Annotated in this window: 43 protein-coding genes and 1 tRNA gene; 11 read left to right on the top strand and 33 right to left on the bottom strand. The window is 49.2% G+C overall.

Annotation, left to right across the window (positions count from 1 at the left end; translation table 11 throughout):
* The 12 genes from ACEN2G_RS11840 to ccoN all read right to left on the bottom strand — a co-directional run.
* The coding region (locus ACEN2G_RS11840; protein ID WP_442021847.1) for a transposase at positions 1–133 on the bottom strand (133 nt) is incomplete at its 3' end.
* A gap of 118 nt (positions 134–251) precedes the next feature.
* The gene (gene ttcA, locus ACEN2G_RS11845) at positions 252–1,211 is read right to left on the bottom strand and encodes a tRNA 2-thiocytidine(32) synthetase TtcA (protein ID WP_442021765.1); all 960 of its coding nucleotides are present in this window, start codon (positions 1,209–1,211) and stop codon (positions 252–254) included.
* Positions 1,212–1,322: 111 nt separating this feature from the next.
* Positions 1,323–2,234, bottom strand: coding sequence for a universal stress protein UspE (uspE, locus tag ACEN2G_RS11850; RefSeq protein ID WP_442021767.1), 912 nt, complete (start codon positions 2,232–2,234; stop codon positions 1,323–1,325).
* A gap of 34 nt (positions 2,235–2,268) precedes the next feature.
* Positions 2,269–3,018: an FNR family transcription factor gene (locus ACEN2G_RS11855; RefSeq protein WP_442021769.1), complete on the bottom strand. Its 750-nt coding sequence runs from the start codon at positions 3,016–3,018 to the stop codon at positions 2,269–2,271.
* A gap of 61 nt (positions 3,019–3,079) precedes the next feature.
* Entirely contained in the window at positions 3,080–3,763 is a 684-nt protein-coding gene (locus ACEN2G_RS11860) for a sulfite exporter TauE/SafE family protein (RefSeq protein WP_442021771.1), read from the bottom strand.
* Positions 3,747–4,013, bottom strand: a complete 267-nt coding sequence (gene ccoS / locus ACEN2G_RS11865) for a cbb3-type cytochrome oxidase assembly protein CcoS (protein WP_442021773.1) — start codon at positions 4,011–4,013, stop codon at positions 3,747–3,749. Before ccoS ends, ACEN2G_RS11860 begins: the two co-directional genes overlap by 17 nt.
* The gene (locus ACEN2G_RS11870; RefSeq protein ID WP_442021775.1) at positions 4,010–6,379 is read right to left on the bottom strand and encodes a heavy metal translocating P-type ATPase; all 2,370 of its coding nucleotides are present in this window, start codon (positions 6,377–6,379) and stop codon (positions 4,010–4,012) included. The genes ccoS and ACEN2G_RS11870 overlap by 4 nt, the downstream gene beginning before the upstream one ends.
* Positions 6,380–6,381: 2 nt before the next feature.
* On the bottom strand, positions 6,382–6,867 hold the full coding sequence (locus ACEN2G_RS11875; protein ID WP_442021777.1) for a FixH family protein: 486 nt from the start codon (positions 6,865–6,867) through the stop codon (positions 6,382–6,384).
* A 105-nt stretch (positions 6,868–6,972) separates the two neighbouring features.
* Positions 6,973–8,013, bottom strand: coding sequence for a cytochrome-c oxidase, cbb3-type subunit III (ccoP, locus tag ACEN2G_RS11880; protein WP_442021779.1), 1,041 nt, complete (start codon positions 8,011–8,013; stop codon positions 6,973–6,975).
* Complete coding sequence (locus tag ACEN2G_RS11885) at positions 8,010–8,228, bottom strand: cbb3-type cytochrome oxidase subunit 3 (protein ID WP_442021781.1); 219 nt, start codon at positions 8,226–8,228, stop codon at positions 8,010–8,012. Before ACEN2G_RS11885 ends, ccoP begins: the two co-directional genes overlap by 4 nt.
* A 12-nt stretch (positions 8,229–8,240) precedes the next feature.
* Complete coding sequence (gene ccoO, locus ACEN2G_RS11890) at positions 8,241–8,858, bottom strand: cytochrome-c oxidase, cbb3-type subunit II (protein WP_442021783.1); 618 nt, start codon at positions 8,856–8,858, stop codon at positions 8,241–8,243.
* Positions 8,859–8,870: 12 nt separating this feature from the next.
* Complete coding sequence (gene ccoN, locus ACEN2G_RS11895; protein ID WP_442021785.1) at positions 8,871–10,295, bottom strand: cytochrome-c oxidase, cbb3-type subunit I; 1,425 nt, start codon at positions 10,293–10,295, stop codon at positions 8,871–8,873.
* A 324-nt stretch (positions 10,296–10,619) separates the two neighbouring features.
* On the opposite strand from ccoN, the gene ACEN2G_RS11900 reads away from it, so the two are divergent.
* Together ACEN2G_RS11900 and ACEN2G_RS11905 are read left to right on the top strand one after the other, a co-directional pair.
* Positions 10,620–11,090 carry a hypothetical protein gene (locus tag ACEN2G_RS11900; protein ID WP_442021787.1) on the top strand — a complete coding sequence of 157 codons (471 nt, stop codon included), beginning with the start codon at positions 10,620–10,622 and terminating at the stop codon, positions 11,088–11,090.
* A gap of 335 nt (positions 11,091–11,425) precedes the next feature.
* Entirely contained in the window at positions 11,426–12,733 is a 1,308-nt protein-coding gene (locus tag ACEN2G_RS11905) for a tyrosine-type recombinase/integrase (protein ID WP_442021789.1), read from the top strand.
* A gap of 228 nt (positions 12,734–12,961) precedes the next feature.
* Here ACEN2G_RS11905 and ACEN2G_RS11910 read toward each other — a convergent pair whose 3' ends face one another.
* The 8 genes from ACEN2G_RS11910 to ACEN2G_RS11945 all read right to left on the bottom strand — a co-directional run bounded on the left by ACEN2G_RS11910 (position 12,962) and on the right by ACEN2G_RS11945 (position 20,154).
* Positions 12,962–13,189 (bottom strand): YodC family protein, encoded by a 228-nt coding sequence (locus tag ACEN2G_RS11910; protein WP_442021791.1) that lies wholly within the window; start codon positions 13,187–13,189, stop codon positions 12,962–12,964.
* 514 nt (positions 13,190–13,703) lie between these two features.
* Positions 13,704–14,939 (bottom strand): type II secretion system protein GspD, encoded by a 1,236-nt coding sequence (locus tag ACEN2G_RS11915; RefSeq protein WP_442021793.1) that lies wholly within the window; start codon positions 14,937–14,939, stop codon positions 13,704–13,706.
* Positions 14,936–15,994 (bottom strand): zonular occludens toxin family protein, encoded by a 1,059-nt coding sequence (locus ACEN2G_RS11920; RefSeq protein ID WP_442021795.1) that lies wholly within the window; start codon positions 15,992–15,994, stop codon positions 14,936–14,938. The genes ACEN2G_RS11915 and ACEN2G_RS11920 overlap by 4 nt, the downstream gene beginning before the upstream one ends.
* A gap of 10 nt (positions 15,995–16,004) precedes the next feature.
* Complete coding sequence (locus ACEN2G_RS11925; RefSeq protein WP_442021797.1) at positions 16,005–16,292, bottom strand: DUF2523 family protein; 288 nt, start codon at positions 16,290–16,292, stop codon at positions 16,005–16,007.
* A gap of 8 nt (positions 16,293–16,300) precedes the next feature.
* Positions 16,301–17,758 carry a hypothetical protein gene (locus tag ACEN2G_RS11930; protein WP_442021799.1) on the bottom strand — a complete coding sequence of 486 codons (1,458 nt, stop codon included), beginning with the start codon at positions 17,756–17,758 and terminating at the stop codon, positions 16,301–16,303.
* A 132-nt stretch (positions 17,759–17,890) separates the two neighbouring features.
* On the bottom strand, positions 17,891–18,151 hold the full coding sequence (locus tag ACEN2G_RS11935) for a hypothetical protein (RefSeq protein WP_442021801.1): 261 nt from the start codon (positions 18,149–18,151) through the stop codon (positions 17,891–17,893).
* Between the two features lie 263 nt (positions 18,152–18,414).
* Positions 18,415–18,735 carry a DNA-binding protein gene (locus ACEN2G_RS11940; RefSeq protein ID WP_442021803.1) on the bottom strand — a complete coding sequence of 107 codons (321 nt, stop codon included), beginning with the start codon at positions 18,733–18,735 and terminating at the stop codon, positions 18,415–18,417.
* A gap of 12 nt (positions 18,736–18,747) precedes the next feature.
* On the bottom strand, positions 18,748–20,154 hold the full coding sequence (locus ACEN2G_RS11945; RefSeq protein WP_442021805.1) for a phage/plasmid replication protein, II/X family: 1,407 nt from the start codon (positions 20,152–20,154) through the stop codon (positions 18,748–18,750).
* 156 nt (positions 20,155–20,310) lie between these two features.
* Here ACEN2G_RS11945 and ACEN2G_RS11950 point away from each other — a divergent pair, with 156 nt between their 5' ends.
* The gene (locus tag ACEN2G_RS11950; protein WP_442021807.1) at positions 20,311–20,685 is read left to right on the top strand and encodes a helix-turn-helix domain-containing protein; all 375 of its coding nucleotides are present in this window, start codon (positions 20,311–20,313) and stop codon (positions 20,683–20,685) included.
* 35 nt (positions 20,686–20,720) lie between these two features.
* Here the strand turns inward: ACEN2G_RS11950 and ACEN2G_RS11955 are convergent, their stop codons facing one another.
* The gene (locus tag ACEN2G_RS11955; RefSeq protein ID WP_442021809.1) at positions 20,721–20,912 is read right to left on the bottom strand and encodes a hypothetical protein; all 192 of its coding nucleotides are present in this window, start codon (positions 20,910–20,912) and stop codon (positions 20,721–20,723) included.
* Between the two features lie 217 nt (positions 20,913–21,129).
* Entirely contained in the window at positions 21,130–21,495 is a 366-nt protein-coding gene (locus ACEN2G_RS11960; RefSeq protein ID WP_442021811.1) for a hypothetical protein, read from the bottom strand.
* 340 nt (positions 21,496–21,835) lie between these two features.
* Here ACEN2G_RS11960 and ACEN2G_RS11965 point away from each other — a divergent pair, with 340 nt between their 5' ends.
* A complete protein-coding gene (locus ACEN2G_RS11965; protein WP_442021813.1) occupies positions 21,836–22,225 on the top strand; it encodes a hypothetical protein in 390 nt (129 codons plus the stop codon).
* A gap of 182 nt (positions 22,226–22,407) precedes the next feature.
* Here ACEN2G_RS11965 and ACEN2G_RS11970 read toward each other — a convergent pair whose 3' ends face one another.
* From ACEN2G_RS11970 to ACEN2G_RS11980, 3 genes are all read right to left on the bottom strand, one after another.
* Positions 22,408–22,704: a hypothetical protein gene (locus ACEN2G_RS11970; RefSeq protein ID WP_442021815.1), complete on the bottom strand. Its 297-nt coding sequence runs from the start codon at positions 22,702–22,704 to the stop codon at positions 22,408–22,410.
* Between the two features lie 352 nt (positions 22,705–23,056).
* Positions 23,057–24,283 (bottom strand): nucleoside recognition domain-containing protein, encoded by a 1,227-nt coding sequence (locus ACEN2G_RS11975; RefSeq protein ID WP_442021817.1) that lies wholly within the window; start codon positions 24,281–24,283, stop codon positions 23,057–23,059.
* Positions 24,284–24,309: 26 nt separating this feature from the next.
* Positions 24,310–25,032 carry an N-acetylmuramoyl-L-alanine amidase gene (locus tag ACEN2G_RS11980; RefSeq protein ID WP_442021819.1) on the bottom strand — a complete coding sequence of 241 codons (723 nt, stop codon included), beginning with the start codon at positions 25,030–25,032 and terminating at the stop codon, positions 24,310–24,312.
* Positions 25,033–25,620: 588 nt separating this feature from the next.
* On the opposite strand from ACEN2G_RS11980, the gene trhA reads away from it, so the two are divergent.
* Positions 25,621–26,274, top strand: coding sequence for a PAQR family membrane homeostasis protein TrhA (trhA, locus tag ACEN2G_RS11985; protein ID WP_442021821.1), 654 nt, complete (start codon positions 25,621–25,623; stop codon positions 26,272–26,274).
* A 276-nt stretch (positions 26,275–26,550) separates the two neighbouring features.
* Entirely contained in the window at positions 26,551–27,651 is a 1,101-nt protein-coding gene (locus ACEN2G_RS11990) for a TlpA family protein disulfide reductase (protein WP_442021823.1), read from the top strand.
* Between the two features lie 709 nt (positions 27,652–28,360).
* Here the strand turns inward: ACEN2G_RS11990 and ACEN2G_RS11995 are convergent.
* Positions 28,361–30,673, bottom strand: coding sequence for a hypothetical protein (locus tag ACEN2G_RS11995; RefSeq protein ID WP_442021825.1), 2,313 nt, complete (start codon positions 30,671–30,673; stop codon positions 28,361–28,363).
* Positions 30,670–34,596 (bottom strand): hypothetical protein, encoded by a 3,927-nt coding sequence (locus ACEN2G_RS12000; RefSeq protein ID WP_442021827.1) that lies wholly within the window; start codon positions 34,594–34,596, stop codon positions 30,670–30,672. The genes ACEN2G_RS11995 and ACEN2G_RS12000 overlap by 4 nt, the downstream gene beginning before the upstream one ends.
* Before the next feature lie 335 nt (positions 34,597–34,931).
* On the opposite strand from ACEN2G_RS12000, the gene ACEN2G_RS12005 reads away from it, so the two are divergent.
* The gene (locus ACEN2G_RS12005; RefSeq protein ID WP_442021829.1) at positions 34,932–36,296 is read left to right on the top strand and encodes a DEAD/DEAH box helicase; all 1,365 of its coding nucleotides are present in this window, start codon (positions 34,932–34,934) and stop codon (positions 36,294–36,296) included.
* Between the two features lie 97 nt (positions 36,297–36,393).
* Here ACEN2G_RS12005 and ACEN2G_RS12010 read toward each other — a convergent pair whose 3' ends face one another.
* The 3 genes from ACEN2G_RS12010 to ACEN2G_RS12020 all read right to left on the bottom strand — a co-directional run bounded on the left by ACEN2G_RS12010 (position 36,394) and on the right by ACEN2G_RS12020 (position 40,958).
* Entirely contained in the window at positions 36,394–38,502 is a 2,109-nt protein-coding gene (locus tag ACEN2G_RS12010) for a diguanylate cyclase domain-containing protein (RefSeq protein ID WP_442021831.1), read from the bottom strand.
* 158 nt (positions 38,503–38,660) lie between these two features.
* Entirely contained in the window at positions 38,661–39,206 is a 546-nt protein-coding gene (locus ACEN2G_RS12015) for a biliverdin-producing heme oxygenase (RefSeq protein ID WP_442021833.1), read from the bottom strand.
* Between the two features lie 162 nt (positions 39,207–39,368).
* The gene (locus ACEN2G_RS12020) at positions 39,369–40,958 is read right to left on the bottom strand and encodes a methyl-accepting chemotaxis protein (RefSeq protein ID WP_442021835.1); all 1,590 of its coding nucleotides are present in this window, start codon (positions 40,956–40,958) and stop codon (positions 39,369–39,371) included.
* 403 nt (positions 40,959–41,361) lie between these two features.
* On the opposite strand from ACEN2G_RS12020, the gene ACEN2G_RS12025 reads away from it, so the two are divergent.
* The 3 genes from ACEN2G_RS12025 to fabA all read left to right on the top strand — a co-directional run bounded on the left by ACEN2G_RS12025 (position 41,362) and on the right by fabA (position 45,014).
* Positions 41,362–42,090 (top strand): hypothetical protein, encoded by a 729-nt coding sequence (locus tag ACEN2G_RS12025; RefSeq protein ID WP_442021837.1) that lies wholly within the window; start codon positions 41,362–41,364, stop codon positions 42,088–42,090.
* A 331-nt stretch (positions 42,091–42,421) separates the two neighbouring features.
* A complete protein-coding gene (locus tag ACEN2G_RS12030) occupies positions 42,422–44,308 on the top strand; it encodes a Lon protease family protein (RefSeq protein WP_442021849.1) in 1,887 nt (628 codons plus the stop codon).
* A 163-nt stretch (positions 44,309–44,471) separates the two neighbouring features.
* On the top strand, positions 44,472–45,014 hold the full coding sequence (fabA, locus tag ACEN2G_RS12035; RefSeq protein WP_442021839.1) for a 3-hydroxyacyl-[acyl-carrier-protein] dehydratase FabA: 543 nt from the start codon (positions 44,472–44,474) through the stop codon (positions 45,012–45,014).
* Between the two features lie 272 nt (positions 45,015–45,286).
* Here the strand turns inward: fabA and uup are convergent, their stop codons facing one another.
* The 3 genes from uup to rlmKL are packed head-to-tail and all read right to left on the bottom strand — an operon-like array spanning position 45,287 to position 49,619.
* Positions 45,287–47,191, bottom strand: a complete 1,905-nt coding sequence (gene uup, locus ACEN2G_RS12040) for an ATP-binding cassette ATPase Uup (protein WP_442021841.1) — start codon at positions 47,189–47,191, stop codon at positions 45,287–45,289.
* The gene (locus ACEN2G_RS12045) at positions 47,191–47,421 is read right to left on the bottom strand and encodes a glutaredoxin family protein (RefSeq protein WP_442021843.1); all 231 of its coding nucleotides are present in this window, start codon (positions 47,419–47,421) and stop codon (positions 47,191–47,193) included. Before ACEN2G_RS12045 ends, uup begins: the two co-directional genes overlap by 1 nt.
* 26 nt (positions 47,422–47,447) lie before the next feature.
* On the bottom strand, positions 47,448–49,619 hold the full coding sequence (rlmKL, locus tag ACEN2G_RS12050; protein ID WP_442021845.1) for a bifunctional 23S rRNA (guanine(2069)-N(7))-methyltransferase RlmK/23S rRNA (guanine(2445)-N(2))-methyltransferase RlmL: 2,172 nt from the start codon (positions 49,617–49,619) through the stop codon (positions 47,448–47,450).
* Positions 49,620–49,767: 148 nt separating this feature from the next.
* Here rlmKL and ACEN2G_RS12055 point away from each other — a divergent pair.
* A tRNA-Met gene (locus tag ACEN2G_RS12055) sits at positions 49,768–49,844 on the top strand.
* Positions 49,845–49,951: the final 107 nt, after the last annotated feature.

Genomic DNA, 49,951 nt, shown 5'->3' on the forward strand with positions numbered 1-49,951 from the left:
AACGGCTTAATACGTTCGGATGCACCCCTAATTCACTGGAGATTTCAGCTAATGTTTTAGGTGATGAAACAGAGAGTTTCACGGCTTCACGCTTAAATTCATTACTAAATTTACGTTTGATTCGGTATTGCATACACTTCCTCACTCTGCAGAAGTGTCTACTTATTCGGGGCCATTCCAGTGTAACGGACGCGCGGCTGTCATAGTTGTCAGCGCTTGCTTTACCCCTCACGCCTCACGCCTCACCATTTTCACTTCACTTCTAGGATACTCAACCGCTCACCTAACTCAGGAGTGCTTGTCTCTTCATCATCAATAAAGCGTGCCGGCACGTCAGGCTTATCGAAGCCCAGATCGCCACCGTCGATCACACCGGAATCGCGGTTGATGTTTTTAAAATCAAACAACTCATTATCCAGCAGGTGCGAGGGCACCACATTACGCAGTGAGCGGAACATGCTTTCGATGCGTCCCGGAAAACGCTGATCCCAGTCTTGTAGCATGTGCTTGATGTTTTGGCGCTGCAGGTTTTCTTGAGAGCCACACAAGTTACAGGGAATAATTGGAAATGCCTTGGCCTTGGCAAATTCGATGATATCTTTTTCTTTGCAGTAGGCCAGCGGCCGGATCACAACGTGCTGCCCATTGTCGCTAACCAGTTTAGGGGGCATCGACTTCATAATGCCGCCATAAAACATATTCAACATCAAGGTTTCAAGAATGTCGTCTCTGTGATGACCGAGCGCAATCTTAGTGGCACCCAGCTCTGAGGCGGTGCGATACAAGATACCCCGACGCAGGCGCGAGCATAAGGAGCAAGTGGTTTTACCGGGTTGAACTTTATCGACCACGATAGAATAGGTATCTTCTTCGACAATCTTATATTCAACGCCAAGCTCAGTTAAGTAAGCGGGCAGCACATGCTCGGGGAAACCTGGCTGCTTTTGATCCAAGTTAACGGCAATAATGTCAAAGTGGATAGGCGCATGGGCCTTAAGATTTAACAGCATGTCCAACATCGCATAACTGTCTTTGCCGCCGGACAAACACACCATAATGCGGTCACCGTCTTCAATCATGTTAAAGTCGGCAATGGCTTGGCCAAGATTACGACGCAGTCGTTTTTGCAACTTAATAAAAGACGGTGCCTCTGTGGTGGGCTCGGTCTGAGTTGCAGGTGCAGTGAGAGTAGAGACAGTGATGGTGGACATAATAACCCCAGCAAAAAAACTGGGGCTATTATAGTGACTAAGAGGGTGAGGGCAAGGTAAGTGCGTGCAAAGCACCACATTTAGCCACTGGGGTAGAAATTACAGCGCACATTAGTCGTCGGCGCGCATCACCAAAATATCACAGCCCAGCTTATCAACTACTTGCTCAGCGGTATTACCGAGCAGAGCGGCGGACAACCCGGTACGCCCAACCGTGCCTAAAATAACCAAACTGGCATTAATCACGTTCGCACAGTGGGGGATCACCTCTTCAGGTAAACCTTCTTCAAGATGCAACACGCTGTGGTCTAGGCTATAGCGTTCGGCATACTCGAACAGGGCTTTTTCATGGTGGCGTTTTACCGCGGCATTATAAGCATTAGGATCAAAGTCGGGCAACTCGAGTGCCATGTTTACCGGCGTGTTGGGATAGGCGTTCACTAAGTGTAATGTTGCGTCCAGTAGTCGAGCCACTTCTGCACTTTCGCCGATTATCTTATTGTTTAAGGCAATTTGTTCTTTATCGTCAGCCGCGCAGTTAACTGCCGCCAACACATTGCCGCCCATCGGCCATTGCTGTTCTTTCACTAATAGCACGGGGCAGGGGCATTTACGCAATAAATGCCAATCGGTGGGCGTAAAAATAAAGGTTTGAATGGCGCTGTGCTTATGGCTACTTTTGATCACTAAATCATGCTTGGCGTCATTAACTTGCTGAATAATGGCTTCAAAGGGCCGACTGTGCCACACCACCTTAATGTCAAAATGAATACTGCCCCCTAAATAAGGGTCAAGGATCCCTTGTAGCCATTCTTTACGGCCTTGCAATACGCCTTCGCGCATTTCTTCCCGCTCGGTGCTGGACAGCATGGAGGTCATTTCATAAGAAAAATCATAAATAGGCATGAACAGCGTAATCGCCGCCTTTTGCTGCAAGCCCGCCACCGCGACGGCTCTGTGCAACGCCGGATGCGTATCTGCTGTGGGATCCATGACCACTAAAATATGTTGATACTTAATCATATTGAGCCCCTTTAAACGAACACATAACTTAAGTTTACGTCGGTTTAGAGGAAGGTGCACCCGCCAATATCGCCAACTCAGCTGCATCTAAAATCCGAATGTATTTTCCATCGACTTCAATCAAGCTGGTTTTTTGAAAACGGCCTAATAAACGACTGACGGTTTCTACCGTGAGCCCTAAATAGTTACCGATATCACCGCGAGTCATGGTAAGACGAAATTCTTTTGCGGAAAAGCCGCGTTCAGAAAAACGGGTCGATAAACCATGTAAAAAAGAGGCAAGACGTTCTTCGGCGGTCTTTTTCGATAATAATAAAATCATCTGCTGATCGCCGTTAATTTCATTGCTCATCAAACGCATAATTTGTTGACGTAAGCGCGGCATTTTCCCTGATAAGTCATCCAGCACTTCATAAGGAATTTCGCAGACCATGGCGGTTTCTAATGCTTGGGCAAAAGAAGGGTGATTACCAGTATTAATCGCATCAAAGCCGATCAGGTCACCGGCCAAGTGAAAGGCGGTGATCTGCTCATCGCCTTGCTCGGTAATGGTGTAAGACTTAACGGTACCGGCACGAATAGCGTACAAAGACTTTAACGGCTCACCGGCTTTAAATAACTCTTGGCCTTTTTGGATCGGCTTCTTGCGCTCAATAATATTATCCAGCTCATCAAGCTCGTCGGAATTAAGCCCAAGCGGGATACATAAGGGGCTAATGCTGCAGTCTTGGCAGCGAATGGCGCAGCCAGTGGCCGCTTTAATTATTTTTGTTTGATTTCCCATAGCTCAATACTTTTGTGGTATTAAGGCTCAAGCATACCACCAAAAAAGAGGGCTTAATAGATTAGTAAATGAGACCTAAGGCTTGATAAAGGGTAAACAAACCATAAGAAATCAATAATATGCCAGAGAATTGACGAAAACCTGGGTGATTTAACCAATGGCGTAATTGCCCAGCCAGTCCGCCTAAGGCTAATAAAGTGGGCAGGGTGCCTAGCCCAAATAACGCCATCACTCGCGCCCCTTCAAGAGCCCCACCTGACACCGCACTCCAAGTGAGCGCCGAGTACACAAGGCCGCAGGGCAACCAGCCCCAAATCATGCCAAATGGAAATGCCGCCAGCGGGCTTTTAAACGGAATAAAACGTGCCGCATGAGGCTTAAGATAACGCCATAAGCCAGTGCCGAGTTTTTCCAGATGCAGTAAGAAGAACCACCAACGTGCCAAATAGAGGCCGAGCAAGATCATCATGACACCTGTCAGTAGCCGCAGCACGGTTAAGGCTTGTTTGCCCATGCTTACATCGGCCAGGCTGGCAAACACGCCGCCTACTAGCGCACCCGCTAAGCTGTAACTTAGAATGCGCCCGGCGTTATAACTGAGCAAATACGCCCACTGCCAGCGCTGATGCTGTTTAGGAATGGCCATAGAAAAGGCGGCGGCCACGCCGCCACACATGGCGATGCAATGGCCGGCCCCTAAAAAGCCAATGAGTAGCGCCGCCCACGCATCAAGCTGAGTGCTCATCTTGCTCCTTGTTGGCGGTGCGTGGCGCTACATCTGCATTAACATCCGTCGCTTGTTCAGTCTGCGTTTGCTGAGTCTGTGCTTGTTGGTGAGAGCTCGCATCGTCATCAAATAAGATGTTACTGCCATGGCGATCGAGATCTTCAAATTGGTCGTTTTTCACCGACCAAAAGAACAAAGCGATAGCCAGCCCCACAAACACCATGGCCACCGGTATCATGAAATACCATACATCTACGTCATCTGTCATAAGCGAGAAAGCCTCAAAGAATTAGTCATAACTATCAAGGAGCTCACCGACATGCCGACCATGGCAAACCAAGGTGACACATGGCCGGTGGCCGCCAGTGGCAAGATAATAAGGTTATAACCGATCGCCCAGCTAAAATTTTGTTTAATCACGGCTCGACAGCGCGCAGATACATGGCGCGCCGTTAAAATATGGCGCAAATCGTCGGCCAGCATAATGGCATCGGCACTGCTTTTGGCGATGTCGGTGCCGCCTGCCATGGCGAATGACACATGAGCGCCTGCCAAGACAGGCGCATCATTAATACCATCACCGACCATAAGACAGATTTCACCGGCTTTATCACACTCGCGCAGATACGCCAGTTTGTCGTCAGGGCTGGCATGTTTTACCAACTTATCTACGCCCAAGGTTTGGGCCACAATTTCTGCTTGTCCTGAGCTGTCGCCGGTTAAGATAGTGGTCTTAATGCCTTGCTCACGACAGGCGTTAATTAACGCTTGTGCTTCATCGCGCAGCGGATCAGATAAACTAAAGCGTGCCACTAAGCCATCGTCGTTGGCCAGATACACACTTAAGTCGGCGGTTTCTTTATTGGGTGCCAACCAGGCGCCGCTGCCTAAGCGCCAACAGATGCCATCGATCACACCGGTGACACCGCGACCGACTTGGTTTTTGCGATTCGTCACCACCAAGCCCATATTGCGATGGGCACTAAAGGCGCGGGCGATAGGGTGCTCAGACTGTGCTTCCAATGCTGCCGCTATGGCTAATACGCTTGCTTCATCTAGTGCGCCATATAAAGTGGTGTGGCTTAAGGCAATTTCGCCGCGCGTTAAGGTGCCGGTTTTATCAAATACCATGCGCGTCACTTTCGGCAAGGTATCTAACACATGGGCGCGGCGTACTAATACGCCGGAGCGACTTAAGCGCGAAGTGGCAACCGTCAGTGCGGTAGGGGTAGCCAATGACAGTGCACAGGGGCAGGTGGCCACTAACACCGACAGCATCACCCAAAACGCCTTGGCGGAGTCCAGTTGCAGCCAGACTAAATAGGTGCCTAAGGTGACGACCAACAAGGCCGCCACAAAGTAGCGGGATAATTGATCCGCTAAAATCGCTACTTTCGGTTTTTCGGCCAACGCATCATCTTGGGCCCGTAAAATCTCGGATACGCGCGCATCCGCCAGATTGCGCAGCACTTTCAAACGCAGCGGCGATTCGATATTGGTGGTGCCGGCAAATACAGTGTCGCCGGCGTGGCGCAATACCGGTAAATGCTCACCGGTGAGCATGGACTCATCTATGCTAGTGCTGCCGTCAATAATTTGTGCATCAGCCGGAATTTGGCTACCCGGCGCCACCAGTACAACTTGTTCAGGCTGCAACGTCTTGGCTGCAACTTCCAGCTCACCTTGTTCGGTTTCAACTCTCGCCAGCATGGGCACGAGCAGTGTTAAGTTGGCCGTGGTTTCAGAGGCACGGCGCTTAGCGCGCATTTCCAAAAATCGGCCGGTGAGCAACAAGAAGGCAAACATAGACACACATTCGTAATACACATCACCTGTGTTTGTCACTGTGGCATACACGGAGGCGACGAAGGCAAAAATCATCGCCATGGATACCGGTAAGTCCATGTTCAAGGTGCGATTTTGAAGACCGCGCCACGCATTACGATAAAAGGGCAGGGCCGAATAGCCCATCACGGGCACACACAGCCACAGGCTTATCCAGCGAAAATAATTCACTAAGCCCGCATCGGTATTGGGAAATAAATCCTCGTATAAAGCGATGGCCACCATCATCACTTGCATGCTGGCGATACCGGCCACACCCATGCGCAGCAAATAGGCTTTGACTGATTTGTTGTAGGCTTGCTCTTGCTGATGAGGCTGAAAAGGCCGTGCTTGATAGCCAATGGCGCCAAAGCCACTGAGCACCTGACTCAAGGTGGTGGTTTGTTCATCCCAACGCACCCGCGCGCGCTCTGTGGTGGTGTTAACTTGGATAAGTACAACGCCGGGTAGGCGCGATAAGTGGCGCTCAATCAGCCAGGCACAAGCGGCGCAGCTAATGCCGGTAATCGACAGCTGCGCTTCTTTGAGATTATCTTTATCGATGACGAAGTCTTGCTGAATTTCTGCTAAATCATAGTGTTGCAGCAGCTTTAACGCATCGGGTACCGCATCGGCTTTGGGAGCGGGTGCCGATCTGTGCTGATAATAACTGCCTAGGCCACAGTCAATAATGGTCTCTGCCACCGCAAGGCAACCAGGGCAGCAGAAGGGCTGTTGCGTGCCGTGCACCTCTAACTGAAAGTGCGGCCCATTTGGCACCGATTCACCACAGTGAAAACAGCCGTCCATGACTAGCTCCCAGCGTTAATTAACAGTGAGTCTGTTGCCGGCAGGCTAATCCGTTGTTGTAATCGCCAGCTGCTATCAAGCGCTTCTATTTGCAGGTGCCAAGCGCCATCAATTAACGGCGTTGCTAAGCGCGCGCGATAGATACCCGCGGCATCTGTGGTCATGACCAAGTGGTGATCTTGCTTCTCAAGTGTAGGGTGAGAAAAATTAACGCGAATGCCCTCATTTTTCTGATGAGCACCATCGAGTTTGATGGTCACCAGCCCATCTTCGTAGTCTAAGGTAGCCAATATCTTTAACTCGGCGGCACGTTTTAATTCGGTGAGATCTTTATTATAGGCCCGTCCTTTTTTGTAGTAGTCATCCACTACCATGCTGTCGGCACCGGAACTGGCGAGGTAAAACGTATATAAGCTGGCGGCCACTGCACACAGGGGCAGGACTATCAAAAACCAGGGCCAAAACTGTTGATACCAAGGACGTTGCATAATGAATTCCTACTGCAAAAAAGGAAGCTGGGTCAGTTGACCCGAGAGACAATATAACAAAAAAGCCCCGACCAGCGGGGCTTTTTTTACCAAGCCCGGTAGGGCTTATTTTGCGTCTCTTAGACTATACACATAGGCAGACAATAACTGGATCTTGTCTTCACCTAAAATGTTTTTCCAAGCGGGCATCACACCGTGACGACCATGACGAAGGGTATCTTCAACCGCTGCACGTGAGCCACCATATAACCAAATGTCGTCAGTTAAATTAGGGGCACCCATGATTTGATTGCCTTTACCGTCTGCACCGTGACAGGCTGAACACACCGCAAAGCGTGCTTGGCCTTTCTGTGCTTCAACCATATCAACCTTACGACCAGACAGGCTTAACACATAGGTCGTCACTTCACGTACGCCGTCTTCGCCTAGGGCATCGCCCCATGCAGGCATAACGCCTTGACGACCATTCATAAGCGTGGTGTGAATATTGGCCGCTTCTCCACCATATAACCAATCATTATCGGTCAGGTTAGGGAAGCCATTACCACCACGGGCATTGGAGCCGTGACACTGAGCACAGCTTTGCAAGAACAAGCGTTGGCCAACTTTCACCGCCTCTTCGTTCTTAGCAATCTGTTCGATAGGCAGATAATGCTCCTGCTTATCTTTTAGTACCGCTGCATCGTGAGCCTTAGCATCTAAACCCGTTACGTCTAATGGTTCGTAACTGGCAGGGAAGATCAGCTCGCGAAACTTAGCACCAAATACCTCATCGGCTTTGATCATTTCACGGTCGTATTGCACAAACAGTTCGTCGGTGCGCGCCGTTTTTGCCGCTTCGTTATATTCGGCTAACGAGCGTACCGCTTGGTTAGAACTCGTCCAGCCTAACAGGCCTTTAAAGTTACCCAGACCTGGGTACAACGCCAAGTAAATCAGCGAGAAGATAATCATGAACACAAACAAATAGCTCCACCACTTTGGCAGCGGATTGTTCAGTTCAGAAATGCCGTCATAGGTATGGCCAGTAGGTGCACCATCTTCCATGCCCATCTTGTCGCGAGTACACCAAATCAGTAGACCCAGACAACCAAAAATGGTGCCCAAGCTGATGACGGTGACAAATACACTTAAAAAAGTATTCATTGTTTATTAGCTCCTGCGCGATCCTGCTCAGTCCCTAGAGAGGCGCTACTCTGCACATCTTCATCATCAAGAATAGAGGAGCCAATCGCGTCAAACTTCGTTTTACGACGTTTACCAAAAGCCCACCAAACTAGGCCAAGAAACATCACAAACAACAACAAAGTCTGATAAGCAATCAGAGTAGGTTTTAGTGCGTCTAGGGTACTGAAATCCATAATCGACTCCGGTTATTTAAAGGCGTGGCCCAACGATTGCAGATAAGCGACCAAAGCGTCTAACTCAGACTTGCCTTTAACGGCTTGCTCGGCGCCTTCAATGTCCGCATCCGTGTAAGGCACACCAAAGTTGTCACGGAACAACTTCAACTTAGCCGCCGTGTCTTTACCGTCCAGGATGTTGGTCTCTAACCAAGGGAAACCGGGCATGTTTGACTCAGGTACCACGTTACGAGGGTTGATCAAGTGCACACGATGCCAGTCATCCGAGTAACGACCACCCACACGGGCTAAATCAGGACCAGTACGCTTAGAGCCCCACAAGAATGGATGTTCCCATACTTGCTCGCCAGCCAGTGAGTACTGACCGTAACGCTCAGTTTCAGCACGGAAAGGACGGATCATTTGGCTGTGGCACACATGACATCCATCACGGATGTACAGGTCACGACCTTCCATTTCCAGAGCCGTATAGGGGCGCAGGCCTTCTATTGGCTCGTTAGTTTGCTGCTGAAAGAACAAAGGTACGATTTCAACCAAACCACCAAAGCTGATGGCGATAACGGTGAAAATGATCAGCCAAGTGGTTTTGGTTTCGAGAAACTCGTGACGATTATTAGGGTTTTTCATGGTCTCGTCTCCTTATGCCGGTTGTGGAATAGCTTGCAATGAGCCTTTAGGCGCATTGATGGTGCGATAAGCGTTATATGCCATCAGCAACATACCGGTTAAGAAGAAACAGCCGCCCAAGAAACGTACGAAGTAGAACGGATACGAGGCTTGTAGACTTTCAACGAAGCTGTAAGTCAAGGTGCCATCGTCGTTTACCGCACGCCACATCAGACCCTGCATCACACCACTGATCCACATGGACACTATGTACAACACAGTACCAATCGTAGCTAACCAGAAGTGCGTGTTAATCAGCTGAGTGCTGTACATGCGCGCCTGACCAAACAGGTTAGGGATCAAGTGATACACGGCACCGATAGAAATCATCGCTACCCAACCTAAAGCACCTGAGTGCACGTGACCTACGGTCCAGTCGGTGTAGTGAGACAGGGCGTTTACGGTTTTGATTGCCATCATAGGACCTTCGAACGTAGACATGCCGTAGAACGACAAAGATACGATCAAGAAGCGCAAGATAGGGTCATAGCGTAATTTATGCCAAGCACCAGACAGCGTCATAATACCGTTGATCATACCGCCCCAAGAAGGCACGAACAGGATCAGCGACATAACCATACCCAGCGACTGAGCCCAGTCGGGTAGGGCTGTGTAATGCAAGTGGTGAGAACCAGCCCAGATATACAGGGTGATCAGCGCCCAAAAGTGCACGATAGACAAACGGTAAGAGTAAACCGGACGTCCTGCTTGTTTAGGCACGAAGTAGTACATCATGCCTAAGAAGCCTGCGGTCAGCAGGAAGCCTACGGCGTTGTGGCCATACCACCATTGGATCATGGCGTCAGCTGCACCCGCATACATAGAGTAAGACTTCATGGAGCTCACAGGAACGGCCATGCTGTTTACAATGTGCAGTACGGCTATGGTCAGAATAAAACCGCCATAGAACCAGTTAGCTACATAGATGTGTGACGTCGCACGCTTATACAGGGTGCCAAAGAACACAATAGCGTACGCAACCCATACCACGGTAATCGCGATATCAATTGGCCACTCTAATTCGGCATATTCTTTACTGGAGGTATATCCCAGTGGCAAAGAAATAATTGCCGCTACAATAATTGCCTGCCAGCCCCAGAACACGAACGACGCCAGCTTGCCACCGAAGAGGCGAACCTGACACGTGCGCTGCACGACGTAGAAAGAAGTACCCATAAGCGCACTCACACCAAACGCAAAAATAACCGCATTTGTGTGCAAAGGACGCAAGCGGCTGTAGGTCAGCCAAGGCGTTTCGAAGTTAAGAGCAGGCCAAATAAGTTGTGCCGCAATTAGCACACCCACTGTCATGCCCACAATGCCCCAGATCACGGTCATCACCGTAAACTGGCGAACTACTGTGTAGTTGTAGTTTGGTTGATTATTAGTTTGACTCATCGTTATAGTTCCGCTTCCACTGCTGTTATTCAGGTCTGTGATCGTTTTACAATGATCACGTCGGAAGAATTGTTGAAGACAACTGCTTATTTTATTTACGGCAGCCGCATCCTCAGTTACTCCATTAACTTGTTGTTAACAATGATAATCGAGAAGTCGAGAACCGCTGGTTGCACGGTGTTGATGATAAAGGACTGGGCCTAAAAATAACAGTTTAAACAGTAATATGATTACCACTTAACCGCCCTCATAGTGCATAACAAACTACCTTGATCAAGATCAATTAGGGCAGTGGATTGTGTGCAAAACCGGAACAAAATAGCCATGAGAGACCGTCTTACCGGCCCTAAATTGGGACAAATCGTTGTAGTACTGGTGATCCTGACCGGTGCATTTGTGTATAAAACCTATAAAGACCCTGAAAATAGCAACAATTCAGATAATGCTAATGTTGAGTTATGTGACATAAGTCACGAAAAATGCACCCTAAAGCAGGGGGACTTATCAGCAATAGGCCAGCTAAGCGCCGAGAAGCTACAGCCTGAGTCGGCTTTTACCTTGTCCGTTTCCTTCTCAGACCCAGATACCAAAGTGTTAAAAAGCCGCTTAGAGGGGCAAAGCATGTATATGGGCACCTTGCCGGCGTTGCTCAAACAAACCGCACCTGATCAGTGGCAAGGGCAGGCGATGGTCGGCGCTTGTTCTGAACGGCAAATGGTGTGGGCTTGGGTGTTGGATGTAGAGCAGGGTGGTGAAACCCAGCAGTTCACGTTCTTCTTTGAAGTGCGGCGCTAGCGCGCAGCCGTAAGCTGTCAGCTATAAGCCATCAGCAAAAGACCAATACAGCTCTTTGTAGCCGCTAATTGTAGCCGCCAATTTATTCGGCGGGCCTGCGTAGCAGGATGATTTAGTGTCTTAGTTTGTTTTTAATCGAATAGCGTAAAGTGGATAACGTCAGCTAGAGATAGGCACCGTTCTTTGTCATGTTTAATCTGATCGCTGACAGCTTAAGGCTGAAAGCTGTCGTTAATGCCGATAACTGTATTTATCGGCATTAACGACAATGCATTTCTCATTACTATGAACAACAAGGTAAACTGTATAAATACCCAGTAATTAATAGCGCTATTATGACTTTCGTTAACACACCTGCCGCCATGCCGTTATTTGATGCTCCTCAATATCTTGAAGAGGGAAACAGCGTCGTTAACCAACATATCGCCCACTTAACCTTAAATACCGTGCCCGATGCGGCCTTTGTCTATGAACATGCTATGGATTGGTTGCTCGAAAGCCGCTTTAACGACAACAACTATAAAACCTATCGCAGCGAGCTAACTAGCTTTCTCCATTGGTGTTTCGATGTGGAGCAGGCATCACCGATAGCGCTGACGCGCCGCAGCATCAATCATTATGTGCAATATTGCTTAGCGCCACCCAAAGCCTTGATCGCTTATCGCAACGTGGCGCAATTTGTCTTGAACAAAGACTGGGGCGAGCGCCAACCTAATCCACTGTGGCGGCCATTCTTAGGCAAGAAACAAGACGGCGCTGAGCTGCCATATCGCATGACGGACGCCACGCTGAAAACCAAAATAGCTATTTTGTCTTCCTTTTATAGCTACCTGATTAATGAAGAAGTCACCGATCGTAATCCGGCGGTAATGTGGATGCGCCACAGCCGCTTTGGCTCACAGCCTACAGTGGTCGCCGGACTTGATGATGCGGATGAAATACGCGTATTCAGTGACTTACAATGGTCTTATGTGATGAGCACCGCACGTTTATTAGCAGCACAAGAACCCGAGCGCCATCAACGCAGCTTATTCTTAGTGTCCTTGATGTATGGCTGCTATTTGCGGATCTCCGAAGTGGCCGCCAGGCCGGGTTTTTCACCCGTGATGAGCCAGTTTCGCCGCGACAGCCACACCGGTATTTGGAGCTTTCATATTCCGATTAGTAAAGGTGGCAAAAAGCGCACCGTGGCCGTGTCTAGCGAGCTGCTTGATGCCCTTAAAACGTATCGAGAAAGTTTAAACCTCTCGTCATTACCCAGCCCGAACGACGCTACGCCACTCTTTATTCGCCATAAAGCCGCCGGACGAGGGCGCGATCAAGGCCTACTTAATGCCAATCTTGGCGTACGCCAATTGCGCGACTTACTCAACGAGCTGATCAATCAGGCCGCCGACCAGGCTGCACTCGATGGTTTTGAGCACGACGCCGAAGAGATGCGTACCTTAACCGTGCACAGCATTCGTCATACCGGCATTACCCACGACATTAACTTAAACGGCCGTCCGTTATCTCACGTACAAGCAGATGCCGGCCACGACAGCATAGACACCACATCCCAGTACTTGCACACCAGCAAAATAGAACGTCACGAAAGTGCCGTCAGCAAACGACTCGATCGTTTGCAGCAAAGCCAAAGCTAGCGCAAACACCATTAACATTAACGGCTAGTAAATTGAGCATTAGCAAAAACGCCGCCGTCTCAATAGCGGCGTTAAACCCAGCTCGCTAACGGATCGAGTAATTAACCCAAATCCAACCAAACACACCGTAAGAGGCCGCTATCTATAAAAGAAGAATACCTTATTTAACATAATATACATTATGCGAAGTGACGTATAAAAAAGAAAGGCCGCGTTAGCGGCCAAATCCTATTGCGGTATGTCAGCAAAAAAACGCGCAGTTTCTTCTTCAATTGCTGTTGGCTCTAACTTTGGGATTAGGCGCAACGCAGCTGGTGGAAAATTTTCCTGCTTAAAAGCATCAGCACTATGAGAATGCCAAGTGCAAAGTACTCTCTCGTATCCACTGGTAGCAATTACAGTCATAGTGGGGCCGCCACTGATTAAACTAACCTGATCGCCAGCCTTAAAAGCCATAATGTAAACCTTCTTTATCAAAGCAAATCGCTCATTATATTAGATGGGGTCACATGGCTCACAAAGCAAGCTCACAACGTCCCAAAATGAGACAAGAGTCCACTATTAAAGACAGTGGACTCTAGACCAAAAACAGCGCCTCTACCGCGCGCGTTGAAAACCGCGATTCGGCGTAAAAACGGCATGCGCTTGGTAGACACGGAACACCAGAGCAACAAGTTGCTCAAGCGTTCCGAGTCTCGATGAAACGCCAAGAGAAAGCAGCAAACCAGCCCTTCATGTGCCAACAAAGAGGCTCAATAATGCGCTTGGGGTGGCATCACGCTTAATCTTCACACCTGTTCTCGCTCCTCGCGGTCCCCGCTGCGGGGCGAGATCAGGTGTTCTGATACGGCAGACAGATGTTAAAGCGCATCGTTAATTGCTTTTAAGGAGTAAAGCCAGTAAATACCGGCATCCGTTATCTGTTTGTTATCTCAGTAACAATAACAGCTGTTATTGCTCTGTTATCCAGTTACCTTATTATGCGGTTCGCCTGCATAATCACAATAATATCAGTCTTGCTATTCTCATTTGCATTGCTGCGCATGAAATTAGGCAAGAATGATAAGCCAGTATTCGCATCAGAATCCTTATTCTCAGCCAACCCACTCAATAAAATAATGTCACCGTCCCCTACTGTCACCGATGTAGATACGTCACGCTTGATCAACGTAGGACTATTATTAACGCCAGTATCGGTCTTCACAAAGTTGCTTAGCTGTTGGCTAATGTCCAGGTCGATAACTTCACGGCGTATCTGCGGCAACACTTCAAATAAAACACCACTTGAACGGTATTCGACCGATTGCACCGGCGTTTGGTCTTGAATGATCACCGAACCAAGCACAGGCACTTCTGAACCGACCGAAAAAGAAGCCCTAGCACCTGATTTTACTCGCAGCATCGGAGCAGAAAGCACATGAAAGCGGCCGTCAGTGCTGAACATCTCGTAAATAGCATCCAATGAAGGGGTATTAAACGTCACCATATTACCCATGCCTTGGGCTGTACCTATCTCGATGCCAAAGCGTCCAGACAGTAATTTAGCCGCTACGGCCAGACCTGATCCATTACGCTCGGTCGTTTGTACCTCGAATACATAGCCCTTTACTAAGACCTCTCCCACCTGGGTATCAATCATCGGCAACATAGCTTTAAGCCTTGCAATATCTTGCGCGGGACCATAATAAACTAATACATCCCCTGCTCTATTTAGCATGGCACTGGCAGTCCCTGGCTCAACCTCACCCGGTTGCAACTGAGCTGAAGAACCAACACCCGAGCTAGCCGATAACTGACCAGGAAACTGACTGCGCAATAAGTCCGCCAAATAAGATACCGAACGGTGTCGAGGCTCATACACAAAAGATCCCATCTTAATCGGCTTTATTCGTTTCACTTCTGGGGCGATATAATCCACGCCATCACGACGATGAATAGCAATATTCATGTTCGCCAAGTAACGACGAATGAACTGTTCGGGGTCAACCTCTGGCGTTAAATACAGAGTTAATGTGCGAGTGTCATGATGTAGGTCTGGATGTAGCATAAACGGCCGTTGGAAGATCTGGGAATATATTAAGGTTAATGCTCGCGGTAAGTTAACTTCGTACAACTCTAATTCAAGGCCTTTAGACTGCACCTGAAAGACAAAGGTTAATGCCAGTAATGGCACTAATAACCACTGGCGGATGAATAGTCGATTCATGGAGTCAGCTCCTTATTTTTAGCTGCTAAAATTCTCTGGCCGGAAAATACTGTCACCCGATGGCCATCAACATCACCAACCGTCAGTAAGCCTTGGTGATAAAACTGGCTGGCTGGCTCTAAACGTAACTGCCCTTGAGAATCAACGAGGATCACTAAAGACCGGCCAGGTTGCTGGATACGACCGGCCACGCGCCAAATTGAAGAAGGTGTAGGTGGCGTAATAACGGGAGTGCTTGTCACGACTGGCGTCGTGACTGAACTGGGAGTGAGTTCATTCAATTGCGCCTCGATGGAGTTAGTCGTCGGAGCACTAAAAAACCCCATCAGGAAGTAGGCAGACAAGGCAAACATACCCAAGGTGCCTGCGATAAACACCCAAAGTAATGGCGATGCAAATACATTCTGGCGTTTATCCATGGCCTGCTCCTTACCTTGGCCACCAGAATAACTGCTATATAGAGGGAATACGGCGGGATCATAACGCTTGTTAATGACCTTGAACTGGGTCTTCTTATTGAGCTTATAGCCTTCATACAACTCAACGCGATAAGAACGGTTCATTCCGAGCTTCTTAAGCTTGACGGTACGCGTCGTCAGTTCGACGACAACCTTAAGCGAACGATGTAAGTCGCTGATGTCCTGTACCATCAGCGCTAAATCACAACACACTCCAGAATCTGGGTGGATGTAGTGCCGATGTTCACGAAAAAAGATGCTGTGTTCATTACACGGCTTACCTTCGGTGCCCCAAAAACGCCATGCTTCATCAATACAAATCAAATCACCTGGCTGACAAATGGTCAGCGCATTAGTACCGTGCGGAAAAAAATCAGCTTGATGCACTTGGTCATTACTGACAGCAACAACCTCCCCTAATCGTTCTGGATCAGCCTTAAGTTTATCGAGGCAATAGGCTCGAATAGCATCACCATTAATGCCGTCGATGTTAGTCACGACTCGGCGCCCTTGACTGATGGCGGGCACGATGACACTGGATACCGCCTCATAACTCTTACCTGATCCCATTAGACCGGTATAGACGTTGATAGCCACAGCTAACTCCTTACCCAATCAAGGGAATGCGACGAATAATGAACCGAGTGACCCAAGCAGATAACAGCATCGAGACACCGGCCGCGATCTCAAATACATCCAGGAAATACCAAACATGAGGAGACTGAGCACCAAAAGCTGAAGTCACATTAGCCGAGTCAGGTAACCAAGAGGCTAAGACGGGCACTAACTCCTGAATGACGAAGAACAAACCGAAAAACAGCACGAACTTGACGATAACGGTACGGAAAACGAAGCTAAGTGCGGTGTTCACCGCGGATAATAAAATGCCCCACATAACTCCTCCTAAGCACTCAACACAATGCGTAATGACACAATGGCCCACACCAGTAACATGGCGGCTGACAGTGGACTGCCGTATTGATCAAGCAGCACACAATGCTGGTCGATACGATGAGTCTTGCCGAACACATCTAGGCTAGGCTGAGGGCATTCGCTGGTATGACTCGGCACCGAAAATGAAGTTAATGAGGGAAATAAGCCACGCAGCGGCGCTAAAATCTGCTCGCCGGTGGGGGGAGTCTCTAATGTCGGCTCCCCAACGCCAGGATCGGGGCCAAAATCAACATTAACCGTCACATCACCACCAGGGATGGGGTTAGTAATAGGCGGTGCCTCTGTGTCGATTGAAATCTCAGCCCCTGGTGCAGGGTTAGCAAAAGATAACAGATCCTCTAAGGTCGGAACTCCCTGCCCTAGAGCCTGAATGGCGGCGGTTATCTCAGCCGCAGTCACCGGCTGAGTAACAGGAAACGGCATGCCTTCATAATCCGGCTGCAAAGCCGTATCAAGCCAGAGGTCCGTCATAATCTGAGCTAATAACTGGGGTGATAGGTGGGCTTGAAGGTGAGGTTGTAGCGCGGGTAATACATCTGGCAAGGTACCGATAGCCAGCTCAGGTTCTTCTACATGTTGATAAGAAACGTTCTGACGAATAGAAGCGTTATAAGCGTCATGACCAGGGCCTGACCCGTCAGCATAATGAATATTATAATAAAGAGAGTGAATCATCGGCTCACCCTTAAACGACGATGTGCTGGCCACGGCACGGATAAACTCATAACTACAAGCTGAATAGTAAGCATCAACACAAAGCCGAGCCGCCTGTATCTCTGCCCAGGCATTACCCAGAGCAGAAACATCCTGACCGTGCAAATACCCCAAGGTCTTATCAGGATGGGTGATAAACCATCGTGATGATGCCGGCACCGAAGACGCTGCTGCTACTTGTTCCGGAGTAGCATCAACATCGGGTAACTGAGCCGGTACATAAGCCAATACTGGGTTCTGCTCTGTCGGGAGATAAGGTGATACCCACTCTCGGCCGCCAATAATGATGACCGGCTGCCCTTGAGCGTTGGTCTGCCCAGACGTGTGAAGCTGTAACTCAGGGACATGACCTGCCGTATCTCCCGTTAATGCCACAGCCCCCAAGGTCATGGCTGCCCCTTGTCCGATTGCAAGCCAGGTAGGACGACCAGCCGCATATAAAGCATCATTAGCGGCAGCCTGCGAAACCCGCTGGGTAGCCGTGCGGCTGAGTGCAATCGTCGTGGGTCGCACAGTGGTCAAATAAACGGCATCGTTCGCCGCTCTGCGCATGACAGCCTGAGCCATAACACGGCCAATAATCGGTCGAAATGCTAATGCTAACAAGGGATTAGCATGGGCATAGTACGCAGCAGATCCCATTACTAGGGTAATAGTGGCCAAACACATAATGGCCCATCGTGGCACTCGCATCCCTACCCCCTTAATCCTAAAATCACCGCCCAAGCAGCCATCAATCCCCAAGCAAACATCAGTAAATCCCAGTATCCATTACCCATGATCAACAAAGGGGGCCTGAGCCCCCTTCCTCCATGCTGCCAATGTTTAAGCGCCGCGAACGGCTCGGATGACAAACTGGGCACCCTTCCAAGCCATATAGAGCCCCATCAAAGAAGCGGCAACAGCAAGAATCGCTGTGATGACCGTGCTAAAGTCCACCGCATCCGTCAGCGCAGTCAAATCAGGTCCCGTAGCGGCTGCCTGAGCCATGACACTGGCGGACATAAATAGACCAGCGGTGCCGCCCAATAAACATAATCCCTTGAATGACAAAGCCCGTTTAACCTTATGGGTAATACGTTGCATACTGCTCTCTCCTTGTTATTACTGAAGTTAACCCCGCCGTAAAAAAGCGAGGACAATGCCTATCCCATGAGACATGAGATAGAGAAATAGCACGCTGGTAAACGCGACAGCCCAGACCTCACCAGCGCGAACATAATCAAAGGTCAACTCAGACGCCGATACTTGAACGTATGCTTCACGGTGTTGCGGCTGTCCTTGGTTACAAGGTGCCTGGCGAATACCGCTGGGATCACACAAAATGACCTGAGTCTGAGTCCACTCACTCACGAAGCGTCAACCTCCCGAATGCTGCCTTCATTACTCATGTGATAAGTGACATTAGCCCCTCGCTGCCCTGCCCAAGCCTCAACCCAGATAGAGATCTCAACGTGCTTATCCGTCATGCTGTTGGCTTGATTAGCCACGCCTGCTTGAACGAGCGCATTAGGAATACGGATCACAAGTTGCTCTTCTTGATGGCCGCCGAATCCGTTAGGACGGCTAACAGCCATGCCGATCTCATGGCGAGTCATGGGGCCATTACGGCCTTGAAACGTCTGCTCACGAGCGCCGAGAATACGACCACGAATAAATAAACCTTGCATAAGTTAATCTCCTTAAGTGACTGCGCGAAGCCTGGTATCAGGCGGGGGCGAATAATGGCGAGGGGGAACATACTCAGCGGGTGGTAACACCTCGGTATGGCTAACCACTGCACGGCCACCGGCTTGACGCTCGATATAGACCAGCTCAGTGGCTGCCGCAGAAGCAGTCGCCAAACGCTCCAAAGTACCAACAGGCTCGACATACCAGTCGGGCCGTTGTTGGCTAAAGTCGATGTTGATCACTTGGATCAACGGCACTACGTTGGTTGCGGTGCCTGTGAGGTTCTGCAGCTGAGCCTTGCTTAATCCAACCGCGATTAAGTCAGTCAAATGACGCCGAAACGTCTCTCGACTCATGCTACGATAAACGGCCTCATAGCCCTCGTTGAGTAAACGACGATAGAAACCGTGAATACGTTGAGCCTTGGCGTAACTGATGTTCCCCTTGGGGGTAATGCGTTGATACTCGAAATAAAGCGCGTCGCGTATGTCGTCGTCGGTATATACCTTCATGGGCTGATCTCCCAGCGCGTCAAATAACTCTTTAAAAGCGGCCTTCCACATCTCTGCAATCAAACAGCGGCCGTCCTGCTCGTAATCCTTCTGAAATCGAATCGCATCTAACAGCTTGAGAGGCATACCGAACTTATGCAGCCACCGTTGCTTAAGCCGTGACTCAAAACGAACACAACGCTGTGCGAACTGTTGTAATGCGGGGTTCTGCATCACCTCAACACAACGACGAAGAGCGTGGTTCTTAGGCTGCTTCTGTAAAGTGCGGAGGTACTCGGTGAGTTGGCGTTGTAACTCGGGTCCCTTGAGATACGCCTTCAGCGAACGATGGCGACTGCCAGTGTTCCACTCAGCGGTGGTCTCATGATCTCGGTTCATACGACTCTGCTTAGTCTGACCGGAATGAATGTTCTTAAGGGCTGTAATGACCTGTTTACCCTGCTCAGGCGTCTGTACATGAGCAGAAAAAGTAACATCGAGCCACTCAAGCGTGGTGCTCGGCACATCAAGCATCTCGTACAAATCTGGACACGCAATGGCCAAGGTGGAAAGCAACTCCGATGAGCACAACGCTATGTCTGTGGGACCAAACACGTTATGTCCTTGAAGCAACTTGGCAGGCGAAGCCTTCAGTTCAACACCCGGCACTCGATTATGGCCACCTTGATGGATCTTCATTGCCAAGCCACCGAAATGACTGGCCAATGACTCATACGGATGGGAAAGATGAGAAACGGTTAAATCGCCGTCAATCTCAAACTCGACCGTCATGGCCGACAACTTACAGCCAGAATGCTTCGCCACCTGCTCAAGATCGATATACACGCCTTCGCGGTGGTCGGCGGTCGGAGAGACCAGCAGCCACTGCTTCTTAAAGGGAATATCAAGCTTGATGAGGTCAATCACAAAAAACCCTGTCAATAGACAAATGTGTCACTACGATTAGCCACAAGTGTACGCAATGAGTAAAATGGAATCAACACAAAAGGTCATCATGTTGATGACATAAATGGCACTGTAAAAAGTGAGCTAAAAAAGCAGTGTTAGAATGGAGGAACGATCATGATAGTGGCTGGATATGTTGATATGGCTGACGAGGCAAGAGCTGAGCGGATAAAGAATACCATCATGGGCTATGGCACCTATGATGACATGGCAGACAAAACCGGCATAGGCTCCCGAACACTAATGAGGATGGCGACGGCAAAGACAGAGCCTAAGTTCGCAGATGTAATAAAAATAGCTGAAATTACGGGGACAGAACTGTCCTGGCTGGCGTTCGGAGAGGTGAAGGAATACGCCGACCTTGATGAAATGCACATGGTACAGGCGCTTAAAACCCTAAGCGAAGAGTCGAAAGATACGCTGAAAAAGCTGATTCACAGAATGACCTTGGCTGATAAGGTGCTTGAGCACATGGCCGAGGGAAAAATGTAACCCGACTAACACAGTGGCTAGCATATGATCATGTGCTAGCCACTTCTACGCTGTAGCTCAAGAATCAAGCCTAACCACGAAACGGAATCTGATGCACGAGCATCGGCTTGCATTAAAAGTGCCTCGCCCAGAGCTGCCATCCCTTCAAACAAACCACCATGATACTTAGCGTAATCATCAATCAGCTCATTTAACTGCTGGTCAAGCTCATGTTTATCCTTGGACATGCATGTTCCTAGAGTTGAGCCACTGCGCATAATAGCAGGTTATATTACGGGTCGAGCTTGGCACCCAGACGACCGCAAAAAGACGCGGCCCGTCTGGATTGAGCTCGATCGGCCGGTGCTTCGCATGTTACCGGCCGAAATCCCTCAACATAACCCTGCGATCACATTATGCGAAGTGACGGATAAAAGAAAAAGGCCGTGTTAACGGCCTCTAATTTTACTGACTATTCTCTAACTGGCTATGTCGATAATACAGGTACAACAAACCTATCGGTGCAATAAAAATAGCAAAAACCCAACACACCATCATGGTGATCAGTTTTACAAGCAACATCATGATGGCATTGACGAAGAACACATTATTTCCCATCACAAAGTCAATGATGCTTTCGTACACAAAGCGTGAGTACGGATACAGCAACGAGCTAATCACCGTGAAAGCGATCGTCCCCGCAGAGACACCGGTTTCGGTGTTAGATTCCATAAGGATTATCATGGCTGGGAATATCAAACCAAAAGCAAATTGCCTTGCATAGTAAGCCTTTGATAACCCCCCAAGGGTTTTAGCAATGATCGGGTGCATTTTTTATCTCCGTGTGTAGTTTTATTGGTTGTTATATAGCCTATAGAGCGTATCTCAATTGGATATGAAACATAAGCCTCAAAGCGTCCCAAAATGAGGAAGTCCACTATTAAAGACAGTGGACTTCCTCATTACAGGATCGTATTTACCATAATATCAATGCGATCGCAGTGGTTGTGTTGTCTTAGGTTCACAGACGTTAACTAGACTCACTATCAGTGACCAAGTACCCTGCTCGTTTATGACAGTTTGTACAATACACTTGTGATAAGCCCTCGGCAGGCTCACAATTATGACCTTAAAATCATTCACAAACTTATTCATAAACAGGACGTTAAGCATGCATTACCGCACAGTAATAGAGTTGAAAGGTTTTTTGAGAGACGCCTTCAACCAGGTGCTTGAAGAGATTGAGTTGTTATTAGAAGAAATGCCACAGAGCAGACAAGACGTTATCGCAGATATTAAGCGTAACCTCAGCTTAGAAGATGGCACCTTACAGCTGGGTTTAGAAGGGAGCAATAAGCAAGAAAAGCCTTTGGTAGTGGAGATGTTAACCGTGGCCTTAGCAGGCGCCAAAGAAATGGCCAAGGCCGAAGAAGATAACGCCGAGCTTAAGCGTCTGGTTAAGTACGAGCAGACCTTTACCTTGTTTAAAAACACCAATAACTGGGACACCTCTATCGTAGAGTCGCCAGATGAAGAAGCCGAATTCGACGAAGAAGATTAAGTCTCTACAGCGGTCAGCTTGAAGCCGACAGTCAAAGCCAAAAAGCGCCAGACCTTGTAGCCCAGCGCTTTGGCTGCTGGTCCCGTATCAGCGGGATTTCTTTAAAAATCCCGCTTGGGCTTGCCAACATCTCGGCTGCACGCTTTAGCCAAGCGCCCTGCTCTTTATATGCTTGAGCTCATTCAACTTTTAGGCTGTTTAGGAAACCGAATGTAGGCGGGTATTTCTATCAAGTCTTGTCCTTCAAGGGCCCTTTTGGTGGAATCACTTACTCGATGGCTTTGCTCGCGCGATAACGCTTGCTGTAATTCTTCAGAGGTCACGCCAAAAATCTTGCCCGCCACCATTAAGCCATTGATAAAGCTTTTCGCCTTCGCCCGCTCTATAGCTGACTGCTCAAAGTCGACAAAATAATCTCTAAACGAGGCTTGCAGATAGTCTAAGTACTCTTGTTTTCTATCGGCTTGCTTGTTGTCCATAACCCTATACTCCTAATAAATCCATTGTTTGCAAGTCAAAGGTCGAGCATTAACCAGCCTGCGCCGCTGATGTCAATCAGGTAGATGGCGATCCATAAAGTGGCGAAGGCGTTAATGATAATGCTGCTCTAATAAATGCCACAGTGACCGCGGACACCGAGATAGCAACCAAAAACATCGTAAACTCGCGCCCTATCGGCTGTAGCTCTTTACATGCTAGAAACACAGGATTTTCTTTATTTATATTAAGAGCAGCAAGTTCGAGCCGATGTTTCAAATCAAATTATGTATGTTGGCATAATTTATATAGTCCTAGTTAACTACCCTGCTAACACAAATGCGGCGTATTACCCTACCCAAAAAACCAGTAGCAAACGGCGATGGCTGCCAATACACCCGCCAGCTCGGCAAGTAGTGCGCAGCCTACGGCATGGCGGGCACGTTTAATGCCCACGGCACCAAAGTACACTGCCAACACGTAAAAGGTGGTTTCGGTGCTGCCTTGAATGGTGGCTGCTACCAAGGCGGCAAAGCTGTCAACCCCTTGGCTTTGCATGGTTTCAATGAGCATGGCTCGCGCCGCACTGCCCGAGAAAGGTTTAACCAGCGCCGTGGGCAGCGCATCCACAAAGCGGGTGTCCCAGTGCAACCACTCCACCAGCCAGCGAATGCCGTTTAAGCCAAACTCTAATGCGCCGGAGGCGCGTAATACCCCCACCGCACACAGCATGGCAATTAAATACGGCAGCAAGTCTTTGGCGACCTGAAAGCCCTCTTTCGCGCCTTCCACAAAGGTTTCATAAACCGCCACTTTGCGCACCATGCCCAGCAGCATAAAGCTGATAATGATGCCAAATAGCGTCAGATTACCCAGTAACGACGAAAAGCCCGCCAAAGCAGTCGCGCTTAAGGTAGCAAGAAACGCCATAAACAATCCCAGCAGTAAGGCACAGGGTACTAAATAGGCCAGCACCACTGGGTGCCAAATGCGCAGGCGCTGCATAAAAGCCACCGTTAACAGCCCCACTAAACTGGAGGCACTGGTGGCCAAGAGAATGGGCAAGAATACCAAAGTAGGATCGGCGGCGCCCTGCTGTGCGCGATACATAAAAATGCTAACTGGCAACAAAGTGAGCGAAGAGGCATTAAGCACTAAAAACAAGATTTGCGCGTTACTGGCACTGCTGTCGGATGGGTTCAACTCTTGAAGCGAGCGCATGGCTTTCAAGCCAATGGGCGTGGCGGCATTATCTAGCCCTAAGCCGTTGGCGGCAAAGTTGAGGGTAATTAAACCCAGAGCGGGGTGGCCACGGGGAACTTCTGGCATTAATTTGGCAAATAACGGCCCCAGTAATCTAGCTAAGGTGTCGACTAAGCCCGCTTGTTCGGCAATTTTTAAAAAGCCCAGCCAAAGCGTCAGTGTGCCAAACAGCAACAGCATAATCTCCACAGACAATTTGGCCATAGCAAACAGGCTTTCGACCATGGCCGCCCAGATCTCGGGTTCGCCGCCCCACCAGCGCACGACGCCCGCCACTGTGGCCACCAAGAAAAAACTTAGCCATAAGCCGTTTAACATCTACTCTGCTCCTGCCGGGTTAATAATTAATGCCGCTCATTGAGTGCTAATAAGAGTGCGGCTGTGTGGGCATCGGGCTCGCCATCAAAACGCGCGGGTCGGTATTTCATCTGAAATGCCGCCACTACATTGCGGGTTTCTTTATCTAATTTTCCATGCTGCGGCACTTTATAGCCTACCTCGGCCAGCTGAGTTTGAAACCAAGCAAGGGGCGGCAATTGTTTATTAAACATTGCTTGATGCTTGGTCACCAATGTTGGCGATGGCCAGTGAATTAAGCCGGCTTTAGCTAACCGTTGCCACGGGAAAAGCGGGCCCGGATCCAATTTACGCTGCGGTGCTATATCACTGTGCCCGACTATGCGGTCTGCAGTTAAGCTGTTAGCTGCTAAGTTATGGCGTTGCATAATGTCTTTTAATAATACGATTAAGGCGTCAATTTGTGGCTCGCTCCAGGGCTGCCATTGCCTGCCTTTTGGCGTATCAATGTAACCCACATGCACCATTTCAATGCCAATGGAGCTAGCGTTTAACCAAGTACGGCCCTGCCACTGGCTATCGCCCGCGTGCCAAGCGCGTTGGTTTTCATCGACTAACCGATAGATGGTGGCCGCTTGTTTGGCTGTTTCGGGTTCAGAGATTAAGTAATGACTGCTCACTTGGCCTTGGGTTAGTACCTCTAACGAGCGTGACAATTTACTGGCCGTGTAATGCAGCACTATATACTGTACTCGGCTATCTTGGCTCATAGCTTGATAGCTATCATTAAACTTAAGCTCAGCGCAGCCAGTTAACAGCAGCAGCCCACATATCCATATACACCCGCGAAATTTCATGCGTGATCCCTGTCAATTTATAAGCGCCATTCTCTAACTGTACGCTTTTTTAATACCCATTTTTAAAATTGCGGTAGCCGTTTCGTAGTGACGAATTATTTCAGCTGATTACCCTCGACGTAAAGCTGCCGACCTATTTTTTATAATGACGAAGGATACAGGGTTAACTGGGTTATTTCAGCCACAGAGCCGATGCAGTCAGTGCTTAAACACGGTGAAGAAAAGTCCGAATACCCTGTCCATTCATCATGCGCACCATCAGCGTTATTTATCTTGTTAGCCATTCATTGCAGTTTTTCACAGGAGGATTGCGTTTTACTGCCATTTTCTTATACGAATAAGTATGTTGGCATAATATAGATAATCCTCATCCAAACTTGCTCAGTATCGTGCTGAACGCTGATCAGGCTTGAACACATGGCTTAGTTATGATCTATATAAGTACTAACGAGTAACACCGCCTGCTGCCTTTGTTTTATTTGCCCAAACCGGAGCCTAGCTATGTTTCATCGCAAGGGTCACTCAAGAACGCAAACCAAAGCCGAAGAAGCGGCCAACACCATTAGCCACGGCTTAGGACTGATTGCCGCTCTTGTGGGCGCGCCTTTGTTAACTATGCAGGCCGCGCGCATGGGCGACACCTTATTTGTAGTGGGCGCCAGCCTATTCGCCATCACCATTATTTTTATGTATCTCAGCTCTTCTCTTTATCATTTTTTACCGCAAGGCAAAGCCAAACATGCTTTTAGGGTGCTTGAACACTGCGCGATTTTTTTGCTCATTGCCGGTACCTACACCCCTATTCTGCTCGGCGTTTTATATGGCGCTTGGGGCTGGGCCTTGCTGACTGTCGTGTGGGGCATCGCCTTGCTCGGCCTATTTTTAAAAGTATTTGCCCAGCACTTACCCTTGGCGCTCTCTACTGGGCTCTATTTATTAATGGGCTGGATAATAGTCGTAGCGTTAAAACCTCTCATCGCAGCAATGCCGATTGATGGGATCTATTTGCTCGTGGCTGGTGGCGTCAGCTATAGCCTCGGCGTCATCTTTTTTGTGTTTGATGATCGCCTGCCCTTCGGCCACTTCATCTGGCACTTGTGGGTATTGGGCGGCACCACATGTCACTACTTTGCCGTGTACTGGTATGGAGCCTAATGGAAGCCAGCCCCACCTCTGTTAGTTATACGACCATGTGAGACTGCATGATGAAGGTATAGGTGACGCAGAGAACACAGCTTTAGATAAAATAGCGTTATATTCAATAGTGAGGGTGTTTGGATAATTTCATAAGTATACGAATGGAGCCGAATAGATATCTACACTACGCCTCTGTCTGGAGCCGCCTGCTCAAACAAGTAAAGTCTGGGCTTAGTCACGATTGCTACGTATGCTTCACATCTAGTCCACCTCACCCACTTACAGGATGATTTTATGCGCACTCACACTCCTCGTTTATCGCTTGCGATGCTATTAATCGCGTCATTGACAAATGCTGGCTTAGTTCAGGCACAAGACGCGCTTGCTAACCAAGAGGTCACTGACGTTGAGCAGCCTTATGATCAAGATGCTGATGGCGAGCAACGAGCTAAAAAAGCGGGAGAGAATCTGATTGGTCAGCCAGGGCCCAAAGCGGTGTTGACCACTTTAGAGGGAGATGCGTTAGATCTGACCAAGCTTTACGGCCATAAACCGATATACCTCAAATTTTGGGCGACTTGGTGTGTGCCATGTCGCCAACAAATGCCTAGCTTTCAAGCATTTCAAGAAGCTCACGGTGATGAGATTCAGGTGGTAGCAGTTAATACTGGGTTTGCCGATACAGCCAAAGCAGCGGCCGGGTACCGTAAAAAGCTGGGTTTAACCATGCCAGTTGCCGTGGACGACGGCACCTTGGCTAAGGTATTTAATTTACGTGTCACGCCACAACATGTGCTGATAGACCGCAGTGGTCGCATTGCGTACGTGGGCCACAGCGATGATCAGGAATTAAAGGATGCGCTACAAAAACTATTAACAGATGACGGCGAACACCCCGCGCCGGTGCAAGACACAAAGCGGGTATCGGTCGCAGATGATGCATTGAAGCTTGGGGATACCATTACTGGGTTAACCGTGCGCACGCTTGAGGGAAAAACCCTTGATGTAGCACGCACCAATGTCGATAAGCCGTTAGGGCTGGTCTTTTTTGCTACTTGGTGTGAGTCGTATCTTGAGGAAAGTAAACCCGAGACCTCTGTGGCATGCACGCGGGTACGAGAAAACGTGAACAAGCTGAGTCAGCGTGATGATATTGAGTGGCTAGCCGTAGCATCAGGACTGTGGACCGAGCAAGCTGATGTAGACAGCTATCTTGAAACCACGGAAGTAAAAGTGCCTGTGGCGCTAGATACCGACGGCGCCCTGTTTCGTGAATTTGGTATTCAGCAAATTCCCAGTGTGGTATTGATTAATGGCCAGGGTAAATGGAGCCAGTTAATCGGCCCGCAAGACACGAACCTTAATAGCGCAGTCACAACGATATTGGCACCATAATTAGGTCGCTCAGAACTTCAACGAACGTAAATAATCTTGTGTTATACGCGGGGCCAACGGCCCCGCTTCAGGTGTTTAATGCCCAGCCACTAGGCTGTAATCAGAAATAAGGCTTTCCAAAGGGATCTTTAACCCATCAGACAAACTTCTTATCATCCCCAAATTTAACTTACGCCTTCTGTTCAAAACATCAGAGACTCGGCTACGATGGCCAAAAAACGGCACCATATCTTCTTTAGTTAACCCCTGCTGCTCTATGCGAAACTTAATGGCCTCTATTGGGTCAGGTGGGAACACCACAGCTCATCAATGCTATCCATGGCAGCATTGTAGTCTTGCTCTGTGCGTATGGGTGTAATTCTCATTGCGACCTCCGGCTTAACCAATTTTCTTCAGCTCTGTTCTTAACCATGTTCTTAAATCCCGGTGGCATCAATCTTGTCATATTCAGCATTAATGCCAATAAATCTAACTTTGCACCACTGCCGAGGATAATCCAATGGGTATTGGGCGACACCACATGTCACTACTTTGCCGTGTACTGGTATGGAGCTTAATAAAGACCAGCGAGCTCAATGAGCAATGCTGACTAAAGCTTTAGTACGGCGCCTAAACAAGGCGCTTTTTTATGCATGAAGTCAAGCATGTTGGCATAACGAAGCACTAACTAAGCATCACTTACATAACTACGAATGTAACGTGCTAGCCGCTAACCGTATGCTTGCTCCAGTTTTTCAAGCTCTTTAAACAGCCGAATAAACAGGTGTGGATACACTCTGCCCGCCAAGCTCCCCATGCGCACAAAGTCTACATCCAGCAGCGGCATCAAGGTGTCGGCGTTAAGCTCGCCGCGCAAGGCATGCCAACGGTAAATACTAGGTTGGCGCATGAGCTTTAATTTAAGGTTACTTATCTGACCGACTAAATAAACGCCCTTTGCCTCATCAAGCCATAACCCTTTTAATCCAGGTATCGAGCGCAACCAAACTCGTGGATCATAGATAGGTCGGTTAAGAGTAGCGGACAACCATTGCCACCAGAGACCAAACAGATTTTTATCCTTGCCTACGCTAAGCTCAGCACGCTTATTAAAGGCCTTGCGCAGCGGCTCAAAACTCACCTTTTCCAATGCTCCCTGCTCGACCAGCACCTGTTGCCAGTCGAGACACAGCTGCGGCAAATGGGTTAGTAACTTTTGCAACATATGCTCAGACACCGTTTCTCCAGTGATCAACATTTGGCGTAGCACTGCAGGCCTCGGCTTATATTGGTAGTCATGCGGTAAGCGCCAGCTGGCCAAGGGATAGTTTTCTTTGCGCCCAGCCAAGATAGGCGTTATCTCACCGAGCCCTTGCGGCGTTAAAATAGGCGTATGGTGCTGGGGGCTTTGTAGTAACAGCTGTTGCTGGCCTTGTAATAAAATCACCTGCTTTTTTATAAACTTATCGACGTCTGTATTGATCTCTTGCTGCGGGCTATAACCATAAGGCCATTGCTGGAGCAGTGTCGCTAACAACGTTTGGCAGTCTATGTTATGCCGTGCCAATAGCGCATTTAAACGCAACCGCGTTGAGGGATCAGATAAGGTTAAGGGCAACACCTGCGGCCGATCGTCTTGTACAGTGAACAGACAGCCTTCGGCAACCAAGCTAATATCGGCTAGGTGTGCCGCATGCCATGGTAAATAGCCAGAGATGCGGGCACAGGGGTCGCGCATTAATTGCTTAAAATGCAGTTCTTTCACACACACGGCCAATTTAATGGCCAAGCTATTGGCACAGGCTAAAAGATCGGCAAACTGATAGGCGTAATAGTCTTTATGGACCTCGGTTATCTGGTCTTCTTCATCTCGACTAAACCACTGCTCAATATTAATTTTCGCGTCCATTTCATTAGGATTAATGATCAGGTGCTGGACGGCGGCATTGGGCACGGCGTGCATTTTACCCTGCGTAATATGATAAGGATCATCGGGCAAGCCTTTACCTTGATCCAATATCACTAAATAACGCTGCTGGGGTAAAAAACAAATATCATGCAAGTCATTCGTGGGCGCGAGCGGCAGGCGTAGCTCAACCTCAACGCCCTGTTTGGTGAGCAAGGATTGAAAAAAAGGCTGCAGCTTGGCAAAGGGGATCTCTATATTTTCACGTGCATCAATTAAGGTTATTGGAAAGTTAGCAACCGGCAATGAGGCTAAGCGTTGCTGGCCTTCTTTATGGTGCGCCTCATAATGCGTGATGTTCAACTGTTCGGCTTGTAAAACAAAGCCATAGCCAAGAGCCAATTCTGTGAAGGTTTCTACCACTTGTTGAATAACATAACTGCGGCTGGCATTGAGGCCTTTAGGCGAGGTTAAGTCTAAAAAAGGTCGCTGCTGACGGGTGTTTTTGGACTTAACGATTTCTCGGTATAACACCGCCTCTTCTTTACCTTGGCCACAAAACCAGCGCGCAAACCAGCCATCTTGGCCCCGCTCCCATAATCGGCCGCGCCTAGCCTCGCCCACTTTCAGTTTACGTAGCATCACGTTACTAAAGCTAAGCTGCACTTCGGTCGTACATTTATCGCGGCGCTGGCGCACGACTGCGTCTATGTCTATGGTCTCAACACCAGGGTTGGCGCCAGCCCATTCGTCCAGTTTTAATAGCGGCTTGCCCAAGGCGCGATAGCCTTGAGTTTTTCCTGCTTGATGGCCTACGCGGCGCAAGAGCAATTTTAGCCAAATATGATTATGCACAGGGGCATAGCTGACGCGCTCTGGTACCAGCTCGGAGCCGTCATCGGCTTTAATAATGGGTAAGCGGTCTGACTCGTTTTGCAATGCCACATATAAGTAGGGACCACACAAATAATAGGGATAAGAATGGGCCGACAGCTGAGTGTCCAGGCATTCACGCCATTGCCAGAATTTGACACCAGCCATGGTTAATGGATAGCGGTAGACCGGCAGTAAGTCGGCTTTTTCTACCTTAATGCCATCATCTCGATAGGTTAATAACGACGTTTTCAAGACACTCATGACTCTTCCTTAAGTGACGGATTTATATAGGAGGTTGACTGCGGGTTAATATAACTCTGCGCTAAATAACGGTGAGCTAATTCACAAAGACCGTTAAAACCTGAGGTGATGCTATTAGGGTGTTCCGGATGCAAAGCACCGGCCAGCACTAAAATGGGCGCCGTGGCGATATCGGTCGGCGCCAGCGATAAATCTACGCCCTTTAAACTGGCATCGGCCTCTGAGCCCACTAAGTTAATCACCACCAATCGGGCGTTAGGGTCACCGTATTGGCGTAGCTGCTTCACCTTGTCGCTCAAAGCCTGCCAATAGTTATCAACTGACGCGGGTGCGGCTAGCCAAGCTTGAAACTTGGCTTCTGCCTGAGCGAGGGAGTTTAAGCCCCAATATTTAGCATCCACATACAGGGGCGTGCCGCTTAAGTGAAAGTCATACACTTCTAAGGTGTGTTTGTGTAATAGGCCGCTATGAGTCGACAACTGGTTGGCAGCAAACAAGGCGCGAATGCTTTCTTCTCCTATACGCCCTTGTAGGATGCGCTGGCTAAAAGCCGGGTGAAATAAATACTGCTCTTCTAAACCGCTATTTATCTCACCGCTGGTTGCATAACCATGACGTTTGAACCATTGATTAATGGCTTGATGATGATTAACCCAGCGATATAAGGGCGCCAGTCGATAACGACTTGCCTCTGGGCTGGACGATGCCATAAAGCGATTATCTGGCCGTCGCCATACCCCTGTCACCGGATCGGCGCCAGCCGGTAAGATAATACAGGCCCACTCTTTTAAGGTGATGGTTGCACAAGGTAGCCCCAGATCTTGGCCACTAAATTGGCATGCAAGATCGCGACGCAAGGCGGCTCGGCCCAGCGTTTCCCAGGTGCGTTGTAGCGCGGTTACGTCAATAACCTGCTGGTCAGGCTCCCGAGAGCGGCGGATCCGTCCTATTAAATGCTGATCTATCACTTCTTTTATTTGCTGCGCGTCTTGTATTGAACTAAATAACAGTGCCAGTGCCGACTGCGGATCTTGGCGCTCTTGCAAAGCAGCAAACACCCCCTGATTTAAGCAACTCAGCATAGGCTTATGCTGGGCATAGCCGTGGGGATCATCAGCATATTGCTGCAAGGTATCTGCTAGCGTGTTGTGTATGACTACTCGGGTGTGTGCCATAGGTGCCCATACCCGCTCAATACGGCCAACTTGTTGCTGCACGTCTGCGGTGAGATTCAGCACATAATCAAAGGTATTTTTGTAAAATTGATTGTTCAGACGACTAATTTCGCGGGCGTTGCCTTGCATTAAGCTGGCAATAAAGTGCCGATAATCGAACTCACTTAAGTAACTTGCTTGGCGTAACTTTTGTAGTTGGCGAAGATGAAAGCCGGTATCAACCATGGGCGGCTGACCAGGCTGTTGTTGAGGCGGCGAAAAGTAAAAATGGCGACCTTCATACAAATATAAACAGCTTAAATCCTGATCTTGTAGCTGGCCATGGCGCAACATTGGCGTATTAAGATTAATACCGTTGGTGGCCGATGCCACCTGAGTGAGTACCACTACCTTAACGCCACTCGAAAAGGCTTGAGCATAATGTTGAGCAAACATGAGGTCGCGTTGGCTTTGAGCGGTAAGCAAGCACAGGATCAAAGGCTGACCGCTACACCACAGCGGCACAAAGCTGGAAGAATCTAAAAAAGTCTCAAAACCCGCTTGCTCTGCAGCTGGCTTTACACTGAGCACAGATGCTAAGCAGGCTCGACTGGCCTGTGCCGATGGGCACTCCAGCCATTTACGCATGAAGCGAATCGAGTTGGCATAGGCTAAATGCCCAAGATGGTACTCCTCACTGACTGCCGCCAGACAAATAATACGCAGCATGGCATGCAGACTGTGGCTTCGGTATTCAAGGGCAGTCTCTGAGATAGCCGTGTTTAACGTCGCTTGGTTATCATCTTGAAAGAAATCCGCCGGTAATTGCGCTAAGGCTTGCCTAATACATTGGCCGACCGGTGAAGTATGCTCGGTAAAGTCCGTTACCTGCAGCTCAAACTGATTATTACGGCGATCGGCTTTAATATGCTGTAAATGCTGAATTAACTGCTGTTGGGCTGAGTCACTCTCCGCATTAGGTGTGATGGGGATAGGCTGCGGTTCCGGCTTGTCAGACGTAGTACTGGCTAACTGACGCGCTCGGCTAATTTCATGCAAGGCGCCATATACCCATCTCATATCAAAATGTCCCACAGTGCGCGCCAGCATAGCGGTGGCGGATAAGCCAAAGACCAGATTGCGACTGGCCAAGGCAACCAGCAGAGCCTCAGGCGTGGTGGGTATATGGGCGCGCTTCTGCCTAATGCGCAGTTTGTCGATTTGCTCTGTTGCGGGCGTAAATAGCCAGCAACTAAAACCATGTAATTGCGCTTGGGTATGAGGCAAGGTGTTAGTTTTGGCTAATTCAGCCAGTTCTGGCAAGTGAGTATTTGGCGCGTCTCCCATTAGCACCGCCCAACTGAAATGGCGTTGATAATGACCACTTCTATAGTCGTTAACGCCATTAAACAACAAGTGCATAAACTCATTCCGTACACTATTACCTGATCCCAGCTGTGCTTCTATCGGCAGGCGCGCCAATACGGCTAAGGTATGGCGTAACAACTGCTCAAGCTCAGAAAAAAAGTAGCCCGCATTCACGCTATTTGCAGACGGCGTATTGGCTACGAGCAAGCTGTGATCTTGGGGCAGTAAATACGTCGGCTTATCGGTAATGGTGTAATCCGAGTGAAATAAATAACGGCTAATAAACGGGCTATGCTCGTCTTGGATCAAGGCACGGTGCCGAGGGAAGAGAATACCTTGTTCTTTAAGGCGCGCTTGGGTATCCGTGAAATGTTGTTCGAGCTCGTCTAATACTCGATTCAGATGTTCATCTTGGCGATTCGCGGCGCGAAATCTCGGTATGGCGCGCATTCCTTCATCAAGTAACACGCCCAAGCATTGTGGTATCTCTTGGATGCGCTGAGCTTGGCTTAATAACGATAATAATACCGGCTCTTGATACTCGAACTCATCGATAAAAATAACATGGCCGTGAGTTTTTGCATCTGCCATGCGCGCGCGTTGCATACCATCATAAAAGCCGTGATAAAACTTTTGCGTACTCATTATCAATAATGGCTGCTGTTCGTCATGCCAAGCCACGGCAGGCAACAAGCGACGGATCCAAGGGTGAGCACGATATTGATGCCAAGGCGACTGGCTTAGGGTCGTTACACCTAGCTGACGCCGTCGCTTGCCATTAGATTGCTCTTGTTTAGCTGTGGGCTTAAGCTGCGCCATATTTTGTAAAATAGCGGTTTCTAATTGCTTACAGGCCACATTTAAATCGTATTCACACTGCTGCTTTAAGTCGTCCGAGTTTGGCCAGGTCGCCAAGTTTTGTAACTGCAGCGCCAAACGCTTAATAGTACTGCACAGCTCACCTAACTGCGCCACGCTACACCAGGCATTCACCCATAAACCAGCGGCAGTTAACGACGCCAGATGTTGCGACCAGTCACCGTGTGCTAAGTTTGGATCTTCATGCGCATAAGGACGACCTAACACCGCTGCCAACACTTGCTCTTGGCGAGCATAGATCACACTAACGGTAAACCCTTGCGCCTGCACATCGGCGGCCACTTGATGCAGAATATTCCACCTATGGGTAATAAAAACACCTTGTAGCTGGGTTGCCATTAACTCGCTGAGTACCGAGCGATCACCTTTCGGGCTGGGCTCGGTAATGGCCGAGGTCTTACCCAAGCCGGTCGGCCCATTGATGGTGATCAAACCGGCCAGCGCTTGATCGCCATTGCTTACTTGCGCCCGCTTAATTTGTGAATGATAAAACTGCTGATAACTCTTCATAAAAGGAGTCACACCTCACTCATGCAATAGACAGCGGTTCAAAAACATCCAATTGAGTCTAGACATGATTCCTCTATTTGCCAGTCGCTTGGCGCCATACTGTTTAATAAACAAACAAAACCCAGCTTATTCAGAACTTTATGCTGCAAGGTTTCAAAATTCCCCGAGGCTACATTAAAAATAATAGTGATTAAAACTGCAAAACCTCACTTTAACGATATGGTTTACTTGAGGGATAGCACTGTTACACTGCGCGTCTTGCTTTTTATACCTATTGGCGGCCGAGTTGCCAGTAGATGTGCTTCATGCGTGTGGTGAATACACGTATTTTTTGATGAGTGTTAACTATGCCTAATCCCACGCCTAACATGACGACGTTTGCCGAGCTTAATCTGCACCCCAATCTGGTGGCTGCGCTGCCTAACGACTGCCAACTCCCTACTGCGATACAAGCACAAGCCTTGCCCTCCATTATTGATGGCCAAGATGTGTTGGCGTTAGCACCCACCGGCAGCGGCAAGACGCTGGCGTTTGGTCTAGGCCTCTTGCAGCAGTTGTCCGTACAGCTTGCGATGTCGAAAGTTGCCGCGGCACAGCAGGTGCGTGAATTTGAGCGCTTTAGTAACAGCAACTTTAGTAACAACCTTGATTTAGCTAAAGACAGCTTTGATGACGCTGTCGCGCCGCCCTCTTTTAGTCGCGCCTATATGCAGGCGGTGATCATAGTGCCTACCCGTGAGCTGGCCGCACAAATTAGCACCGTATTAACGCCCTTGGCCGCGAGCATGCAGCTTAACGTGGGTACCTTATGCGGTGGTGTAGATCTCGAACAACAAGTGGCTGATTTTAATCAGCTAACGCCACAATTAGTGGTGGCGACTCCGGGTCGCTTATTAGACTTGCTCAAGCAAAAGCTGATCTCGTTAAAAGGCGTGCAGCATTTGGTGTTAGATGAAGCAGATCGCTTGTTAGAAATGGGCTTTTGGCCCGATGTGCAAAAGTTAATGAGTGCCATGCCTGCACTGCAACAGCAGCTGTTGTTTTCGGCAACTTTGCCTAATGAGTTAGCCGAGCAATTGCAGCAGTTATCGCCTAATGCCCATCGTTTTGCCGTGGGTCATCAAAACAGCGTGGTTGCAGGTGTCGCGCAAACTTGTTATTTGGTCAATAAAGGCAGCAAGGCCCAAGCCTTGATAGCACTCCTTAAAGAGCAATTAAGTGGGCTGCAAGTATTGGTGTTTATTAATGCCCGCGACAGTGCAGATAGTTTAAGTAAGCGCCTTAATAAGGCCGGCATAGTGGCGCTGGCGCTACATGGCGAAAAAGATCAAACGGAACGAGATCAGGCCTTATTGGCTTTTAAACAGGGAGATATTAATGTCTTGGTGGCCACCGACTTGTTAGCCCGTGGCATTGATGTAACAGCGCTACCGGTAGTGGTTAATCTGGACTTACCAGAAAGTGCCCCTGTGTATGTGCACCGCGTGGGTCGTACCGCGCGTGCCGGCTTAACAGGCATGGCGATTTCGTTGGTGAGCCATGGCGAAGCTAAGTCTTTGGCGGCCATTCGTGAGTTAACGGGGGAAGCCTTGCCCTTACAGCCATTGGCAGGCTTTGCGGTTACCGATAAGCCGAGTAATGAGCAACACAGCAAACGTCCGCCGCGCGATAAAAAAGCCAACCGCCGTAATATGACTAAACGCACCAAGTAACAGCAGCAAGTTAACACCCCCTTTATTAACTCAAAAATACCGAGCTTAGCCTCGGTATTTTTGGTTCTCGTGTGTGGGCGGGCTAAAGGTGCCAACCTCAGCTGATCTTAATAGCGAGTTTATCTTCGCAGTGCTCGGCTCTAACACAGTTACGTCCCGCTTGCTTTGCCGCATACATGGCCTGATCGGCTCGCTCTACCAAGCTAGAGCGCGTATCACCGCAGCGCCAACTGCTCACCCCTATGCTTAACGTTACAGGGCCCACGTCACCAAAGTCGGCGGACAACACGGCTTGGCGAATGCGCTCGGCTAAGCTTTTACCGTGCTCTAAATGGCAGTGCTGGGCCATAACAATAAACTCCTCGCCGCCCCACCGACCTAAACAGTCGCTGTCACGCAGCGAGCGCGTGATCACTTGAGCTAAATTAATCAACACTCGGTCACCGGCTTCATGGCCATGTTGATCGTTAATCCGTTTGAAGAAATCCACATCCAGCAATAATAAACTTAAAGGTTGCACCGAGTCTGCGGCATGCTGGATGCCCTCGTTTAATGCTTGCTCAATACGATAACGATTCCAGACTCGAGTGAGCGCATCCGTGGTGGCGATATGTTCGAGCTGACGATTAGCATGGGTTAAATTGCCATTAAGATCGCTTATCGACTTAACCAAAATCGACATCGTAATATTCTCGCCGATATCGATGGCCGCTCGTTGTTCTCGTGCTAGCCAAGTCTCGCTTTGATCTTGTATCTGCTGCTGCCAAATCTCAAAGGAACGCTTGGGGGATAATATTCGCTTTCCATGGGCCATAGACGATTCAGCTTCTAAGCGCCCTGCCCATTGATAGTTAATCAATCGTTCAGGGCGAAACAGCAGTAACCAACCGCGCTCGCCGCACATGGGTAGCGCCAGCGGCACGGCCAATAAACCGCAACAGTCGGCCAAATCAGTGTGCGCATCCAATTTAAGATCAACGGCTAATGGATGACTGGCGAGCTGTTGGCTAACCCAAGCACCGCTATGGTGGTGATTGCCATTTAACCAGCTAGCTATCGCTAACAACACGTAGTTGTTAGGTACTCCCCCTTTACTGAAGGCTTGCTGGTTGTACACCAAGGCCACGCCGCAGGCACTAAACAAACTAAGCCAAGCATGGCTTTGCTGTTCTAGCAGGGTCAAGGGATCGTAAAATTTGAGTTGATCTTTTACCAAGAGATCACGACAGTCATGCACCCGTTGTAAATAGGCAGTTTCGGCTTGGGCCTTAAGCAAAAATAACCGTTGAGTCCCCATTTGCACCAAGTTATAAATGGCATCTCGTATCAAGGGAGAGAGGGGTTTAGCGGCCAAACCATGGCAGGCCAATAACCCCCACAGGCCATGTTTGCCTTTAATCGCCATTGATAAAGCAGCTTGTACCCCCATGTTTTGCATATAACTCACATGCTGGGGTGACACGGCTCTCAGCATACCCAATGACATGTCCAGCACAACGTGCTCGGGGCGGCTGCTTATTATGGTAACTGCCGGCGCTTGAACATCGGGTATGCTGCGAATTGGATTAACTAAATACAAGGCGCGCACTTGGGCTGGTATATCCGTGGCCGGAAAAGAATGGCCTAAGTAAGGATCCGCCTGTGGCGTACGACTTTCGGCACTCACGCAACCGTGCCAATCGGCATCAAACCGATACACCATCACGCGGTCATAACCGGCAATAGTGCGCACCGCTTCGGTGAGTAATTGCAATAATTGAGCCTGGGTTTCGGCTTGTGCCAACCGTCCTAACCAATGGTTAACGCTGGGCAGTAGCCGCTGCTCTTCTCTGCAATAGATAGCTTCAATTTCGACCACATAGCCGTTCGCTTGTGGGTAGCCATTCACGTTAAACCGGCAGCGCTTGTCGTTAATAATGCGGTTTATGGTCAAGCTGAAAAGCGTTTGCTCTTGGCTATCATGGTGCTGTAGCAGTTTTTTAATGCATTTATCACCCAGCAACTGGGCGCCATTACGGCTTAATGCCTGTGCAACAGTGACGCCTAATACCTGTTCTATATTGGCACTCACTTGCAAAACGTGGCGTAACTTTTCATCTAAATAAATTAAGCCACCATTGGCCTGAATCGCGCCTGGCGTATGTACAGGCTCGCTTGCACACTGGGCTGCAAGTGCCACTAAATCGGGAGTTAGGTTAGAAGGCACAAGGGTAATTCCAACAAAAAGAGAAGATCGACTTATTAACCGCCAATATCAGTACTACTGGGGGTATTTAAACTCATTAAAAATAACTGAAAAGCCTGTTGTGCAGCCCGCGCCGCCATAGACCATTGCTGCTCAGGGCAATGTTGCTCAGCAAAGAGCTAAAATTGCACCCAGCTATCGCTCAGCGGGCTTTGACCCTCTATGGTGCCACTTTCTGATCCTGAGAATTCTGATCCTGTGAAAAATTCACTCGGGACTTGCCCGGCTACTTGCTCACCTAAACGACGCTGAACATTTCGGGCGATCACTCGGCTACCCAACTTAGCGCCCTCTAATACATACAAAGCCCCGATCAGCTGACCTAAGGTACGAATATTCAGCGTACTGGTCTGAAAAGTACGGGGATGAAGTGGGCAGTCTAGGTTAGTCTCGGGCAAGGCCACATTTAACGCGCCTAAATCTCGCACTAAGGCTGGGCTTCGCAACACCAAAGGATAGGCCAATTGTAACGTATCAAGGCCTGCTTGTACCGCGGCCTCTAGCGCGACTTGCCCGCCATAAAGCCCAGTTAAAGCGGACTGATAATCGCTCAACTGCAATGCCGAGTGCATAAGTGGGGATAACCGCGGATGTTGGTCTAGTTGCTGGTGCTCGCTGCGCGTGGCTTGCTTAAGATAGGCGCCAAGCGCCGCACTGTTTTTCATAATAATACCCGCATCTATAATGCGTTATTATCAAGACAAGCACTCAGCGGTGCAACCGTTAGTTAGCCAGCCATTAGTCAGGAAGTCAAAAAACTGACGACTGAGTGATAACTGTCGATAGTAGAAAGTTATGCACTCAGCCGGCAGTAAACTGATCAGATATTATGAATGCTTAAAGCGCACCACTAGCTCATGTAGGTCGTCAGAGATAACCTTTAAGTGTGTGAGTGACGACGAGGCTTGGCTGGCGCTGTCGGCGCTGGAGTCGGCAAGACCGGAGATATTCACCACCTGACGATTGATCTCTTCCGCCACGTGAGCTTGTTCCTCGACGGCCGCAGCCATTTGGGTCGACATATTCGCAATCTGGCTCACAGACTCGGCAATGCCGGCCAGCATGACGGAGCTTTCTACAACGCGTGCCACGCCAGCATCGGCATTAGCCGCGCCTTGATGCACCACTTTCACCGCATCATCGGCACGCACCGTCAGTTCTTTAATGATCTGGTAAATCTCTTGGGTAGATGCTTGGGTACGCTGGGCCAAATTACGGACTTCATCTGCCACTACCGCAAATCCCCGACCTTGCTCGCCGGCACGCGCCGCTTCAATGGCGGCATTTAATGCCAGCAAATTGGTTTGGTCGGCAATTTGCTCAATAATTTGTGCCGCACGATTAATGTGATCGGTTTGCTCGGCTACGGCCGACACAGACACCCCAATATCAGTCACCGTATTACGTAAGGTCTCAATGGACAGCTTAGTCACCTCGGCAATGGCCGAGCCTTTGATCACCAGCTCATGAGCGGTATCCGCCGCCACAGACGTGTCGCTCACATGGCGCGACACTTCATGAATGGTGCTGCTCATTTGATTCATGGCGGTGGCCACTTGCGCGGTTTCTGACTGCTGACACTCAATTTCGGAGCGCGTATTTTCGGTTAAGCTTAAGCCGGTTTCGGTTTCTTTAGCCACATTGCTGGCGGCATTCTCGATACGACTGATCACGGTGCCTAAATGGGCAATCTCACTTAAGATCGACACTTTTAGTTTACCCACGCCGCCTTTGTCATTGGTGTAACTTTGCACCGCCAATTCATGAGAAAATGCCTTGCTTAATAAACCATTGAGCGAAGTAAGATCCGCCGCGCGAGCACGACTGACCCAGCCGGCGTAAACCACCGCACTCAACGCCAACACAAGGTGCGCCAGCGTATTATTGCCTGACTGCCATAAACCACCCCAGACCAATAGCGCCAGCACTAAAAACAGCTGGTAAGGTGCGACATGGCGCAAAAAATTTAGCACAGAGCCGAAGCTACTCTTGGAGCCTTGACTGGTGCCTTGTTTTTGGAGTTGAGCATAGAGGCGTTGGCTACGTACCACGTCTGCGCGTTTAGGTGCCGAGCGGACCGACTCATAGCCGATAATTTCGCCGTTGTGGGTCATGGGCGTCACATAAGCGTCGACCCAGTAAAAACCGCCATCTTTACAGCGGTTTTTAACCACGCCCATCCAAGGCTTGCCCGCTTTAACGTGCGACCACATCACCGCAAAAGCGGCAGCGGGCATATCGGGGTGGCGTACAATATTGTGCGGTTGGCCCAGCAGCTCCTCGCGAGAAAACCCGCTCATCTCCACGAAAGCATCGTTACATTCGGTAATATTGCCTTGTTTGTCGGTGACTGTGATCAACTTTTGTTCGCCAACAAAAGATTTCTCTCTGTCAGTAACGGGGTGATTATTTCTCATTGAGGGTGCCTTACATAACAGAGGGTATACGCATATTTTATGATACATGCCCAAAACCGTCTCGGTATTGGGACTACTTTTGGTATTTTTGCAGCCTGACGCTTGTTTTTAGGTCGTTTACTTTACGGCCGTATTACAGTAGTTTCACGGCAGTTTTCCACCGTTTTACTACTGTTTGTGTCATGAGCGGCGCTCGCTTTAACCTTCCCTGTTAAGCATTCAGCGACCACGAATGCCCGCTAAAAAAGCAGAAAGAGACTATAAGCAAAACAGCTGACATTCAATGTTTTTATAAGATTTTCATCTTGATACCAGTACTTATTTAGTGTGCGCAACAGTATGATTACAAACAAGCAGCAGAGTTTATTATCATTTGCTTAATTAATAACCTTCAAGGCCTCACATGAACCTGATTTTTTCTCTCACCAATTCCATGGTGCGCTGGCTCAAGGTGTCGCTGCCCCGTCTGCCAAGCCCTAATGGCAAACGCATTGGCACCCAAACACTCCATACCGACACCCTTCAAGTGGCGTGGCAATGTCATGTGCTCACCCATGGCCCTCAGTACGATCCCTACTTTACTGTGATCGCCATGGAGGCACATAGCCGTTATGTGATCTTACTGCCCTTTAGCGTGGCGCCTACTCAGGCAGAGTTTGAGCAGGTATTGTTGGCGCGCTGGGGCAATGAAGCACTGCACTTGGCGGTGGCCAGCGGTGCCATTAATGATGATGAAGTGCCTTATATGGTTGAAGCCTTTACTCATCACCCTTGTCAGTCGCAATGGGTCAGTAATACCGACCTCAGCATTCAGGGGCACATCTCGGATGCGGCCAGCTGGTTGATCAATACCCTCGAGCAAGAAGGCTTGGATTTTTTAGACGATAACCAAAGCTATGCGCTCGGTATGCACATCAATCAGTTAAACAAGAAAATTGGTGGTAGAAGTAGCCCCTCATTTCTCCCTGTGGTGCGCTTGATGGAAGATACCTTGTATCGCTTTGGCGATGGTTTATCTGAGCGTGAGTATCCCAATACTAAAATGGGAAATTTTCCCTGCCCCTATCCAGCGCCACCTCAGGCGGATAACGTTATCCAGCTGGCGGATTATCGACGCTATATAAGGAAGTAGCTGAAGGACAGCCGGAGGCCTTCAGCTTTAAGCTCATTGTTGGGCATAAATAACGGCGCCACGCAGTGGATCCGGCGTTAGGCTCATATCAATCGACCCACTGTTATCGATTTAAGTGTCATCAAATGCTTAAATTACGGGCAATCAACCAAGCCTTAGTACATTAATTACACTTTTTCATGCTTATTGCGCACACAGCTGTCGACCCCTTAGCTGGCTGCAGTATACTGGCGGTAATTTACCAATAGTGATGAGTTTTTGAGTGCACCCACTGAGTCCCGTAGAACTAAATCCGGTCTTCACCCTGCCCGAAATCAGTACCCTAAGCCAGATGCCTACCAAGGCATTCTATAAGCTACAAGACAGAGCAGACTCCGCCTTCGCCACCCTCTCCGCCCTAAAAGCGGTGAATCCCATTTTATTATTGAATGGTTTTGCCGGTGTGGATTACGAAGAGCTGGTACACGACTTGGTCGCTAAGCATGCCAACCATGCCAATTTATTTGATCTCTGCTATGCGGAAAACTTAACGCATCCGCAAAAGCCTATCTGGTTGCGCCTCAAAGCCGGCAGCGGCTTAGTGTTTTGTGAGCTGGTGGGCCAGTTATTAGAATTGTCGTCCCGTCATCTGGATGCAGAACATGTAGTGGCACGTATCTTAAAGAAACAAGATAACGATCCTAAAATTGCCAATTACCTCTCATTATTATCGCAACATGTAGCCGCCGGCGAAGGCTTTAGCCATCCGGTACTGATCAACCTCATGGTGCACCGACACGACGACAGTATGCCGATCGTGCATGCTCGCCAGTTTACGCCCGAGCAATTGTTTGGTGCCGTGCACTTTCAAACCGAGCAAGGCTCCATCTTCAGTCATCATCATCTGCTGGAGCCTGGGCTTATTCATCAAGCCAATGGCGGCTATTTGATCGTGCCTATTGAAGAGCTGCTCGATCAGCCTAATCTGTGGTTTCGTTTAAAAAACGCGTTGGTCACTCGCCAAATTGAGTGGAGCCGTCCTGCCGAAATGGCCGCTTTTTACTTTCAGCCAGAAGCGCCACCCTTGGACATTCATCTGATCTTGGTCGGCGATCGCATGGCGGTAGCCGAGCTGTATATGATGGATCGCGACTTAGATACACTGGCTTTTCTGCGCGCCGACATCTTGCCGGAATGGGACGCCAAAGCAGACTTGCCGACTTATTTAGGCTTCTTGGCACACTTGCAGGCTAAGCATCAGCTGCTGGACTTAGATGCGAGTGCCATTTTGCGTTTGTGCCGTTACAGTAGCCGCTTAACCGATCATCAGCAGCAGCTGAGTTTGGTGGAAGCGCAGTTGGTGGCCATGATGCAACTGAGTGACGTGATTGCTCGGCGCGAGCAAAGCACCATTATCACAGATGCCCACGTGGTCGCCGCTCAGCAAGAGCAAGACTATCGCTTAAGCTACTTGATTGACCAGTCAGAATTAGGCGTACGCGATGGCCAGTATCTGCTGCAGACTCAAGGCAAAGAAGTGGGTCAAATCAATGGGCTGTCGGTGCTGCAAATTGTCGGACACCCTTATGACTTTGGTGAGCCGGTGCGCTTAACTGCCACCATGCACTTAGGCGATGGCGATATCGCAGACATTGAACGCAAAGCCGAGCTCGCCGGCCATATTCACGCCAAAGCCATGATGATTATTCACGGCTACTTATCGAATTTATTTGGCGCCGAGCACCCTTCTCCGTTGTCGGCGACCTTGGTGTTTGAGCAGTCTTATCATGAGATAGACGGCGACAGTGCCTCACTCGCCGGTTTGTGTGCGCTGTTATCTGCCATGGCGAAAGAGCCCATTTATCAACACTTTGCTATAACGGGTGCCGTGGATCAGTTTGGTAATGTACAGCCTGTGGGTGGCGTGAACGAAAAGATTGAAGGCTTTTATCGGCTGTGTAAAATTCAGGGCATCACCGGCCAGCAAGGGATTATTTTTCCTGCCAGTAACCGCCTACAATTGAATTTATCCGATGAAGTGACTGCTGCCGTCAGTGCTGGGCTGTTTCATATTTATCCAGTGGCGCGTGTGGAGCAAGCCATTGAGCTGCTCACCGGCAGCGTGGCGGGTGATGTGGAGCAACCCGATACCTTGTTTGGCCGTATTCGTGACCGACTCGATGAGCTGAATGGTCATGGACTGGAGCGCGGATTTTTACGGCGCTTATTTCGACTTTAGTTTCGAATTTAGTTCCATATTTAGAGTGATCGGACTTGTCTAGCGTACAAGTGTTCGCTAAAGTGGCCGCAATAAAAAGTGGCGGCCATAAAAATGCCGCTCATGAACGAGACACAAATTTATTATCTAGGCCTGTGCCTGAACTTACTGGAATACTGTGACTATGTCTGAAGAACAAATTTCGCAAAAAGATCTGGGTAAACACAGCTTTACTCGTGAAGAATTACTGGCTTGTAGCCAAGGTGAATTATTTGGCCCTGGCAATAGCCAGCTGCCTGCGCCTAACATGCTGATGATGGATCGCATCATGCAGATCAGTGATGATGGCGGCGAACACGGCAAAGGCGAGATCATCGCCGAGTTAGATATTAATCCAGACCTGTGGTTTTTTGGTTGCCACTTCCCCGGTGACCCAGTCATGCCCGGTTGCTTAGGCTTAGACGCCATGTGGCAGTTAGTTGGCTTCTTCTTAGGTTGGAAAGGCGGCCCGGGTAAAGGTCGTGCGCTCGGTGTAGGCGAAGTGAAATTTACCGGTCAAATCTTGCCGACCGCGAAAAAAGTAACTTACAAGATCACCTTGAAGCGTGTGATTTGGCGCAAGCTGATCATGGGCATCGCAGATGGTACCGTATCTGTTGATGGCCGCGTGATCTACGAAGCCAAAGACCTGAAAGTAGGTTTGTTTACCGATACGTCTAAGTTCTAATCTCCGAGTGAAGAGTGAAGAGGCAAAGCTTGTTTTTTCTCTTTACCCTACTCCCTTCACTCTTCACCAGAGCTCGGTATAAGTAACAGCCAAAGGGCCCCGTTATTTGCGGGGCTTTTTTATGGGTTCTTGTTGTGTAGTCTGTACCTAAAGCGCAGGACGACAAACTCAGCCAAAAAAAACGCCTCATGTTTACCATGAGGCGGTTTTGATTTGGTAAGCAGCCTGACCTAGCTTATTAATAAGTCAGGCTGGCGCAACACTATAAAAATTTACGCGTTGGCTTCGGCTTCTAACTCTTCCCAGCGGGCGAAGGCGATTTCAAATTCGCGCTCAAGATCCGCCAATTGCTGTAACGCTTTCTGGGTGACGTCTTCGCTCTTAGCGAAAAAGTCTGGCGCGTTAACGGTCGCTTGTAAGGTTTCGATTTTTTTCTCGAGTTGCTCAAGCTTAGCCGGCAGGCCGTCCAGCTCTTGCTGAATTTTGTACGGCAATTTTTTAGCTTTAGCTTTGCTGTCAGCTTTAGCGGCTGGCTTAGCTTCTGGTTTGTCCTTGGCTTTTTCTGCCACTGGCTTACGATAAGACAGCTGATGCTGCATATCTTGATAACCGCCTACAAACTCGCTGACCTTGCCCTGCCCTTCAAATAACCAGCAATGGGTCGCCGTGTTATCGATAAAGTCACGGTCGTGGCTCACCAGTAATAAAGTGCCTTTATAATCAGCCAGTAACTCTTCTAGCAATTCGAGAGTTTCTACGTCCAAGTCGTTGGTCGGCTCATCGAGTACTAAAAGATTGCTGGGCTTTAAGAATAAACGCGCCAACAATAAGCGGTTTTTCTCACCGCCAGACAAGGCTTTAACTGGCGTGCGTGCGCGCTTTGGCTCAAACAAGAAGTCTTGTAAGTAGCCCAATACGTGGCGGCTGCGGCCATTGACTTCAACTTCTTGCTTACCTTCGGCCAAGTTGTCCATTACCGTGCGCTCAGGATCAAGCTGCTCGCGATATTGGTCAAAGTAGGCCACTTCTAACTTGGTGCCGCACTTTAAGATGCCTGAGTCTGCTTCCAGTTTGCCGAGCAGTAATTTGATCATGGTACTCTTACCACAACCGTTCGGGCCGACCAGTGCAATCTTGTCACCGCGCTGAATAAGGGTGGAGAAATTGTCGAGCAAGAGGTTGTCTTCGTAGGCGAAAGTTAAATTCTCGGCCTCAAACACTATCTTGCCTGAGCGACGCACATCATCCAGCGTCACGTTAACTTTGCCGACCGTTTCACGACGCTCGCTGCGCTCAACGCGCAATTCTTTAAGTGCACGCACACGACCTTCGTTACGGGTACGACGGGCCTTAACACCTTGGCGGATCCAGGCTTCTTCTTGGGCTAAGCGCTTATCGAACAAGGCATTTTGATCCGCTTCTACACGCAGCGCTTCTTCTTTGCTGACCAAATAGTCATCATAATTGCCCGGCCAGCTAGATAACTTACCACGGTCCAAATCCACGATGCGGGTAGCCATCTTACGGATAAAGGCACGGTCGTGACTCACAAATACGATGGCGCCTTTGAAATCCAACAAGAAGGTTTCGAGCCAAGCGATGGCATCGATATCTAAGTGGTTGGTCGGCTCATCGAGTAATAAAATTTCTGGATCGTTAGTCAGCGCGCGGGCCAAGGCCACTTTACGTAACCAACCACCGGATAAATCGTTTAAGCGCGTATCGCCATTCAGTTCTAGCAAGGTCAGACTTTGATTGATTTTAGTATCAAAGCCCCAGCCATCAGAGGCGTCAATTTGCTCTTGCAGACGCATCAGCTCGTTCATGGCTTTATCTGAAAAATCGTGGCCCACCACTTCTAACTGATGATGATATTTTTTTAGTATCTCACCGGTTTCAGCAAGGCCACCGGCCACATAATCAAACACGGTTTGATCGTCATCCACTTGCGGCGGATCTTGCTCGAGGCGGGCAATGTTGATGCCTTGTAATAACTGACGGCGACCGTCATCTAATTGCAATTCGCCGGCGATCACTTTCATCAGTGTCGACTTACCGGCGCCGTTACGGCCAACGATACACACGCGCTCGCCAGCTAAAATATTAAATTCGACGCCATCCAATAACGGCGCATCACCAAACGCTAACTGTGCGTTTTGTAGGGTCAATAAACTCATTAAATCTCTCGATTAAAGGCAATAATGTCGGCGGCCGTAAACGGCCAATCCAGCTCGCGGCCGCTGCTATGCTTGAGTACGGGAATACGCACTCCATAGTCAGCCAACCAACGTTCGTCGTTGATAATATCTTCCAATACCGTGACATTGCTTAAATTTGTTTGCACAAGCAAGTCCCAGGCTTGTTCACACAGATGGCAACCATCCGTGGAAAATAGCGTTAAATTCATGTTATCAGTCATTTTTTCGCAAACAATTATGCCCAGCGGATTTCCCAGCAGTTATGGATATGCGGATTACGGGCAAAGTCTTTCGGCAAGCTATGTTTGCTCACATCGGTGGCGGTTAAACCCAATACCGCCAAACCTGCTAAGTCCATCTTAAATTGACGCTTATTGTTAGAAAAGACAACCAAGCCCTCAGGGCGCAGATGCTTACTTAACAAGCCCAGCAACTCCAGATGATCACGCTGAATATCGAAGTTATCTTCCATGCGCTTGGAGTTAGAGAAGGTCGGTGGATCGACAAATATTAAGTCGTAGCTCTCGCCCGGCTCACGCAACCAGCTTAAACAATCGGCCTGAATAAACTCATGCTCACGACCATTTAAGCCATTCAGCGCCATATTACGCTCGGCCCAACCTAAATAGGTATTGGACATGTCGACCGTGGTGGTGGACTTAGCACCACCCAAGCCTGCATGTACGGTGGCGCTGCCGGTGTAGGCAAACAAGTTTAAGAAATCTTTGCCCTTGGCCAGTGTACCAATGCGCTTGCGGGTCGGTCTGTGATCCAAGAACAAGCCGGTATCTAAGTAGTCATATAAGTTCACCAGCAATTTGGCGTTATGCTCTTGTACTTCTAACCACTGGTCTCGTCTGTCTAACTTTTCATATTGCTCACGCCCGACTTGGCGGGCGCGTACCTTCATGATCAACTTATTAGCCGTGACGCCCGTGACCGCCATGGTGGCTTGCACTAAGTCGTAGAAACGACCGCGCGCCTTGTATTCCGGAATGGTTTTCGGGGCGGCGTATTCTTGGATGACGATGTAATCTTGATAACGGTCGATGGCCGCATTGTATTCTGGTAAGTCAGCGTCATAAAGGCGGTAGCAGTCGATGCTCTCAGACTTGGCCCACTTTTCTAGCAACTTGATATTTTTAGCCAGACGATTAGCAAAGTCTACAGCTAACGGACGCGCGGTTTTGGCATCGGCGGCAATCTGATAATTACGCAGCTCACAGGCCAAGGCGCCGTTAAACAACTTATAGATTTTATCATGACGCAGGCGCAAACAGCTCAGCAACTCAGGGGAGCTGGAAATTAAGCTGACATGCCAGCCTTTAAATTGCTCGCGCAACTTATCGCCCAGTAACTGATGCAAACCTAATAGAGAAGGAAATTCGCTTAAGCGCTCACCGTAGGGCGGGTTAGAAATAACCCAACCAGTCTGCTCGTCAGTTTGTTGAAGATCAAAATGCTGTGGGTCGGCTAATGGATTCACTAAATTCTCCACGCTGGCGAGTCGCACATCGACCAAGTTCGCCACGCCGGCGGCCACGGCGTTGTCGTGAGCGAAGCCCACTACTCGCTTGTCTTGGTCAAAACCAATCAATTGCACCTGCGTATTTTTTAAGCCGCGGGTCGCGCGCACCGTGGCCTCGGCGCTGATCTCTTGCCAGGCGTTTCGGTCGTGGCCGCTCCACGCCATAAAGCCAAAGCGTACCCGCAATAAACCCGGCGCATGATCGGCGGCCATCAGGGCCGCTTCTATAAGTAAGGTGCCCGAGCCACACATGGGGTCGACCAGTGGTGAAACCTTGTCCCAACCGCTGCGCAGCAAAATCGCCACCGCTAAGTTTTCTTTTAACGGCGCCTCGCCTGCCTGCTGGCGGTAACCACGCTGATGCAGGGCGGGGCCTGACAAGTCCAAAGTAATGCTCAGCTCATTATTACGCTTAAGGTGAGCCAAAATTTTAATATCAGGCGCGCGCTTATCGACGTTGGGGCGTTCACCGTGACGCTTGGTTAGGCGATCTACGATGGCGTCTTTAATTTTCAAGCCACCGTATTGGGTATTGGTGATGGCTTCATTGGTGCCCGAAAAGTCTACTGCGAAGGTTTGCCCTGGTTGAATATGATCCTCCCACGCCACGTTTGCCGCACCCAAATACAAGTCCATGTCGGTACGCATGGTGAACTCGGTCAGTTGCAACATAATGCGCGACGCTAAGCGCGACCACATGCAGGCGCGGTACGCGGTAGCCAAGTCACCCTTAAAGCCGATACCGGCCACAGTTTCCTGTAGGTGAGTAGCACCTAACTGAGTAAGTTCATCAAGAAGTAACGATTCCAAGCCTTTAGGGCAGGTAGCAAAAAACGGCAGTAGCATAGTCAGGCTTATCCAAACAAAAGAGGCGAGCATTATACCTCAGAATGGGGCACTACTGTAAAAATTGCCGCGTATCGTACGCATATGAAGCGACTTGCCGTTATATTAGGCAAATAGAATAAAGTTCTGTGCTAGCGCTTGCATTCAGTGAGACAGATCACTAGTATGCACAGCCTGAGGACGCGGGATGGAGCAGCCTGGTAGCTCGTCGGGCTCATAACCCGAAGGTCGTCGGTTCGAATCCGGCTCCCGCAACCAACTCAGTGTAAGAGTATTAAGTACGGTAATGCGTTTAAGTATCGGACGCGGGATGGAGCAGTCTGGTAGCTCGTCGGGCTCATAACCCGAAGGTCGTCGGTTCGAAT

Origin of the sequence: Oceanisphaera sp. W20_SRM_FM3, assembly GCF_052119705.1 — a bacterium.
Taxonomy (GTDB): domain Bacteria; phylum Pseudomonadota; class Gammaproteobacteria; order Enterobacterales; family Aeromonadaceae; genus Oceanimonas.

Bases quoted from the DNA above. Each gene is read 5' to 3' on its own strand.
- ttcA (WP_442021765.1), bottom strand. From the start codon at position 1,211: ATGTCCACCATCACTGTCTCTACTCTCACTGCACCTGCAACTCAGACC.
- uspE (WP_442021767.1), bottom strand. From the start codon at position 2,234: ATGATTAAGTATCAACATATTTTAGTGGTCATGGATCCCACAGCAGAT.
- ACEN2G_RS11855 (WP_442021769.1), bottom strand. From the start codon at position 3,018: ATGGGAAATCAAACAAAAATAATTAAAGCGGCCACTGGCTGCGCCATT.
- ACEN2G_RS11860 (WP_442021771.1), bottom strand. From the start codon at position 3,763: ATGAGCACTCAGCTTGATGCGTGGGCGGCGCTACTCATTGGCTTTTTA.
- ccoS (WP_442021773.1), bottom strand. From the start codon at position 4,013: ATGACAGATGACGTAGATGTATGGTATTTCATGATACCGGTGGCCATG.
- ACEN2G_RS11870 (WP_442021775.1), bottom strand. From the start codon at position 6,379: ATGGACGGCTGTTTTCACTGTGGTGAATCGGTGCCAAATGGGCCGCAC.
- ACEN2G_RS11875 (WP_442021777.1), bottom strand. From the start codon at position 6,867: ATGCAACGTCCTTGGTATCAACAGTTTTGGCCCTGGTTTTTGATAGTC.
- ccoP (WP_442021779.1), bottom strand. From the start codon at position 8,013: ATGAATACTTTTTTAAGTGTATTTGTCACCGTCATCAGCTTGGGCACC.
- ACEN2G_RS11885 (WP_442021781.1), bottom strand. From the start codon at position 8,228: ATGGATTTCAGTACCCTAGACGCACTAAAACCTACTCTGATTGCTTAT.
- ccoO (WP_442021783.1), bottom strand. From the start codon at position 8,858: ATGAAAAACCCTAATAATCGTCACGAGTTTCTCGAAACCAAAACCACT.
- ccoN (WP_442021785.1), bottom strand. From the start codon at position 10,295: ATGAGTCAAACTAATAATCAACCAAACTACAACTACACAGTAGTTCGC.
- ACEN2G_RS11900 (WP_442021787.1), top strand. From the start codon at position 10,620: ATGAGAGACCGTCTTACCGGCCCTAAATTGGGACAAATCGTTGTAGTA.
- ACEN2G_RS11905 (WP_442021789.1), top strand. From the start codon at position 11,426: ATGACTTTCGTTAACACACCTGCCGCCATGCCGTTATTTGATGCTCCT.
- ACEN2G_RS11910 (WP_442021791.1), bottom strand. From the start codon at position 13,189: ATGGCTTTTAAGGCTGGCGATCAGGTTAGTTTAATCAGTGGCGGCCCC.
- ACEN2G_RS11915 (WP_442021793.1), bottom strand. From the start codon at position 14,939: ATGAATCGACTATTCATCCGCCAGTGGTTATTAGTGCCATTACTGGCA.
- ACEN2G_RS11925 (WP_442021797.1), bottom strand. From the start codon at position 16,292: ATGTGGGGCATTTTATTATCCGCGGTGAACACCGCACTTAGCTTCGTT.
- ACEN2G_RS11930 (WP_442021799.1), bottom strand. From the start codon at position 17,758: ATGCGAGTGCCACGATGGGCCATTATGTGTTTGGCCACTATTACCCTA.
- ACEN2G_RS11935 (WP_442021801.1), bottom strand. From the start codon at position 18,151: ATGCAACGTATTACCCATAAGGTTAAACGGGCTTTGTCATTCAAGGGA.
- ACEN2G_RS11940 (WP_442021803.1), bottom strand. From the start codon at position 18,735: ATGCAAGGTTTATTTATTCGTGGTCGTATTCTCGGCGCTCGTGAGCAG.
- ACEN2G_RS11950 (WP_442021807.1), top strand. From the start codon at position 20,311: ATGATAGTGGCTGGATATGTTGATATGGCTGACGAGGCAAGAGCTGAG.
- ACEN2G_RS11955 (WP_442021809.1), bottom strand. From the start codon at position 20,912: ATGTCCAAGGATAAACATGAGCTTGACCAGCAGTTAAATGAGCTGATT.
- ACEN2G_RS11960 (WP_442021811.1), bottom strand. From the start codon at position 21,495: ATGCACCCGATCATTGCTAAAACCCTTGGGGGGTTATCAAAGGCTTAC.
- ACEN2G_RS11965 (WP_442021813.1), top strand. From the start codon at position 21,836: ATGCATTACCGCACAGTAATAGAGTTGAAAGGTTTTTTGAGAGACGCC.
- ACEN2G_RS11970 (WP_442021815.1), bottom strand. From the start codon at position 22,704: ATGGACAACAAGCAAGCCGATAGAAAACAAGAGTACTTAGACTATCTG.
- ACEN2G_RS11975 (WP_442021817.1), bottom strand. From the start codon at position 24,283: ATGTTAAACGGCTTATGGCTAAGTTTTTTCTTGGTGGCCACAGTGGCG.
- ACEN2G_RS11980 (WP_442021819.1), bottom strand. From the start codon at position 25,032: ATGAGCCAAGATAGCCGAGTACAGTATATAGTGCTGCATTACACGGCC.
- trhA (WP_442021821.1), top strand. From the start codon at position 25,621: ATGTTTCATCGCAAGGGTCACTCAAGAACGCAAACCAAAGCCGAAGAA.
- ACEN2G_RS11990 (WP_442021823.1), top strand. From the start codon at position 26,551: ATGCGCACTCACACTCCTCGTTTATCGCTTGCGATGCTATTAATCGCG.
- ACEN2G_RS11995 (WP_442021825.1), bottom strand. From the start codon at position 30,673: ATGAGTGTCTTGAAAACGTCGTTATTAACCTATCGAGATGATGGCATT.
- ACEN2G_RS12005 (WP_442021829.1), top strand. From the start codon at position 34,932: ATGCCTAATCCCACGCCTAACATGACGACGTTTGCCGAGCTTAATCTG.
- ACEN2G_RS12015 (WP_442021833.1), bottom strand. From the start codon at position 39,206: ATGAAAAACAGTGCGGCGCTTGGCGCCTATCTTAAGCAAGCCACGCGC.
- ACEN2G_RS12020 (WP_442021835.1), bottom strand. From the start codon at position 40,958: ATGAGAAATAATCACCCCGTTACTGACAGAGAGAAATCTTTTGTTGGC.
- ACEN2G_RS12025 (WP_442021837.1), top strand. From the start codon at position 41,362: ATGAACCTGATTTTTTCTCTCACCAATTCCATGGTGCGCTGGCTCAAG.
- ACEN2G_RS12030 (WP_442021849.1), top strand. From the start codon at position 42,422: ATGCCTACCAAGGCATTCTATAAGCTACAAGACAGAGCAGACTCCGCC.
- fabA (WP_442021839.1), top strand. From the start codon at position 44,472: ATGTCTGAAGAACAAATTTCGCAAAAAGATCTGGGTAAACACAGCTTT.
- uup (WP_442021841.1), bottom strand. From the start codon at position 47,191: ATGAGTTTATTGACCCTACAAAACGCACAGTTAGCGTTTGGTGATGCG.
- ACEN2G_RS12045 (WP_442021843.1), bottom strand. From the start codon at position 47,421: ATGAATTTAACGCTATTTTCCACGGATGGTTGCCATCTGTGTGAACAA.
- rlmKL (WP_442021845.1), bottom strand. From the start codon at position 49,619: ATGCTCGCCTCTTTTGTTTGGATAAGCCTGACTATGCTACTGCCGTTT.